The sequence below is a fragment of the Cellvibrio sp. KY-YJ-3 genome (assembly GCF_008806955.1).
In the GTDB taxonomy this organism is placed as follows: Bacteria; Pseudomonadota; Gammaproteobacteria; order Pseudomonadales; family Cellvibrionaceae; genus Cellvibrio.
The window spans coordinates 2,788,089-2,845,759 of record NZ_CP031727.1; the positions used below are offsets into that span (position 1 = coordinate 2,788,089).

Here is a 57,671-nt window from a genome sequence, read left to right on the forward strand (position 1 = left end):
GCTAACTATCGTATCAATGCTTATCTCGGCACCACCCAAACTGGTGGCGCTATTGAGGTGTTGGTGGATGGTGTGTCAGTGGCGAAAAAGACTGTGCCCAACAATAACAATTGGGATACGTTTGCACTGCTGGAAGTTGGCAATAGCGTGCGTCTGACTCAGGGCACGCATAACGTGCGGATTATTTCTGCTGGTACGACGGCATCAACATGGGAATGGAATGCTGATCGCATCGAGTTTATTCCGGTAAATTAATCCTACAAAAATCCCCTTGCTCGTTTGGCCCACACTTTAATCGGTGTGGGCCTTTTTATTGGGCTGAACTCTCACGATTTTAGTCAGTTTAATTTAAAAAACGATTCTTTTGAGTTCCGCACAATTGCTGCAGATTTCGCCAGAAATAACGCAGACGTGAAACGCTACAATTGGCAGCTAGAATTCAAAAAACACGATTTAGTTAAAAACCTTGATGGGCTTCCCAGGTTCTAGTGGACATACTTAGGCTACTCCGAAAATTCTTTCAGTTTTGACAAACTGCGATTGCTCTTGCTCGCGCCTTTAAGGGTGATCCGATAGTAATAGCTGGCTTTGATGGTATGGTATAAAAGTCGCTGAACATATTGACCATCAAAATTGGCATATCCGCCGACGCAGGGTGTTAGAAAATGCTCCTGTCTATAACGACTTTGAACAGCTCATTATTGATAACAAGTCTGATCGCGGGATATTGCTCGCTACGTTTAAACCATCAGCAATTATCAGAATGGAAATTGTAGAAGATGACCGGGAATGGAGTGCAGAGAAGCTCGAAAAAGTAAAATTGAGGTCAAAACAAAATAAATTATTCGAAGACAATGACAAAGTCTTCTCCGTGGTTTCAAAACTGCCCTATAAATTCAAGTATGTTTTTACTGACGTTACAGGGCGCGAACGAACGCTGACGATTAATGATTGGGAAATCGGTGCACTATTCTGGAAAGAAGAAAAACGCTTTGGTGGTGATGAAGCCAAGGCATTGGAAAGCGTGAAGCACATGTACCTTACACAACATATTAAAGACCGTGACGTTCATTTTTTTTGTGGGCACCACCCAATCCTGGGACAGCATGAACGCGCCAAATCCGTTCATGATCATTGGTGTGTTCACACCGCCCCATGAATTTCAACAAGCTTTGTTTTGAGCGTGTTACATGTTTGCAAACGCGCTTCGGTGACTGCTTATTCCAAGGTGCCGGCCATGAATAATACTTAAGGAATACGAGGAAAATAATCAGATGATTAAAACGGAAATTACATCCATCGCTGAATATTTAGAATGGACCGAGCAATTTCGCCACGATGCCGCGCAGGAAAATTCGATCACCTTTTATCGCGGGCACGCAGACATTGCTTATCAGCTAGCTTGTTCCATGCGTTTACCGTGAAAATAGCACTGGCGAAAGCTTATAGGACGGTAGAGCATCATTTGTATCAGGAAATGTACGACAGGATCTCACAGGATTTGTTAAAGACCCTACTGTGTTTGAAAGACTGGTTAGAATGCAACATCATGGGCTGCCCACCAGATTATTGAATATCACTACCAACCCCCTGGTTGCGTTGTATTTTGCTTGCGAAGCTGAGCCCCAATATCATGATCGTCAAGCTAAACACATCAACCTGCGAATAGCCAAGCTCTCCAATGACGAGCCAGTACAACCCGGTCGGGTATCGTTAGCGGAATCTAACTCTGGAGTTGAGCTAAACGATTCCTGCCTTTCGGTAAGTCCCGGCTTGTAAGTCTTGGCGAGATCAGGGCCAGGAGCTGCGAATAGGAGATCAGCTGCTCTACGGGATTTAAGAGAAGATATGCGACGGAATAGCGCTTCAAATTCTGGATCTATATCGGGAACCATATTTCACCTTCAGCATGTGCGATAGCTAGCATTCAACCAAGCATACCTGCTGCCTACCAATTACGGAAAGTAATTTCCGATGCAGGCCCAACGCCCCAATAGTTGTTGCCTGCGAGAGCGTTATATCATCCGGCAGATCAAGTGACGATAATTAGAATCATTGCTATAGATATAATACCGGTTTGTTTAAAGTTGGCCAAATGTGCTGAAACCCCATCAAATGGGCAATCAGCATGGTAATAAGAATCATTTGCCATAGAAAAAATCGAGCTTTTGTTTAAAGTTAACCATATCTGAAGGAACTAGCAGATGAAAGCCCACTGAATTCCGGCAAAATGCCTGCTATCAGCGAGGCATTCGGCTCACTGATTGAGCAACTCGCTGCTCACCTACACCAGGAAGCACAAGAGTTGATTGCCGAGCGGGAAGCCAGTCTGCAAGCAATGACTGATAGTTTGAAAAGCCAATTGGAATCCCAACAAAAGGCGCTAGCTAGTACGACCGATGAAAACCAACAGCTTAAAGCCCAGTTAGCCAACTATGAGAAAAACTATAATGCTTTGACTGGGGCAGAGGCTCAAAAAATTTTGCTGGTACGAGTGGATCAGCAATTAGCAGACAAAGACGTATTGATAGTGGAGAAGGATAACCACATTCGCCCTCTGGAAGAAAAACATCAACACGCCCGAGAAGCCCTGGAACACTACTGCCAGTCAGTCAAAAACCGGCGCGACCAAGATCAGCGTCGTCACGAGCAACAGTTACAACAACTATAGGCAGAGATCCGTCAGTTGAACCAGACCTTATCGATCAGACAAACTGAGGTGACCCAACTCAGTACCGCTAATGCCGAGCTAATCGCCGAAGTGCGCCAGCTTCGCAAGGCTCTGAATGATGCAGGGCAGCAGCTACAGACAGCGGAGTCAAAATTGTTCACCGTCAATGAACAATTCCAAACCGGAACCGCCCAAATCGTCGAGCTGAGAACTGCACGGGATCAGCTGCTTAGTGAAAAATCTTATCTTGGCGAACGACTGGGACAGATGGAAAAATCCTTTAAAGCTATTGAGATTGAACTTGTGTCGGTCAAAACCGAACTTGCAGTGAAAAACCAACTGCTGGAATCATTTCGCCACCCTCTCCAAACTAAAGCCCATGGGTGAGCAAATGAATACTTCACCGGCATTAATTGTTTTCGATCTCTATGGAACACTGGTTCAGTTTGGGATTAAGCACCATCCTTTTCGAAAGATTCTACTTTGGGCCAGGGAGCAGGGGCGCAACCCACAACCAGATGATGCACGAAAAATGATGACGATAGACAAGGATTGCGGTGAGTTGCTAGCAACACTTGGGATATTCCCGCCCGCCAATATACTCGCATAATTACACCAGGATATTCAGGAAGAGCTAGCCAGCCTGACGCTCTTTGATGATGTGTTACCAGCTCTGGACATATTGGCCAAGCAAGGAATTCCACTGGCCATTTGCTCCAATTTGGCCAAACCCTACGGAGTAGTGATTGATAAGCTATTACCGCAATTCAAATTCTCCAGACACCTCAGCTATGAAATTGGCGCAATAAAGCCTGACAGAGAAATTTACGAATCGATTGTAGCGGGTACCGGCTCAGCACCGGGGCAAATCCTCTTTATTGGTGATACATGTCTAGCCGACTATGAGGGGCCAACCGAGTTTGGGTTTCGAGCTAAACATCTAGTCAGAAGCCAGCCATCAGAGGGCAATACCATTGCTTCACTAAAAGACGTTTTGCGGTTGCTGACTCACCAAATGACCGAATGATGACACGGCATTCGCGCGGGATCTCAAAGCGCCCGGGGCGTAAATGTCATTAAAGAAGTTTCACGTGAAAACTATCACTTTCGGAGCTTTTTGGCTGAGCCGCTTCAGTCGCTGGCTGGTCAATTTGACCTTAAATACTGGCCGTATCTTCCTGCAGTGATCAAGGAAATAGGCGATAATGCCGACGCAGCCGAAATCTACGCAACAGACCCAATAACGCAGGCGGCAACATCTTCAAACCGCTCATCAAAAGCAGATTTTGTCAGAGCAGTGCTGTCGATGATTGATGAACTCAAGGACAAGCCTAGTTTGGATTTCCCCCAGAGTTTCTGCTTAAGTGATTCAGCAATGGCAGATATCGTCAATACATGCCTAATGCTGAGTGCAGAAGAGCTGGTTGATAGCACCTATGTTAAAAATTTACGGCATAGGGAAAAGCGCTCCCTGTAAACAAAACCTACTTTCAATTGTAGGAATTCAAGGGGGCAGGATTTGGCGGATCTCGCCAAATCCTTTAATGACAAATAGTCGCTATGGATAAAATTGGGGTTTAAGCTAAATAGCATTGGACAGTTTTATGCTGAAAGCCTTATGCCGTAAGGGTTTCAAGCTATTTATGTAATATTTGACGGGATCATCCCGGTACCCCTTTAAAAGGATGTTGTGAATATTACATCGACGCTGCGTCGGTCAGTTTCCGGCCGCGTAAGGTAAGTGTATCGGCGTCAATTTGCTAGGCATGGCAGAGCAGATCGAAATCGATAGACGCTGAATTGGGAGTCAAGTCTCACTGATATGTAATCAGCACCTTTTGTCGAAAACTCCAATTCAACCCCTTTCAGATCGGGGTATTCTTAAGCCAAGACTGAACGAAAGTTTTTCTTGGCTTCTGAAACCGCATTGGTTTTTCATAAAAGTATGCATAGATTTTCACTTGTTGTCGATTGCATAATGAAACACAAAACCACTAATGAAATGTTGAAACCTACTCAATGGATAAAATACCTAAACAATGAACGGACTCGTCTAGGCAGGATGTGCTACGGTAGAGCACCACTGGAAATATTGCTTGATGGAGGACGGATTTGGGCGGAAAAAATTTAGCTCAAGTCTAATCTGACAGATACCTGTAAAAACCGGTAACCGTCAGATAAAGTCTGAGCCAGTACTGCTGAGCAGAGACTGTAAACAAATCTGTGTAACTGTTTATCATTCACCTAAAAAGGTAAGGTAAACAGCATGAACAAAAAAGACCTCGAAGCCTTTGCGCGCGAAGCCGCAAAGCACATGAAAACAGAAAAAGATCTGAGCGATTTTAGCCAGATGCTCACCAAAATCACTGTTGAAGCTGCCCTCAACGGTGAGCTTGATGCACACCTTGGCTACGAAAAACATCAAAAATCATCTGCGCCTAATAGCCGTAATGGCTACACCACCAAAACACTGAAAACAGAAGATGGGGAATTTGAATTACAAACTCCGCGTGACCGCGAGGGGAGTTTTGAGCCGCAGCTGATTAAAAAACACCAAACCCGCTTTACCTCCATGGATGACAAAATCCTAAGCCTTTACGCCAAAGGCATGACCACGCGGGAAATTGTTGCCACATTTAAAGAAATGTACGGGGCAGATGTATCGGCCACACTCATTTCAAAAGTCACCGACGCCGTAATCGAACAGGTGATCGAGTGGCAATCGCGCCCACTGGATGCGGTTTATCCCATTGTTTATCTCGATTGCATTGTGATAAAAATCCGGCAGGACAAGCAGGTCATCAACAAATCCATCTATCTCGCGCTAGGCGTGACGATGGAGGGGCAGAAGGAGCTTTTAGGTCTGTGGATATCGGAAAATGAAGGTGCAAAATTCTGGTTAAGCGTATTAACCGAGCTACAAAATCGCGGCGTTCGCGACATCCTGATCGCCTGTGTTGATGGTCTTAAAGGATTCCCCGACGCGATTGCAGCTGCCTATCCGCACACGCAAATTCAGCTCTGTATCGTGCACATGGTTCGCAACTCAGTGAAGTACGTGCCTTGGAGGGATTACAAAGCGGTAACAGCGGATTTAAAACGAATTTATCAATCCGTCACCGAAGAAGAGGCGCTGCTGGCGCTGGAACAATTTGGTGAGAGATGGGATGAAAAGTATCCGCAAATTAGCCGATGCTGGCATACACACTGGCACAATGTGAGCACGCTCTTTCGTTATCCAGACGACATTCGCCGTGCGATTTATACCACCAATGCGATTGAGTCTCTGAACAGCGTGATTCGGCAGGCGATTAAGAAGCGAAAATTATTCCCCACTGATGATTCTGCCAAGAAGGTTATTTTTTTGGCCATCCAAGATGCATCAAAAAAATGGACAATGCCGATTCGCAACTGGAAGGCGGCATTGAATCATTTTATGATTGTGTTCGATGATCGCCTGGCCGACTATCGTTAAAAGGCAGTTACACAGAATTTTTTACAGGCTCGCTGAGCATAGCCTACGTTGCTTCTGGGCAATTCAAGGCATAATTAACTCAAATTTAAAACATCAATAAGCTCAGCTTTCGAGTTAATATTGGAGGAGCTTATGGTCGCTTCGTTAAACAGATAGTCTGCTTTGCTGCCCGATCTATCAATTTTGAGCGCTTCAAAATCGAATAATTTAGTGTCAGCCAACTGACTTCCGGTCACATTTTGAATTGCTCCAAAAATATTTTCAATTCGGCCAGGATGCTCCTTCTCCCACTCTTGCAACATGTTTTTAATCTGTTGTCGCTGCAAGTTTTCTTGGCTACCGCAAAGATTACACGGAATAATAGGAAACTGCATATATTCTGCGTACTCAGTAAGATCATCCTCTCTGCAGTAGGCTAAGGGTCGTATAACGATGTTTCGTTTGTCGTCAGATAGTAGTTTAGGCGGCATCGCTTTTAACTTAGATCCGAAAAACATATTTAAGAATAGTGTTTCAACTATGTCATCACGGTGGTGTCCAAGCGCAATCTTGGTGGCCCCAATATCTTCAGCGAATGAATAGAGGGTGCCTCTACGAAGGCGAGAGCATAGCCCGCAAGTAGTTTTTCCTTCTTCAATCTTAGATCTAACGACAGAGTAGGTATCTTTATCGATAATATAATATGGAATTTCGAGGCGACTTAGGTATTCGGGCAAAACGTGCTCGGGAAATCCTGGCTGTTTTTGATCCAAGTTAACTGCAATGACTTCAAATTTGATTGGAGCTGTTTTTTTAAGATGAATAAGTATATCAAGCATTGCAAATGAATCTTTACCGCCCGACAAACAGGCCATGACAACATCGCCTTCTTCAATCATGTTGTAATCTGAAATGGCGTTCCCAACGTTTTTTCGAATCCTTTTCCTTAGCTTGTTAAATTCGACTTTCTCTCTATTTGCATCCGACATTTGGGCTACCAGTTAAATAAATTATCTATTGAAAATTAATACATGAGGCTAAAGTTGGGGTGATCGACTAGCAAGGAAAGCATCTAATTAATTGCGGCAATCAGGCAGTGGTCAATAGATGGATAAAACAGTCGATCTAAGATATGAGCCTTATTGGCGACTGCAGGCAGTTAGCTAATTAACACAATTAAAAAGTTGCAATTCTATCTCATTCTCGACGAACCAGCAGTAAAAAGTGCAATTCGTTCGAACCAGAATGAAAACAAAAGGATGAGTAGAATTGATTCACAATAATGGCTCTCGATTTAATATGAAAACCCACTTTCTTTACAAATTTCCTTCTTTTTGTAAATATTTATGTTGTTGCAGACAGCTCCAGTCATGGGAGAGTTGATTTTTTTAACAGTATTTATTGGCTTTACGGTAAGGACTCTTACACCATGCTCGATATTTTATTGAGCCTGCAAAAGACCGCGCCCATTTCGTTTGAAATAGTGGCGGTGAATATGGACCAAAAGCAGCCTGGTTTCCCCGAGCATATCCTGCCGCAGTATTTGGCAGAGCTGGGTGTGCCTTATCACATCATCGAGCGCGACACCTACAGCATCGTAAAAGAAGTCGTGCCCGAAGGTAAAACCACCTGCGGTCTTTGCTCCCGTTTGCGCCGCGGTACGCTGTATGGTTTTGCCGATGAAATCGGTGCGACCAAAATCGCTTTGGGCCATCATCGCGACGATATTATCGAAACCCTGTTTTTGAATATGTTCTTTGGCGGCAAGTTAAAAGCCATGCCACCCAAGCTGCTTTCGGACGATAAGCGCAACATCGTCATTCGCCCCTTGGCCTATTGTTCGGAAGAGGATATTGCGCATTTTGCGGAGTTGAAGGGCTTCCCGATTATTCCCTGCAACCTCTGCGGGTCGCAGGAAAACCTGCAGCGTCAGGTGGTTAAAGACATGCTGGTGCAGTGGGAGCGTCAATTCCCCGGCCGCACCGAAACCATTTTTACCGCCATCCGCAATGTACAGCCCTCGCAGCTGGCTGATTTGAACCTGTTTGATTTCATCAATCTGGAAACCAACAAGCACGCTGCCGAGGAAGATGACGACAGCTGCGCCATTAGCGCTCCGCTTGGTCGCATAGAAGATGCAGTGCAATACGTGGATGTGTTGGATATTCGCTAGGTCAGCAGAATAAGGTCGTCTGGATTAGGCGACCTGACGGTGTAAATAAGGTGTGATCAACTTGTTATAGGACTGGATAAACCCGTCGGTATTTCTTACGGCACCGGTGCCATTATCAAAATGCGCAGCCCAAAGTTGGGCGAGGGTCGGCAGGTCGGGGAAGTTATTGCAGTCGATATGGGCGCGGCGGTAGATCATCCATGCCATGCCAGTGCTGTAACTCAGGTTGGTAACCAATTCGCGTTCGGGGTCGAGTAAAAACTGCTGCTGGCTTGCTAAACCGCGCTGGCGCGAGGCGAGGTCGGGAAACTGGATGAGATAGAGGTCCCACAACTCGCGGTGTTTATTTCTGGTTATTCGATAGAGCCCCAGCCCTTGATATTGCTCGCTGTAACAGTGCAGCCCCAGTTGTGATTCCTGAGCTGCCGTAGCCAGCAGTAACTGCTCGGCGAAGGGGGAATAATCGCCCAAGGCTTCCAGGCAGGGTTTGATAATCCATTGCTGTAAATCACTGGCACATATGCCCATAACTACCTCGTTACGCCCTATTTTGTCATCACTACGCGCGGCAAAACTGCGCTGATCACAACTTGGCGTCAAAAAACTACTACATTCTAATTGAAGCATAAGTCGAGCCACTTTGCCTGCTGCGCCCTTAGCTATACTCCCATTTATAAATACGGAGGTAGTTATGCAAATAGGTATACCCAAAGAGATTAAATCTGGCGAAAACCGTGTTGCGCTCACTCCCGCCGGAGTTGCTGAATTGGTACGCCGTGGTCATCGGCTAGTAGTCATGACAGGGGCAGGTGCCGCTGCCGGATTTAGTGATGAGCAATATCGCGCGGCAGGTGCACTGATTGTGGGCACTCTCGCCGAGGTTTATGCCACGGCCACTCTTGTCGTCAAAGTCAAAGAACCGCAGCCAGAAGAGTACGCGTTGCTGCGACCTGCCCATATCCTATTCACTTATTTACATTTGGCGGCGAGTCGGCCGCTGACCGAGGCTTTGCTCGCCTCGGGTGCTGCCTGTCTTGCCTACGAAACCCTGAGTGATCAGCAGGGGCGTTTGCCGCTGCTTGCCCCTATGTCTGAAATTGCCGGACGGGTTGCAGTGCAGGCGGGCGCGCATCATTTACAAATGGCGCAGGGCGGCAAGGGAGTTTTACTCGGCGGTATTCCCGGCGTAGCGCCCGCCAATGTATTGATTCTGGGAGGCGGGGTAGTCGGTGCAAATGCTGCCGCTATGGCGGTGGGGTTAGGCGCGCAGGTGCGTATTATGGACAAATCCATCACCCGCTTGCGTCAGCTGGATGACTTATGGCGCGGCCGGGTAGTGTGTGAGTATGCAACCCAGGAGCGCATCGATGAGTGTGCGCTCAGTGCAGATCTGGTGATTGGCAGTGTATTGAATACCGGCGCCAGTGCGCCGCGCTTGCTTACCCGCATGCAAATTGCGCGAATGGAAAAGGGCAGTGTGTTGGTGGATGTTGCTATCGATCAGGGCGGCTGTTTTGAAACCTCCCGCGCTACCACCCATCAACAGCCAACCTATGTAGAAGAGGGGGTGATTCACTACTGCGTCGCCAATATTCCCAGCGCGGTGGGGCGCACCGCAACTCTGGGTTTAACCAATGCAACGCTCAGCTACATTCTGCGTTTGGCCGATGCGGGCGTGGCGGCGTTAAAAGGCGATGTCGGTTTTACCGCAGCGCTCAACACCTATCGCGGCGAGTTGACCCAGCCAGCGGTGGCAACGAGTTTTTCCATGTTATGGCGCGACCCACAAACCATTCTCTAACGCTGGAAATATGGCGATTAGCTTATGAAAAATAAATTTATTGATTCAGGCGCCAGTGATTAGTTTGTTCTATACTCTCGCGAAGACAAGGATACATCCGGGGTGATGTCGGCGATTACGCCACGAGGTTGCGCTCCCGGATATAACGTAAAAGCCCTCCAGATAAAACAATTCAAATCCCGGAAGTCCAAGGTCAATGAGAGACAAAGCGCCTTCATTTTTTAATGGCATTTCTTTTCAGCTTGCCAAAATCGGTATTATTTTGGCGTTTGTGCTGAGTTTTTTACTGAGTTCCGTGCAGCTGTATCTGGATTTCCTGAATCAGGAAAAAGAACTTAAATCCCTTATTGACCGTGTTATTCAAGTTGCCACGCCACCGGCCGTGCGCTCAGTGTCCACTTTGGATGACGAACTTTCCTACGAAGTGGTTAACGGCTTACTGCGTTACGGTTTCATTTACGAAGTAGTTATTTACGACGATACCGGCAACGTACTCGCGCAGGGCAGCAGCACCCGCCCGGAAGTCCCCACTCGCTGGCTCACCAGTAAAATTACCGAAAATACCCGCGAATACACCGCCAACCTGTTGCTGCCCGGTTATAGCGACGGCACTTCCGGCAGTATCCGTTTTTCAGTGGACATGGATCTGGCGCTGGAAGGTTTTTACAACCGCTCCAAAACGGCACTCATGACCGGCTTGCTGCGCAACATGTTTTTGGTGCTGTTATTGTTTGTGGTTTTTTATTACACCCTCACCAAACCGCTGGTACGTTTATCCCGCGAGATTAACAACATCAACCCCGATCACCCCGGCGTAAATCGTCTCACGCAATTGCCGCCGCAGCGCAAAGACGAACTCTCGCAACTTATTGCCAGTTCTAATCAATTGCTCGACGTAGTGGAATTGTCGCTCGCCAAACGCCGTGCGGTGGAATTGGCGCTGCGCAAAAGTGAAGAGCATTTGCGCCAAATTATCGATCACCTCCCGGTAATGATTGGTGCGCGCAATATTGCTGGCTATTACTTGTTTGCCAATAAAGCCCTCGCCACTGAATTGGGTTATACCCCTGAACAAATGCGCAATTTGCACGTGCGCCAGTTACTTAAAAATTCAGTATTCGATATAGATACCATGCTGCAAAACGATTACCGCGTGATTCGCGGCAACGAAGAGTTGGATGTAATTGAAGAGCGTTTTGTCACCGCCACGGGTAAACAATTATTTTTACAAACCCACATTATGCCGCTCGCGTTTTACGATGAAAAAGTTGCGCTCATCGTGTCGGTCGATATTACCGAGCGCAAAAACGCCCAAGCCAAAATGGAATTTATGGCGCACCACGATGCGCTCACCGGTCTGCCGAATCGTTTGCAATTGGTGGAGCGTTTGGAACACGAACTGCGCCGTGCCGAACGTCACGGTTATTATGGTGCGGTATTGTTTATCGACCTGGATCAATTCAAAACTATCAACGATTCTCTCGGTCATCCGGTGGGTGACCGCGTGCTTGAAGTAGTTGCCGAGCGTTTGCAGCAATCGGTGCGCGAGGAAGATTTAGTCGCGCGGTTGAGTGGCGATGAATTTGTTGTCGTGCTCACGGTGCTGGATCAGGACATAGAAACCGCTGCACTGCGCGCCGGTGAAATCAGTGAAAAAATTCGCGCCATCATTTCCCAGCCTTACCTCCACGACAATATGGAATTGCGCGTGACCTGCTCCGTGGGGGTGGTGGTGTATCCGGATAAAAATAATTCGGTGCACGAATTGCTGCGTTACGCCGATACTGCTATGTATCAGGTAAAAGAAAAAGGTCGCGACTCCATCGAATTTTTCAACGAGGAAATGGCTGATAAAGTCAGCCGCCAACTCACCATGGAAGGCGATTTACATCGCGCACTGGATGAAGCGCAATTCAAACTCTATTACCAGCCCAAAATTGATATTCAAACCGGTCATGTGGTTGGCGCTGAAGCACTGCTGCGTTGGAATCACCCGATTAAGGGCATGGTATCGCCAGTGGATTTTATTCCCGTACTGGAAACCTCCGGCATGATTATCGATGTTGGTCAGTGGGTATTGGAAGATGCGTGCAAAACCCTCGTCGCCTGGAAAGAATCCGGCCTGTGGCAAACCGGGATGAAACTCAGCATTAACATCAGCCCGCGCCAGTTCCGGCGCGATGCGTTTGTGGATGACGTGTTGGCAGCACTCGATAAATATGCCATTCCGGAAAATTCGCTGGATATGGAAATTACCGAAGGTATTGTTATCCAGCGGGTGGACGATGCGATTGTCACCATGACCACACTCAGTAATCGCGGCATTAGTTTCTCGCTCGACGATTTTGGCACCGGCTACTCGTCCATCAGTTATCTCAAACGTTTACCGGTGAGTACATTAAAAATTGATCAGGGTTTTGTGCGCGATATTATCGAAGACCGCAACGACCGCGTCTTGGTAGAAACCATTATTACCATGGGCCGTTTGTTGGATATGGAATTGGTGGCCGAAGGTGTGGAAGAGCAAGAGCAGTTGGAAATTTTAAAATCGTTTGGCTGTAATTATTATCAAGGTTATTTGTCCAGCCAAGCGGTGCCTATTGATCAGTTTGAAGTAATTCTCGCGCGCGCCAAATCAGAACAGTCGACCTAATAAATACGGCACGGCTGTTTCCACGCGCATAATGCGTTCACCCAAATGCACCGCTTCAAATCCGCATTTTTCCAGCAGTGCGATTTCATATTCAATAAAACCACCTTCCGGGCCAACTGCGAGCGTGAGTGCGTAATCAATTTGGCTGGGGCAGGTGGTTGCGGTGTAGGGGTGTGCTACCAGCGCGCGGCTACCAACAATTAACCCGGGCAATTCATCCTCCACAAAAGGTTTAAAACGCTTGTGCAAATGCACCTCTGGCAAGCGCGTATCACACCCCTGTTCCAAACCCAGCAATAATTGCTCGTGAATACTCGCCGCTTCCAGAAACGGTGTTTGCCAATAACTTTTTTCCACGCGGTAAGAATTAATCAGGTGTAATTTTTTTACTCCCAAGGTGGAAATGGTTTGCAAAATACGCCGCAACATTTTCGGGCGCGGCAATGCCAATACCAGTGTTAAGTCCAGCGCAGGTGGCGGCGTTTGTGGCAAATCCAACTCCAGCCTAATTCCCGTATCCTCCAGCGCTATAACCTTGCCGGTACCCATATTCCCGCCCAACAACCCCACCTTGAGCGCATCACCCGCTACTGCACCATGAATATTTTTAATATGCGTCACCCGGCGCGCATCGCTAATAAATGCACTGTGGCTGGAGGTTAAATCATCGGGGGAGAGCAAAATTAAATTCATGGTTTTTGGTAGTCGGCTGAGGGAGAAGCGTTAAAACGCCGCGCGATTGTAACAAAAAAGTTCTAACGCGGCTTGTTGACTATCCAGTGGTTTGCTGGACTATACTGTATGTAAATACAGTATAGTGATCGGCATGAATGAAACTCCCCTTGAAACTCCCAGCGCTGCATCTCTTGAGCAATTATTGCTCCGGGATGATATGTGGATGGGGCACTCCCAGCGCTTCACCACGCGTGCGGCGGTGGAGACGGGGTATGAGCAGCTGAATGCGACTTTGTTGAATCGCGGCTGGCCCTTGGGCAGTTTGGTGGAGGTGTGCCAGCAGGGTATGCAGGGGGAATGGCAATTATTCACTCCGGCACTGCTTGCGCTGCCGGGCTTGGTGGTTTTAGTGAACCCGCCAGCAGCACCCTTTAGTCAGGCATTTATTCAGGCGGGGATCGATCTTGAGCGCCTGGTTGTAGTGGCTGCAGCGGGTAAAAAACATTTTATATCCTGTTTTATTGAGCTCTGCCGGGCCAGTGTCGGGGCAGTGCTTGCTTGGCAACCTCAGGAGACAATGAGCTATACGGAGCTGCGTAAATGCCAGTTAGCCGCAGCGGAAGGTACGGGCTTGTCGGTGGTGTTCCGGCCCGTGGCGATGCAACAACAAAGTTCACCAGCGACTTTACGGCTGTACGCGCGCTTGGCATCAAGCGGTTTGGAAATCACGGTATTTAAACAAAAGGGACACCTGCAAACACAGCAGGCCAAACCCATAGTGTTACCGCTGCCTGCGCAGTGGAAAGCCGCCACACCTCACGCTGCACTCATGCAAAAAACCGCAGGTGCTAAAACGGATTCCAAACCCCAGCTGCTTGCCAGTGTTATTCCTTTGCGAGGTAAAACGTGAATGAATCCAACTCACGGTTGTGGCTGGCTATCCGCTTTTCTGATCTTCCCTTAACCGCGCTTTCTTTTACAGAGCAGTTTTTTACAGAGCTGTCTTTAACTACACCTGGCCTTGATGGTGCTACCGACAAGCCGCAAGTTGTTATCCAAAAAAAGCGCGTTATTTTTGCCAACAGTCTGGCGCAGCAAGCGGGTGTGCAACCGGGTATGGATATCACCACTGCGCAGTTGCTAAGTGGTTGCGAAGTATTGCCGCGCGATGAAACAAAAGAGCAATCGGTGCTGCATGCGCTGTCGGAGCAGTGTTATCAATTTAGCCCTTACATTGAGCGCTACAGCAGTGAGGCACTGGCGCAATCCGGATTGCTGCTGGAAATTTCTACCTGCCTGAAGTTATTCGGCGGCATCCACGCGCTGTGTGAAAAAATAATTACCCAGCTGGCCCAAACACCTTACGGGTTTAATTATGGGCTGGCCCATTCTGCACCAGCAGCTTGGTATCTCTCTTTTGCGGATTACGCTATTAGCGGCGCTGAAACCAAAGCACTGTTTATCGCGCGATTAAATAAATTATCTATTGCGCTCTTGTGTGATTACCCCCGCGCGGTAGAGGCTTTGCGTAAAACCGGATTTAACACTTTGGGCGATATTGCCACCCAGATTAATGCCAAGTCGATCAGCAGTTTTAAAAAGCGATTGGGTGCGGAATTCACTGATTTGCTGTGCGACATTTACGCCATTGATCAGAATTTTCAGCAGGCTGCGCTGTTTGAAACACCGCGCAATAATTATCGCCCGGTGGAGTGGTTTGCGGCGGAAATACAATTTGAATATCCCGTCACGCTGGTTGCGCAATTAGAACCGGCCATTGAAAGCCTGCTGCAGCAACTCAGCACTTATCTGCGTAAACGCCAGCAGCAATGTCAGTCCATTGAATGGCGTATTGCCGATATTTATCACCACCAGGAATTAATTCAGGTGCATAGCGATGAGCCGCAAAGTCATTGGCAATTGTTGTATGACTTGTCACTAATCCAGTTCAATAACAAAGCGCTGCCATTTGAAGTGGATACTCTCAAACTGGTGTGTGAGCAGGCGATGCCGCTCCAGCAGCGCAGTCAGGTATTGGATTTTGAACAGCGTCGTCGCAAAAGCACCCTGCAGGATTTCACCGTTACCATTGCAAAATTAAAAGCGCGTTTGGGGGATGGTGCTGTGTACAAACTGGGCTATCGCGATAGCCGTGTACCAGAAATTACCAATGCAATTCTTGCGCTCGCGGAAAAATGCAATCAGCAACTGCCAGACGTGCATTTAAAAAGTTTGCGCCCCACATGGTTGTTAACAACGCCGGAATTAATAGAGCAGCGGCACGAGCGACTCTATTGGCATGGTTACTTGACGCCACTGGTTGGCCCTGAACGGGTGATTGGCGATTGGTGGCAAAAACCGGTGGCCAGGGATTATTTTTTGGCGCAGCGTCAGGACCATTTACCGGTATGGATTTTTTTTGATCTGTATAACAAGCAGTGGTACGTGCATGGAGTATTTGCCTGATGCGCTACGCCCAACTTCACACCACCACCAATTTCACTTTTCTCACCGGCGCCTCGCACCCCGCTGAGTTTGTGCAGCGCGCTGATGAATTAGGTTATGACGCGCTGGCGATTACCGATGAGTGTTCACTGGCTGGTGTCGTAAAAGCATTTGTTGCGGCGGAGGAGCTGGGGGTTAAATTAATCATTGGCAGCCGTTTTCGTTTATCCAACGGCATGGATCTAATTGCTATTGCGCCTTCGCGAATTGCCTACGCCGAACTTTCCGGTTTTATCACTCTGGCGCGGCGGCGTGCCGACAAAGGAACTTATGAAGCGCACTTTGACGATTTACGTTTTCGTTTGCGTCATTGCCTGATTATTTGGGTCGCAAAACTCAGCGACACCATTGTGGATGCAGTGGCAACTGAATTAACGAATGCGTTTAAAGACCGCTTATGGATTGGCATTAATCATCGGCTACAGGGGGGAGAGCAGCAGGATTTTGCGCGCTGGCAGTTGCTTGGTCGTGAAAAAAATATTCCACTGGTCGCCTGCGGTGAAGCCTTAATGCACAGTGCCGAGCGAAAACCCCTGCAGGATATTGTGACCGCTATTCGTCACAAAACACCCATTCAGGAAATGGGCACCAAGCTGGAATTAAATGGTGAGGCTTACCTTAAATCCCTGCATCAGTTAGCGCGCCTCTATCCGCCGGAATTGCTTGCTGAAACCGCGGTGATTGCCGACCTGTGCCACTTTTCCATGAGTGAATTGCGCTACCAATATCCGCGTGAGTTGGTGCCCGGTAATCTAACGCCTATTGCACACCTGCGTTGTTTGGTTGATGCCGGTAAACAGCAGCGTTGGCCACAGGGTGTGCCTGCTGAGGTTGAAAGTTTGTTGGAAAAAGAACTCGCGTTAATTGAAGAGCTGGAATATGAATATTATTTTTTGACGGTGCACGACATTGTGCGCTTTGCGCGCGAGCAGGGAATTTTGTGCCAGGGGCGCGGTTCTGCTGCCAACTCGGTGGTGTGTTATTGCCTGTTTATCACTGAAATTGCACCGGGTTTAATTGGTGTTCTGTTTGAGCGGTTTATTTCCCGTGAGCGCGACGAGCCGCCGGACATTGATGTTGATTTTGAACACCAGCGCCGCGAAGAAGTGATTCAATATATTTATCAAAAATATGGGCGTGAGCGTGCGGCTATCGCGGCGGTGGTTATTACTTATCGGGGCAAAAGTGCGGTGCGCGATGTGGGTAAAGCCCTGGGCATGGATGAATCACTGCTCGATCATCTATCAAAAAATATGGCCTGGTGGGAGCGCGGGGCAGATCTGCCAACAACGCTTAGCGGGATCGGCGTAAAAATGGACAGCGAGCTGCTCACACATTTTTTTAACCTGTTGCAATTAATACAGGGTTTTCCCCGTCACCTGAGCCAACACACCGGCGGCTTTGTTATTTCTGAAACCCGAATCAGTGACCTTGTGCCTTTGGAAAATGCGAGCATGGCCGAGCGCACTATTATTCAATGGGATAAAGAAGACCTTGAATCCATGCGTTTATTAAAAGTGGATGTACTGGCATTGGGCATGTTGTCGGCACTGCGGCGCGCGCTCGAATTAATCCACAGCTATGACTCGCGCATTCGTTCACTGCAAGACATTCCCCGGGAAGACAAAGACACCTATGCCATGTTGTGTCGCGGTGACAGTGTGGGGGTATTCCAAATTGAATCGCGCGCGCAAATGGCCATGCTGCCGCGCCTGCAACCGCGATGTTTTTACGATCTGGTGATTGAAATTGCCATTGTCCGGCCGGGGCCAATTCAAGGCGATATGGTGCACCCTTATCTTCGTCGTCGCGCCGGGTTGGAGCCAATCAGTTTTCCCAGCGACGCCATTAAAGACGTGTTGCTGCCCACGCTGGGTGTGCCTATTTTTCAAGAACAGGTGATGAAACTCAGTATGGTTGCCGCCGGGTTTACCGGTGGTGAAGCAGATCAATTGCGCCGCGCGATTACCAACTGGGGAAAACATTCAAAACTGTTGTTATTTGAAGATAAATTCAAAAATGGACTGCTCGCCAACGGCTACACCCAGGAGTTTGCCAATAATTTATTTGAACAGGTAAAAGGCTTTGGCGGCTATGGTTTTCCCGAGAGCCACTCCGCCAGTTTTGCGATTCTGTGTTATGTGTCCAGCTGGATTAAACGGCATCATCCCGCTGCGTTTTATTGCGCGTTGCTCAATAGTCAGCCCATGGGTTTCTACAGTCCATCACAATTAATTCAAGACGCGCGCCGCCACGGTGTACAGGTTCTGCCGGTGGATATCAATCACAGCGATTATGAAAACACTCTCGTGCTGAGTGAAACCGGCGTGCGCGGAATTCGCTTGGGGTTTCTATTTGTGAATAAACTCAATACTCGCGATGCACAGCAAATTCCTATCGCGCGCGGGAATTCACCGTTTACATCGCTAAAAGATCTTGCTCGGCGCACCTCGCTCAGCGATGCCGCCTTGGAAAGCCTGGCCTCCGCTGATGTATTGCGCACGCTAGCCGGTGATCGTTTTCAAGCGCGCTGGCAAGCGTCGGCGTTAATGCCGCACTCGCCACTACTGGACGAGAGTGATCCAGCGGGTGATGAGTTGCTGATGCCGGGCCCCAGCCTTGAACAAAATGTGCTGGATGACTATGCCTCGGTCGGGCTGACCTTACGCACGCACCCCATGGCGATTTTGCGACAGGAATTTCCGTTTAATAAATGCAAACGGTTTGCGGATTTGGTGAGTTTACGCCACAAGGGTTTTGTGCGGATTGCGGGAATAGTGACCGGGCGGCAGCGGCCGGGCACGGCGAGTGGGGTTCTGTTTATGTCCCTGGAGGACGAAACCGGCACCAGTAATGTAGTGATCTGGAATTCAACCCAGCAGCGATTTCGCAACGAAATACTCACCGGTAAATTGCTCATTGTAAAAGGCACGGTTGAAATTCTCACCGAGGGCGTGAATGTTCCTATAGTTCATGTGATCGCCGGGCACATTCAAAACGTAACTGATCGCCTACACAACCTCGCGTCAAGCTCGCGCGATTTTCATTAATTTGTAAAAATATATGCTGAAATATTTCCCCATACCCTGTGCGATAGTGGATATAGAAACCACCGGTGGCAATGTGACCTATGATCGCATTATTGAAATCGGCATAGTGGAGGTCACGGAGCAGGGCGTTACGCACTGGTCTACATTAATTAACCCACGCACGACCATTCCCGAGGGTATTCAGCGGCTAACCGGAATCACTAACGAAATGGCCGCCGCCGCGCCGTACTTTGAGCAAGTCGCCAAAGAAATAATACTGCGCCTGCAAGGTAAGTTATTTGTCGCTCACAACGTGCGTTTTGATTATGGTTTTATTCGCAATGAATTTGCTCGCCTTGCGTATCCCTACAAATCCAAACTCTTATGTACAGTCAGGCTGTCCCGCTTTTTGTATGCGGATTGCGAAGGTCACAGCCTGGAAAAACTTATCACTCGCCACAATATTCGTGTAAGCCACCGCCACCGCGCGCTGGATGACGCCATCGCGGCCTATAAATTTATGGAGATTGCAGAACAGGAAAAAGGTGAGGCGAATATCAAGGCCGCTATTCAACATCAGTACCGCAAAGAGACTATGCCCGCCGGGTTTGATGCAAGCATTATGGATGGCCTGCCTAACTCACCCGGCATTTATTATTTTTGGGGTGAGAATCAAGAGCTGCTCTATATCGGTAAAAGCATCAGTATTCGCAAACGTGTGCTCTCGCATTTTACTGCCGACCATAAATCCGCCAAAGAGATGAAAATTTGCCAGCAAACGCGCAACGTCACGTTTGAAAAAACCGCAGGTGAATTATCTGCGCTGATTTTGGAGTCCAAAAAAGTAAAAGCACTGCAGCCACTGTACAACCGCAAACTTCGCAGGGTGAGTAGCTTTCACACCATTCAATTGGAGGAGGGTAGCGGCGGCATACTCACGCCACAAATAGTTCCTGTGTCCCACATGCCAACCAACGGCAAGAAAATCTACGGCCTTTTCCCTTCCAAAATAAAAGCCAAACAAACCCTTCAAACCCTCTGCGACGAACATCATCTTTGCTATCAAGTCTGCGGTATAGAAAATATCAGCAATAGGGCTTGTACCAGTCATCAACTCAAAAAATGCCAAGGTTATTGCGCAGGCAAACAACACGCCTTGCAACACAACGTCAAATTACTGGAAGGCTTGGCACTTTTGGCATTAAAAACCTGGCCCTATAAAGGCACCGTCGCATTGGTAGAAAAAAACCAAAGCGACGGCATGGAGCAGCATCTACTAATAAACAATTGGTGCATTCTGGGTGTTGCAGAAACCGCCGCAGACTACGAAACGATACTTGCCGACAATCCCTCGCTGGAAATCGATAAAGATATTTACCGTTATCTGGTAACCGCCATCTTCAAGAAACGGCAATCGCTGGCATTGGTGCCCTTGCTCTCAGGAACATAAGAGCGTTTGGATTGTGGGTTGCAGCGTGGTGATTACTTCTTGTTCCACTCTGCCAAAAACGTCTTCCGTTCGCGATCTGCTTTTTTGCGGGCAATGCAGTCATCCACATGGTCATTGATCAGCCCCATGGCCTGCATAAAGGCATACACAGTAGTGGGGCCGACAAATTTCCAGCCGCGTTTTTTTAAGGTTTTGGAAAGCTCTACCGATTCCGGTGAAGTGGACTGCGATTGTGGTTTTACCTGCGCATTCGCGGGCAACGCATAACGCCACACAAAACTTGCTAGCGATCCCTCGGTGGCAACTAACTCCTGCGCGCAGCGGGCGTTATTAATGACCGCCTCAATTTTCCCCCGGTGCCGCACTATGCCTTCATCTTGCAACAGGCGCTCTACATCGGCGGGGGTAAAGCGGGCGATTTTATTGAAATCAAAATTCACAAATGCTTTACGAAAATTCTCCCGCTTCGCAAGAATCGTCCGCCAACTCAAGCCGGACTGAAAACCTTCCAAACTGATTTTCTCAAACAACCTGAAATCATCGGCAACGGGAAAGCCCCATTCGCTATCGTGGTACGCGAGGAATTCAGGCGCCGCACTGCACCAACGGCAACGCAATTTCCCATCCTCAAATAACATGGCATCGCTCATTACTTATCTCCTTTCAGTCATACCCGCGAACGCGAGTACCCATAAAATATTCTTCCCGTCATACCCGCGAACGCGGGTATCCATAATATTCGTAACTTGGATTTATTGTGAAGGGCTAGTAATTCCTGTGCTCGCGGGCGAAATAAGCAGCGCAGCACTTCGTTATAGATTTTGTATTGTCATATTCCCGACAGTCTTGTGTGGTGCTTTGGCTTTCTTGTTTGTATCGTCAATATGATGGCAGGCTCATGGTTTGCAGAGTACAAAAGCCAATAACCTGTTGATTATAAAAATAATTATTCCCCAAACAGTCGCCGTTTCAGGCTGCTTACATCTAATGCGGTTATAAATGTAATGTGATGTTATTCACAAATCACTTTGCATCGCTTATGCTCCAGAAAAACCAATGGGGCGACTTGCCAGCAAGGCTCACCCACAGGAACTATTTCATCGGATGATGTAGTTACTCTCTCCGCTGTTTTAATTTCCTCGCTTGTGTTTTTCTGCATTCAAATTTTTGCGGAATCAGTACTTTGTGATTTTTAACCGAAGTGGATCTATATCGCAAAGCAAATAGCAGAAGGTCGTGTTAGTGCCCAAAGCAGACATTCGCGCGATAAAAGTTGGCCTTATAAAGAGATTTGATTGCTAATACACTGCGGCCATCAACCTTTACGAGAAGGAAATAACTTGATTTTTGACGAAGCGCAATTGACGCTTATTAGTTAAACGACACCTAAATTTCCAATATGAAATGAGTTTAGGGTTGCGCTATCGATGGACTTAGGTGGATATCAAGTTGCAAGTAAAAACTGAGGAAAATGGAATTATGAAAATAACAATTCTTCCGGCTCGATACGGTGACAGCATACTTTTTGAACTAGAAAATAATGATAAGAAGTTTTTAGTTGATTGCGGATTCAAACAGACATACAGCAGAGAGTTAAAAAAACTGACCTCCGAAGTGGATTTTATAATTTTAACTCATGTTGACGAGGATCACATTAATGGAGTTTTTCCATTGCTTGAAGATTATCCTAAAAAATTTAGTTTGGAAAAGGTCTATATAAACACTCCTGAATCTTACGCAGCTCCTGCTACGAATAGCGGAGAAATCTCAATTCGCCAAGCAATTACAATTGAACAACTATTATTAGATAAATCTATCCCCTACCACAGTCTTCTTCAAGGTGATCGGGTAATTATCCAGGATGATATTTGGTTGGAAATAATATCTCCTACAAGCGAAGATGTGAATTATTTTAATTCAATGTACCGCACCGTTAAAGCTGATTGGATAGCGGAAACAGAAATTTCGATAAATGAAAAAATCGAAAACATGGAAACTTTGAGTCAGAAAAAAGATTCCTTCAAAACAAAGAAGGCTGATTTCGTGAATGCGGCTTCTATTGCCTTCATACTAAAATTTAAAAATAAAAAACTTCTTTTCCTAGGAGATGCTCATCCGGAAACGATAACGGAATACCTTAAAAAGGAAGGATACAGTACCCAAAATAAATATGTTTTTGATTACATAAAGCTTTCTCACCATGGAAGTATAACTAGTATTTCCAATGAATTTATATCCCTTATAACATGCAACAAATTTATCTTTAGCACTAATGGTGGGAAATCTAAAAGCCGTCACCCTAGCCGAGAGTTAATAGCAAAATTGGCATTGAATATAGAGAGGGCAGAAGCAGAAACTTTAACTTTTCTATTTAATTATCCAGTGGAGGAAATTACTAATAGAAATGGAGTACTAGCAACCCAAGAGGAAATGGCGTTGTATCGTATAGAATTTGAAAACTGCCTAGAGATTCATTTGCAATGAACCATCCAGAAATTCTACCGAAACTATGTGTTTGCATTTTTAACAAAAATGTATTCAGCGGAACGGGTGTACTGATACCTCATAACGATAAATATTACTTATTTACCGCAGCACACGTTCTATATGGACAATCTTGTTGTGATATTGAAACCACTGATTTAACGAAGTTTCAATTCATAATGGAAAGTAATGTTCACCTACACCTAATCCGGGTCGAAGGGGAACCACAATCTCAAAAGGAGATAGATGTAGCTGTTCTTGAAGTTGAGCCAAGCAGTCCTTTGAATGATCTACCAGTTGTAGCTCTTTGCGGTGAAACTAACGCTCCTGGTCTTGAGTTTATATTTAGAGGAAGAAATAGGTCTACAAGCGGAGACTGCCGATCAATATGGCCATGCCACCTAGATACGCCATCAGATACAAAATTTAAAATGAAAATCCCGAATGAGTTTTATACAAATGTAGATGGTGACTCTGGTGCTGAAGTTTTGCAAGGGTATTCGGGCAGTGGAATTTTCATAAACAATCACGACACCATCTATTTCGTGGGAATCGTAATTTCAGTTAGCTCTCACTCGTTTCCAGGAGTGAACTGCGTTCCCATTCAGATCATAAAAGAAAAGATTCTATATTCCGCAAATATTTCAGATTTTTATGGTTTTAACAAAATTCTCGGCGTAGCTGTTTCGCAGATTAGGAATGAGGTAACACAAGAACTTATTAATCAAAGAAAGACTACCGTATACGGCGATGTTGAAAATCTTCAAAAGAAAATGAACATATTCTTAGCTGATTGGCAACCAAGCCATCTTGATGGATTCATCAAAGATATAATGATCTGGGAAAAAATTGAACGAGAGAAAGTAGATAATAATAGTGACTACCGAGATAGGGTGAATGAAGCTAAAGCAGCGCTAGCTTCCGGTAATCAGACTTACATAGTGAAAGATGAGCATGAAGGCAATGTACGATTTCACAAGATCAAGGAAGAATTTAGAGCAGAAGTACAGCTGCATTTAAAAGGGACACCATTGGAACGAAACTCAACAGTAATCGCAAATGGAGAAATAGCAAGGCTTTTAGCGAACTGCAATCTGGATTTCAAGAAATGAGTATAAATATTTCAATTGCTAATGACCTTTCAAAAGGCGCTCCAAGCAGCAGTATGTATCTGCATCTTTGTATCATATGTAGTGCTTTAAAATATTGCCGCGGAGCATCAAAAGGTATGACCTACTCCAAGCTGGCGTATATTTTCGACAAAACCATAGTCCTCGACGAAAATGCGATAACTTCATTCTCAACGCTAAAACCATGGTTCATAGGCGGCGACTTCAAAAAATCACTCGTAATTGCCGAGTCGCAATCCTTTGTTCTATTTGAAGAAGATCAAAAAGCAGGTATGAAAATATCAAACACTGATAAAGGAAACGAGTATGTCTCAAGTCTTGAAAATATGGATGTATTTCAAAACTACATCAGCTATCTAAAAAGAATGCAATTTACTGAAAAGAAATTTGAAAAACCACTAATTAGGTGTTGACCACATGAAGATTGATAACGTGAGCGCTTTAATCAAAGCCCACACTCCAGAAGGGATTAAAGATTTTGGCTTTTCATTCGAATTTTCGGATGGATTAACCATTTTGACGGGCGACAACTCAAGCGGAAAATCTACAGTGCTTTCGTGTATCTATTATTGTTTAGGTTTAGAGCAATTAATAGGAGGTAAAGGAGGTAATTCCTTAAGCCCTGCGCTGCATCAATCATTCATGTGGAATGGATTTACGCATCAGATTTACGAATCGAGGTGCTCGCTAGTCTTTACTGCTACCAATGGCCATCAATATACAGCAACAAGAAATATCAAAATTGATGAATCCACTAAATTTTACGAAATAGAAATATGGGATGGGAAAAGCCATTTTCCAAAATTCATACACTCGCCCCGTGATCATGGGGATCAAGGATTTTTTCAATGGCTGGCGGAAGTTAACAAATTAGAACTGTTTTCCGTTGAAGGAATAGAAAGTGAATCTAGCAAAACGCTATACATGCAAAATATATTTACATTGTCGTTTATCGAGCAAACAAAGGGTTGGTCAGATTTCTTTTCAATGATGCCATCTTTTGGAATTAAAGATCCGAAACTAAAAGTGATTGAATATTGCCTGGGACTTAACTCCTTGAGCGTTAATGTAAAGCTGGACAGGTTAAAACAAGAAAAAAATGAAATAAAGCGAGAGTGGTCCAAAATCGTTGGTGTATTAGAAGAAAGGGCGCAAAAGTTACAGTTATATTTTTCTGACTTTGACCGCAAGAATCCCATCTCGCAGTCATATATAAATAAAATTTCCATTTTCTCAATTGATCAAAGTGAGAAAGAGATATCTCTTAAAGAGTATCAAGATAGACTGACTTTGCTATTTGAAGATTCAGAGAAAAAGGTTGAATCCATAGGGAGCTCTCACATCCGATCAGAGTATGCTTTTCAATTGAAAGATGAGATCCAAGAAGGACTTAATAGATATATCGAAGAAGAACGTGAAGTATCATATGGGTATGAAGAAGAGCTAAAAAAATTCAATGACTATAAAGAAGCCCTAGCAAATGTCGTAGCTGACATGCAGGGATTTCAAGATATTCAAAAACTAACTACAAACCGAACTTGGGAAAAAATTACAAGGGCACATTGTCCTGTTTGTGATAGTAGCATTAGTAACAAGAGAGACGAGTTGTTGACCGATGAAAAGATTGGAAAATCAATGGCGTTTTTACGATCACAGAAAAATACGTACGAAAAATATATCGAGGCCTCATCAAAGGTCATAGAGCGATATGATGCCGCAATAGCTTTTTATAAAAAAAGCATTAGACTAAAAAGAGAGCAATTGGATAGTGTTTATTCTGATATTTCGGCACCATCTTTTCAGGCAATTAGAGCAGAGTTCGATGTTCAATCAGAGTTACGTCACAAACTTTCCGAGATAGATTCATTTATAGAGGCTTTTGACAGCTCCAAGGAAAAGATGAAATTGTATAGCGTTCAATTTGATTTGGCAGCCAAAGAAGAGAAAGAGTTGAAATCAAATATTGAATCTGATGAAGAGAAGATAAAGCAATTTCGGAAGATTTTTAGAGATCTGATAAAAGATTTCGGTTACCGCAGCAATGAAGTAACAGCGATCTCAATATCAGAAGATTCGAACAAAGGCCTTTTGCCAACGGTCTTCTTGGACAAGGAGCCTCAATATATTAGATTTGTTTCATCTGCTAGTGATTTTGTTAGGTCAATTTGGGCTTATTACATGGCTTTATTAATTGAGGGCGTGCGTCATCCAGGATTTTTAATTATGGATGAACCTGGGCAGCATCAAATGAGACCAGACAGCATGAAGGAATTGATAAAGAAATCGGCAGGAATTGGTAAGCAAGTTATTTTGGCAATTTCACGCAGCCATAATATCCGTGATGAAAAAGTTAATATTTCTGAACTCCTTAAGGGGCTCCCTGCAAATTCTTATGAGTTACATGATATTGATGGCGGAGCTGAATATGTGATTAAGCCATTGAATTCCGTAGAAACCGTGAGCCAATAGTATTAGAAAAGTGAGATTACATATTTCTCCCTAAACGGATTTTTAATAATTAGGGCAGCATAAATTAATAGATTTGTCTTTTGTGTTGATGGTTGAACTCCGAGCTATATATTGATAAAGCTAAATTTGGTTAAAGTACAAACTATCCAAGATAAAAGGCGGTACATAGATGAATTACTTTAATTTGCCTTCCATCTCCAAAGAAATCATTAAAAGAGCTGCCATATCAAATATTGTATGTGTACCCATTGAACCTCAAATAGGATCTTTGCCGCTCAGTTGCCTGAAAAATGTGAAAAGTTATGTTGAGATTAATGGAGGCAACATTCAATTCGGTTGGATATTTTCCTGTCTCGGCAATGTTGTTTTGAAAAAAACAGCTCATGCAGTCGTGGCGCGAGATGATAAATCATTGCTTTGCGTGACACCAAACGAATACAAACTGGATAACTTAAATTTCTCTCCAGACAACTCCATTGAAGGTTTAATTAAAAATACTTTTCTACCCACGCATTTTGTAGCACTCGTTCAAAATAGATCTCTGGAAAATTTTCTAAGTCTAGAAAGGGAATTGGATCAGTTGAGATTAAATAACATAGGAATAGTATCAAGTGTAGATGTACGAGAAATAGAACGTAGAGCGGCTGTTCTGTATCCTGAAATATTGGATCTTGCTAAAAAGCATACAGGCGGATACGACTATTGTTACTGCGGATCAGGAAGAAAAAGAAAAAATTGTTGTCGTTAAGCTGTTTTTCAAGCCGCAAGTACAAGTGACCATAATTTTATAGAAAGGAGTTATCTTGATGAGGATTTCGTCTTCTAAGTCAATGTCCGCTTTTGGCTGTTATGCGATGTAATTGATCTGAAGGTTTTTCAATGTACCCAGACTGAATCAGCTGGGCCTAAGGCAGAAGTATAATTTCTATTTATTCGGGATAAAAATGAGCAAAAAGCCTTTTAGATCACCATTCTTAATCAATTGGCTGTAGGAACATTTAGTGGTTAATGGGTTTTTCTACAGCCTCGTTAGGTAATACTCGCTCAATCTTCACAAACGACCTTTATCCACAAGGGCATAATCAAGGACATATATATGGATCATCCAGAATATTACGATTTAGTAGAAGTATCTGATGCAAGTGCTAAGTTGGTTGCCGTTCCATGGGCGATGTTAGCGAAGGCCGGAGCCATGGAATTGGGGAAATATGCTGCAGGAAAGCTATTGTCATCAGTTCTAAAAGAATCAACGCTTACTAAAGCTGATGTTGCTAAAATCATCGCTGCTGCAGTTGATGAGATTAAGCGCCACATAACGAGAAGTCTGACTGAGCAAACCATACTTGAAGTGCGAGGGAAGGTTTCTGGTTGTCTTGACTTACTTAGTCAATTTTCTGAATCTCCTGAACACCCTCATCGACTATATGAGGCAGATACCCAAGCTCAATATGCAGTATCGATTTTGGAAGCTGTAGGAAGCCAAGGCATTACTGCATATGTATACGCAGTGAATGTGAAATTGTTATGTGTTGCTGTATTGCGCAAACATCTCAACATTGAAGGTGAGGTTAGGAACTTTGAGAGAATTTATCGCCAAGCTGTCGCATTCATAGAAATTAATATAAGGGAGATTCGCTCGAGTCTTGAGTCTCGGATAGCAAAAGTGGGGATTATCAAAGATGATTACTTTGAACTTTCTTACGGATCTGGGGATATGGGCGGAGTAATTCAGACATGGAGTTCTGAGTTTACTGATAGCGGTCGCAAGTATAGTTTTTCTAGCCGAAAATCAGCCAAAGATGCGCGATTCAAAGCTGAAAGCGAAAGAGCTAAGATTATTTCGTTCTACAAAAAATCTGTTGCTGATTTCGAGTTAACGGTTACAAAACCTACCGCTGATGTTATTAAGCAATGGAGTGTGGCCATGGATCATATACGCAAGAATGAAAAATAGTTGCCTAACAAGCGACTGTGGTAACGAATCGGTAGATTCGGCATCAAAATCATTCTTCTCTTGCCGGGCAACCTATCACCAACGTCCGCAAATGGCCGTTTTGAGTCCTTCATCTTCCACCCCCTATAAATACCCAAGTATCCCTTGGGTATTTTTTTGCGGCGACGTTTAGTTTTTGAGGAGGCGACGGCCTTTATAGTCTGAATTTTGCTAAATGAAAATGGCTAATTAAATTTTCAAATACCCTGCGTCCATCATTGCTGCTTACATTAAATTTATGAGGCGTTTCATCGGTGACTACGGATTCTGCGCCTCCATCTTTCAGTGCTTTATGCAGTGATTCCATTGGGATTTTTGGATTTTTAATATTGCTGAATACATGAAAGTTTAATATGCCTTGAACACCTAATAGCTTTGCGGCTTGAACAATTGCCTTGCAAACGACTTCATAAAGCTTTTGATTGACGTTAACTATCGCGTCGCGGCCAATTTGGTGTTCATTTTCGACATTGAGATTTTTTACATAAATATCGCTAATTAAATCGGATGCCTTAACGTTGTAGCAACGCATGCCGATTTTTACGGCTGCAAAAATATCATCAGGTTTTTGGGCGTCTACGCCAAAAACCCAATAATCCTTGTCTATTTTCGCTGCCCATTTTTGTGGCGATACACTTTTATCTTTGAAACCCGATATGGAAATGCCGTGTTTAGACTTCCATACACTTATATCGTCATAGCAAGTTCTTAATACAAAATCTTTTTTGTCTTTGCCGTTGTTGAAAATAATATCTGCATCGGTTTTGTAGGCTGGGCTTCCTTCAGCAATCGTTAGAGCTCCTTTCTCTTTAGTCATTTTGATTATCTCCCTCTGCGCCTTGCGCTAATGATTCAGACGTTCTGGCAAAAACATAACAGTCGCCTCCTTGCTCGCAAATTAGCCGGTTTGCATTGGTAATTTGTTTGCTTCTATTGGAACTGTCGTTAAATTTACTTTCTTCAAAGTGGCTAACATCAAAAATTTCAATTAATTCCATTTCCTCTTGTTGTAGAAAAGAATCGAATTTCTCTTGGGCTGTTTGGGCTGAGTCAGCAGCAACTAGATAAACCCCAAGAATCCAATCAGATCCATCAATATTCATTGGGGAATAAGCAGTTAATGAGGCTTTGTGGTCAATAACCCAGATTTTATTACCATTCATGGTGTGGTGATCCTTTGTTGTGATGTTTAAGAACGGCATGAATTCTACTATCCAACCCTTTAAAAAGAGTGAGGTGCTTCAAATTTTGTTTGTGCCTTGGAAATTTATCGCGGTTGGGTGTTTTTAAAAAAAAACAATAAAACCCCGTATTCCGCTAGGCTTCATACAGGCTACGCATAACCGAATAAATTAATTTTTAAGCTGTGTTGTTTGGGGTGAAGCAGAAGGGAAATACTACGAAGGAAAAAATGGCGTCCCCGGCGGGAATCGAACCCACATCATACGCTTAGGAGGCATACGTTCTATCCGATTAAACTACAGGGACGTGCGGGCGGGATTATATAAACAACCTCGGCAAAAACCTATAGTTAATATTCGGTACCTTTTATTCGTTCAATAATTGGCCAATTGTTCCGGTGGAATAACGGGTTGGGTCTGCATCGACTTTGCGTGTGCTCAAGGTTAGTATTTGCGCTGGTTCACACACGCAAACGGAATGTACGATAACAAATGATCATTGTCCCTACTGAAAAGTCCCTCGATTGGCGCCATGCGCCCCTTGTGCTGTGCACCTTGGTGTTTATCAATGTGATGGTGTTTTTCCTGTACCAAAGCAGTGATACCCCCAAAATTGTGGAGGCCATTAGCAGCTATCACGCGCAGGGCTTTATTCAGGACGAGTGGCCGATTTTTGAGAAGTACCTGGAGGAGCAGGGCGATGCGCAGTTGGAGGAGTATCGCCGCCAATATGCCAAGGCCGAGTACGACTACATAATTGCCGACTTGCTGATGCGCGAGGATTTTTACCACTACTTGCAAACCAACGTGCGCAGTTACCTCACGCCGGATCGTTTTGAGCAGTGGGTTACGGAGCGGGCGCGCTTGCATGGGCTGATTCAGTCGCTCAGTTATGTCGCCAATGGTTTGCAGGCCAATAAATTATCCATCCCCAGTTTTTTAACCCACCAGTTTTTGCATGGCGACATTATGCATTTGCTGGGCAATATGTTTTTCCTGATTGTGTGCGGTTTTGCGGTAGAGGCGGCGATTGGGCATTGGCGGTTTTTGCTATTTTATTTGCTGTCGGGTGTGGGCGCAGGTTTTGCGCAGGTGGCGACGGATTGGACGAGTAGCCAGCCGTTGATCGGTGCTTCGGGTGCTATCTCAGGGGTGATGGCCATGTACCTCGCGGTGTTTCGCTTTAAGAAGATCGAATTCTTTTATTGGTTCTTCTTTTTGGTGGGTTACTTTCGCGCGCCCGCGCTGCTGATTTTGCCGTTTTATATCGGCAAGGAAATTTACCAATACCAAACCGATACCGATTCCAACGTCGCCTTTATGGCGCACGCCGGTGGGTTTATCGCGGGTGCAGTATTAATTGGTGCGGCGTGGCTGCTGAATCGCTCGCTGTTTAATGACGCTTATATTAATAACGAGCAGGGTGTAGACCCAGCGCAAAAAACCATGGCCGAGATTTATGAAGCCATCGAAAAATTCCGCTTTGAACGCGCACTGCAATTAGTGGATGGGCTTATCGCCGCGCAAGGCAATCAATTTGAGTTGGTGATGATTCGCTACAACCTGTTGAAAATTGAACGCGGTGCGGCGCTAAACCCAGCAGTGATTACACTGCTGACCTTGCCCTTACTCACACCGGAGCAGATTAAAAAACTGGAGCGGGTGTGGGTGGATAACCCGGATGTACATGAATCCTTAACTGAAAGTGCCGCCCTAAAATTAGCCATGCAATTTGCGGCGCTGGAAAATCCGCGCGCGGCGGAGCAATTGTTTATCCAACTGACGCAAAAGGGCTGCACTAATCCCGCCATGAGTGTGTTGGCGACTAAATTGGCGGCAGCATTTTTGCGCTTGCGCGATATGACTAAACGCAATCACTACGAACAACTCGCAGTACAATTCTCTACAACCACCGCACAGGGAGCCGAGCGTGCATTACTGTAAATATCATCCGCTGGACGGTGCGACTTACTATTGTGAACAGTGCAAGGTGCACCAGTGCGATCACTGCGTGGACGACGAGCCAGTGCTCGCGCGTTGTTTTGTGTGCGGTCACAATCTGGAAAGCCTGGGTTCGGGCAACAAAGCCGAACCATTTTGGCGGCGGTTGCCTGAGGCGTTTAAATATCCACTCAATGCCTCATCCATGAGTTTGATTGTGATTACCTCCATCGCTTCGGTACTGGCGATGCTCATGCCGTTTTTATGGATTTTGTCGCTGCTGCTGTATTTATTCGCTGCCGGTGCGCTGCTCAAATACAGTTTGACCTGCCTTGAGCACACCGCGCTGGGCGAGATGAAAGCGCCGGATGTATTGGATGCTTATCAAGGTGGTATTAGCCTGCTGTTAAAGCTGTTGGTGATCACGGTAGTGTTGGTGTTATTGGTGGGCGCGGCGGCGAATTACCTTGGCCCAGCCGTTGGTGGTTTGCTGGGTTTTATTGTGGTGATTTGTTTCCCGGCAATTCTGATTCGTTTTGCGCAAACGGAAAGTATGTTGGAGGCCATTAACCCTATGGCGGCGCTGGCGTTAATCGGCGCGATTGGTTTGCCCTACGGTTTGTTGATGGTGTTTATCCTGATCATGATGACCTCGGTTGGTTTGCTGCAGGAATGGATCGGCCAATTATTTCCGGCGGTGTCCTACGTGTTTCAATCCATGGTCTCCAGCTATTACACGCTGGTGGTATTCCACTTGATGGGCTACATGCTGTTCCAGTATCAAGACCAACTGGGTTACAGCGCACGCAGCGATGAAGAGGAGGAGCAACCCAAACGTGAGGCGGCAGATCGTTTAGCGGCGCAAATTCAAGTGCTGTTAAAAGAGGGCGATTACGAGCGGGTGGTGACGCTTTATTATCAAGCCTTTAAACAATTCCCCAACGATGCGCGCTTTTTTGATCAATTTTTTGAGCTGTTGTACACCTGCAAAAAAAACGCGCTGATGGCGGATTTCGGCTCGACCTATTTGCACTTTCTCAATCGCAAAAAACGCATCGACAAACTCACGCCGGTGTTCAAACAAATACGTTTGATCGCGCCGGACTTTCTACCCGACGCACCCGCACTGCGCGTACAACTGGCAAGCTCGTTAAAACAGCAGGGCGATGTTGCACTGGCGGTGAAATTACTTAACGGCATGCACAAGCAATTCCCGGATTACGCCGAATTGCCCCAGGCCTATTACTTGTTATCCACCATTTTGGAACAGCTGCCCAACATGCAAGCGCAAGCCGACAAGTGCCGGCAAATGGCGCAGCAGTTGGAGAAAATCGCCGAGCGCAAAAAGCTGGCAGCCGCTATGGCGCAGGCAGAGCTTGCGACGAACAAACCGCCCTCGGTAAAAACACCGGGGCGCAGCCCATCCGTCATGGTGACTAAAAGCGGGTTGCACTTGGAATTGGTGCCAATTGAACCGGTGAACACTGTGGAGCAGGCCGATAATTAACCGATGGATGATTAACTGGTAGATAGTTGATTCCTATGTCAGACAAAGGGTGCAAAATGCACAAATCAATGGGTGAGCTTAGTCGCGAGTTGGGAGCGTGTTTACAACGTTCTGGCTGGCGAATCGCCACCGCTGAATCCTGTACTGGCGGTGGTGTAGCGGCGGCAATTACTGCCATCGCCGGTAGCTCCGCGTGGTTTGAATACGGCGTGGTGAGTTATGCGAATGTCGCCAAACAAAAACTACTGGGCGTTAGCGCGCAAACGCTGGATATAGAAGGTGCAGTAAGCGAGGCCGTTGTTGTGGAAATGGTGCGCGGTGCATTGGCGCTTTCGGGGGCGGATCTCGCAGTGGCCATCAGTGGTATTGCTGGCCCTAGCGGTGCTACACCGGGTAAGCCGGTTGGTACTGTATGGTTTGCCTGGGCGACAGCGGCGGGTGATCTGAAAACGGATATGCAACTTATTGATGGAGATAGGGCGGCCGTCCAACATGGCGCGGTAATTTACGCTCTGGAAGGCGCTCTGGCGATGAGCAAAAAAAATACTGTATAAATTACTAGTACTGTTTGCGCATACAGCTTTTTCATGTATGCTATGTTCATAGTCAGTTGCCTAGTGGCTGACCACAAAAAGATTCTATAACCAGTTTTCACTATTGTTACGTTGAGGTGTCAGATGGATGCGAATAAAGAGAAGGCCCTGCAGGCTGCATTAAGTCAAATCGAGCGTCAATTCGGTAAAGGTACCGTAATGCGTATGGGCGACAAAGAACAAGTCGCCATTCCTGCCATTTCAACTGGCTCCTTGGGGCTGGATGTCGCTCTCGGCATTGGCGGTTTACCCAAGGGCCGTATTATTGAAATTTATGGTCCTGAATCATCTGGTAAAACGACCCTGACTCTGCAGGTTATTGCTGAAGCTCAACGTATGGGTGGGACCTGCGCATTCATTGACGCCGAACATGCACTTGACCCTATCTATGCCTCCAAGCTCGGCGTCAATGTTGAAGATTTGATTATTTCCCAGCCAGACACCGGCGAACAAGCTCTGGAAGTGACCGATATGCTGGTACGTTCCGGTGCAGTGGATGTTCTGGTTGTTGACTCAGTTGCTGCATTGACACCACGCGCTGAAATTGAAGGTGAAATGGGTGACCATCACGTGGGTTTGCAAGCGCGTTTAATGTCGCAAGCGCTGCGTAAAATCACTGGTAATATTAAAAACGCTAACTGCCTGGTGATTTTCATCAACCAGATCCGGATGAAAATTGGCGTTATGTTCGGCAACCCCGAAACTACCACCGGTGGTAATGCACTCAAGTTTTATGCTTCAGTACGTTTGGATATTCGCCGTATTGGTGCAGTGAAAGAGGGTGAGGAAGTTGTGGGTTCTGAGACTCGCGTGAAGGTGGTGAAAAACAAAGTTGCACCGCCATTCAAACAAGCTGAATTCCAAATTCTCTATGGTTCTGGCATTAACCGTATGGGTGAAGTGGTCGATTACGGCGTTAAGTTGGGCATGATTGATAAAGCGGGTGCCTGGTATAGCTATCAAGGCAACAAGATTGGTCAGGGTAAAAACAACGTGATGAAATTTTTACAGGAAAATCCGATTATTGCGCAAGAGCTTGAGCAGCGCGTGCGCACCGAACTTCTTGCTACGCCCGCACTATCTCTAAGTGCCGGTGGTGCAGAAGTGACCGATGATGTAGAAATGTAATTTGTAATGATCTGTACAAAACCCCCATCAGCAGGAATGTTATGGGGGTTTTTGTTGTCTATAAGCTCGGTTATTGTGATTTCCCTAAGGCGCTGGCAGATAGCAATTCGTAGAATGTATCGCCAAGGTGTTTGGTTTCCATTAAGCTGCGTATTAGTAAATTGTTACTGTGAATCTCACAATCGCGCTTGATAAGAGCAAGAGGTAATTTATGAAAATATCACATTGGGTTTTATTGGTAGGTGCCGTGTTTCTTGCCGGTTGCAGTTCCCAGCCTTATGTTGAAACTGATCATCAGGCCGGGTTTGATTTTGCATCATTGAAAACATTCAGTGTTGCAGAAACCAAGCAGGACTCTAAAGAAGATATCCTGATTTCACCTTTTACATTAAGTCATATACATGCGGCGCTTGAATCTGAACTGGGTAAGCGCTACCAGCAGGGTGCTTCTGGTTCAAAGCCAGACTTTATTGTCAGTTATCATGTAGTGGTTGAGGAAAAAATAGATCCTCGCAGTTACAACGATATCTATGGTTTCGGTTATTACGGCGTAGGTTATCGCTATCCACGCCCTTACTTTTTGGGCACCAATACCGGCTTGCGTGTATATAATCAGGGCAGTTTGATTATTGATATCGTGGATGCCAAAACCGATAAGCCTATTTGGCGCGGTGTATCAGAGAAACGTCTGAGTCGCAGTATGGCGCCACAACAGCAGCGTGAAGTATTGAGCAACGCTGTAGTGGAGGTCTTGGCGCAGTTTCCTCCTGTGAATTAATTGTTGTCAGTTAGTCTAATGGCCGCTTTTTGCGGCCATTTTTATTAAGGCTTTTGTTGTTATGGAAGCAGAATCACCGAAACCATCTGATATACGTTTTGCCGCCATGAATTTTTTGGCAATGCGTGAACATTCCGCTAAAGAGTTAAAGGAGAAGCTCGGGCGCAAGTATTCGGCTTGGCCATGCTTACTTGACTCGGTTATTCAAGCATTGATTGAACAAAATCTTCAATCCGATGAGCGTTTTGCTACCGCGTTTATTGCCATGCGTCAGCGGCAGGGTAAAGGCAGCCAGTTGATTCGTCTTGAGTTGCGTGAGCGTGGTATCAGTGCAGAGCTTATTGCAGCTTGTCTGGATGAGTCGGATGCCGAATGGCAATCATTAGCTTGTGATGCCCGTCGCAAGCGTTTTGGCAATCAAATCCCTCATGATCAGCGCGAGCGCGCACGGCAGATGCGTTTTTTGCAGACCAGAGGTTTTGCCAGTCGCCATATCCAACAGGCGTTTAATGCAGTCGATACGGATTATTGTTAGCGCCAATTTCTTGAATAAACACTAATCAGTTAGTGGCGAGTGCACGCTTGTTACCTGCAATTTATGTCATCCCATCCTTTTTTACTAACGTCGCTTCATACCCCAATCCCAGCTTTTCGTTGAGCCGAAAGGGGCTTTCTGTTACTCTGGCGCCCCGTCCTGAACGATAAATCCCCAAGCCTCGCAAAGAGTGCTGTTGTAGGCATTTATCTCCATATCCGCTCCGCATTTTCACAGTTAATCAGGTTTTACATGACGCGCTATATATTCGTAACAGGTGGTGTTGTTTCTTCATTGGGCAAAGGCATCGCCTCAGCTTCTCTGGCAGCTATTCTTGAGGCGCGTGGCCTTAAAGTAACTATCATGAAGCTGGACCCCTACATTAACGTAGATCCGGGGACCATGAGCCCTTTTCAGCATGGAGAGGTATTTGTCACTGAAGATGGTGCCGAAACCGATCTTGATCTGGGGCACTATGAGCGTTTTATTCGCACCAAGATGACACGCCGCAATAATTTCACCACCGGTCGCGTGTATGAGACTGTATTGCGCAAAGAGCGCCGTGGTGATTATTTGGGCGGAACCGTGCAGGTTATTCCGCATATCACCGATGAAATCAAGCGTCGCATTCTTGAAGGTGGTCGCGATGTCGATGTGGCTTTGGTTGAGATTGGTGGCACGGTAGGCGATATCGAATCGCAACCCTTCCTGGAGGCTGTGCGTCAACTCAAAGTTGAAATGGGCACGCGCGCATTGCTAATGCACCTCACTTTGGTGCCTTATATCGCCACTGCTGGTGAAACCAAAACCAAGCCGACTCAGCACTCAGTAAAAGAATTACGTTCCATTGGTTTGCAGCCTGATATTCTGTTGTGTCGTTCCGAGCGTTTGGTGGATGAAGATTCGCGCCGCAAAATTTCGCTGTTCACTAATGTTGCCGAACGCGCCGTTGTACCGCTTCCCGATGCAGACACCATTTATTCTATCCCGCGCTTGCTACAAAGCTATGGTTTGGATCAGATCGTTGTTGAATTGCTTGGTTTGCAATGCCGCGAGGCCGATCTGAGCGAGTGGGACAAGGTTGTTGAAGGCAAACTTAATCCCGTCAATTCCATCACCATTTCCATGGTTGGTAAATATATGGAATTGCTGGATGCCTACAAGTCACTCATTGAAGCACTGACTCACGCCGGCATTCATACCCATACTAAAGTTAATATTAATTACATTGACGCCGAGCGTGTTGAAAATGAAGGCGTTGGCATTTTAAAAGATGCAGATGCTATTTTGGTTCCCGGTGGTTTTGGTGAGCGCGGCGTAGAAGGCAAACTCATGGCGGTGCAATACGCACGTGAAAACAAGGTTCCGTATCTTGGCATTTGCTTGGGGATGCAATCTGTTGTTATTGAATTTGCGCGCAATGTGTTGGGTCTGAAAGGGGCTAACTCCACTGAGTTCGATCGCAATTCTCCGCATCCGGTTATCGGTTTGATTACTGAATGGATCACCTCGGAAGGTGAAGTAGAAAAGCGCGATGAGTCATCTGACCTTGGCGGCACTATGCGGTTAGGTGCTCAGGAGTGTCGCTTGGTTAGCGGCTCTAAGGCACGCGATATTTATGGTGCAGATGTGATTGTTGAACGCCATCGTCATCGCTATGAAGTAAACAACAATTATGTTGATCAGTTGCAAAAAGCCGGTCTAAAAATTGGTGGTTGGTCAGCGGATGATACCTTGGTGGAAATGGTTGAAATTCCCGATCACCCCTGGTTTGTCGCATGTCAATTCCACCCGGAATTTACGTCTACACCACGCGACGGGCATCCACTCTTTACTGCGTTTGTAAAGGCGGCACTGGCTAATAAGAAATAAGCGGTAAGGGCGCAATTTATTGCGCCCTTACTTTTATCTGCAAGAAATATCCTGCGTTAAAAAGGAATAGATGTGTCACAACAAGTCGTAAAAATTGGCAATTTACAAGTTGGGAATTCACTCCCTTTTGTTTTGTTTGGCGGAATGAATGTACTTGAATCCCGCGATATGGCTATGCAGGTTGCCGAGGCATATGTAGAGGCAACTGGCAAGTTGGGTATTCCCTATGTATTTAAAGCGTCCTTTGACAAAGCGAATCGATCCTCTATTCACTCGTACCGTGGTCCGGGTCTGGAAGAGGGCCTCAAAATATTTCAGGAAATCAAACAAACCTTTAATGTTCCGGTGATCACTGACGTTCATGAAATTGATCAGTGTCAGCCAGTGGCGGATGTCTGTGATGTAATTCAGCTGCCGGCCTTTCTCGCGCGTCAGACGGATTTAGTTGTCGCTATGGCGAAAACCGGCGCAGTTATTAATATTAAAAAGCCGCAGTTTTTAAGCCCGGGTCAAATGAAAAATATCGTCGAAAAATTTGGCGAATGTGGCAATGAGCAAATTATTTTGTGTGATCGCGGCACTAACTTCGGTTACGACAATTTGGTGGTTGATATGCTCGGTTTCCGCACCATGCGCGAGGTGAGCGGTAACGCACCGGTTATTTTTGATGTAACCCATTCCCTGCAGTGTCGCGATCCCATGGGCGCAGCCTCCAGTGGTCGTCGTCATCAAGTAGCCGAATTAGCGCGTGCCGGTATGGCGGTGGGGCTGGCAGGTTTGTTCCTTGAGGCGCACCCTGATCCTAATAACGCAAAATGTGACGGACCTAGTGCGCTACCACTGGATAAACTCATTCCATTTTTGCAGCAAATGAAAGCAATTGACGATTTGGTGAAAAACTTTCCACCACTCGACATTAACTAATTTTTTGGAAATCTACTCTGGAGAAGATGAATGACTAAAATTGTTGATATTAAAGCCTTTGAAATTTTGGATAGCCGTGGCAACCCCACTGTAATGGCAGAAGTAATTTTGGATGATGGCTCAATTGGTTCTGCAACTGCACCGTCTGGCGCGTCTACCGGTTCACGCGAAGCATTGGAATTGCGCGATGGTGACAAATCACGCTACTTGGGTAAGGGTGTTTTGAAGGCTGTTAACAACATCAATACCACTATTAAAAATCTGGTAGTGGGTATGGATTCATTGGATCAGCGCGCGCTAGATAATGCCATGATCAAAGCTGATGGCACCGACTTTAAAACTGTGTTGGGTGCAAACGCAATCTTGGCAGTGTCCTTGGCAAACGCCAAAGCAGCTGCAATCTCCAAAAAAGTTCCACTCTATGCACATATCGCTGACCTGAACGGTACTCCAGGTAAGTACTCTATGCCTGTGCCTATGATGAATATCATTAACGGCGGTGAGCATGCTGATAATAACGTGGACATTCAGGAATTCATGATTCAGCCCGTTGGTGCAAAAACCTTTGCTGAAGCATTGCGTATGGGCGCGGAAATTTTTCACACCCTGAAAAAAATCCTGCACGATCAAGGCTTGAGCACTTCTGTTGGTGACGAAGGTGGTTTTGCACCAAACCTGCCATCCAATGAAGATGCACTGAAAGTGATTTCTACCGCTGTTGAAAAAGCCGGTTACAAGTTGGGGGACAACGTTACTCTGGCATTGGATTGCGCATCAACTGAATTCTACAAAGACGGTAAGTATGATCTGGCTGGTGAAGGCCGTGTGTTCACTACCAACGAATTCTCTGATTACCTCGCTGATTTGGCCGCTAAATACCCAATCATCTCTATTGAAGATGGTAAAGACGAAAGCGATTGGGCTGGTTGGGCTGACTTGACACAAAAAATTGGTCACAAAATCCAATTGGTGGGTGATGATTTGTTTGTTACTAACACCAAAATTTTGAAAGAAGGTATTGATAAGAAAATCGCTAACTCCATCCTGATTAAGTTCAATCAAATTGGTTCGCTTTCAGAAACACTGGATGCGATCAAAATGGCACAGGACGCAGGATACACTGCGGTAATTTCTCACCGCTCTGGTGAAACTGAAGATACCACTATCGCTGATTTGGCGGTGGCAACTGCTGCTGGGCAGATCAAAACTGGTTCTCTCTGCCGTTCAGACCGCGTATCCAAGTACAACCGTTTGCTTCGTATTGAAGCCGAATTGGGTGCTGCTGCTCCTTACAAAGGCCGCGCAGAATTCAAGTCGTAATCTGCGTGAAAAAACAAAGGCCGAATCATCGGCCTTTGTTTTTAGTGTGTTGATGAATTATTTAATGTCTCAGGCAATATTTGATTGAACTTATGAAGTGGCTGCTGCTGGTGCTGATAATTTTGCTGAGCTATCTGCAATACAGATTGTGGATTGGTGACGGCAGTCTTGCGCATGCACATCGGCTGGAAAATGAGATTAAACTACAGCAAGCTGAAATTGATCGCATGCGTGAGCGCAATCGCATTCTTGATGTTGAAGTGGAAGAGCTAAAAACAGGCTTGGACACTATTGAAGAGCGCGCACGTAATGACATTGGTCTGATTAAAAAAGACGAAACTTTTTTTATTATCCTCGATGACGAAAAATAATTTTTTATCAACCTGGATAAAACCCTCTACACAGATTGCATTCAATGACAGTATCTAATCAGCAAGCCCCTGCTTATTGGGTGGTAGTGCCTGCCGCGGGCATTGGTGCGCGTATGGGTGCTGATTGTCCCAAGCAATATCTTCGGCTGTTAAATAAAACGGTTATAGAGCATACCTTGTCCCGGTTATTGGCCGTTCATGGCGTTGCTGGTGTCTATGTGGCATTGAGTCCAGATGATACCTATTGGCGGCAGTTGCCTATTGCCAATCATCCCGCCATTTATGATGTTGCGGGTGCAGCAGAGCGTGCTGGTTCAGTCCTGAATGCATTGGTTGCGTTAACCTCTGTGGCGAAGCCATACGACTGGGTTTTGGTGCATGACGCCGCGCGTCCTTGCATTACACCGGTGGATATTGAATTGCTCATTCGCGGTGTGGCGGATCATCCCGTTGGCGGTATTCTTGGGGTGCCCGTCAGCGATACCTTAAAAATGGTCAGCGATGGGAATATCCTGTCTACAACTGATCGTCGTGCTTTATGGCAAGCGCAAACTCCGCAAATATTCCGTTTGGGCTTATTGCATGATTGTTTGCAGCGTGCATTAGTTGAAGGTAAAACTATTACGGATGAGGCATCCGCGCTCGAGGCCTTTGGCTATAAGCCGTTGATGGTGAAAGGTCGCAGCAGCAATATAAAAATTACCTATCCTGATGATTTGGCAATTGCCAGTTTTTTATTGCAACAAAATACCTAGTGTTATGTAGTTGTTTTTAGCAGGAATTAAAATATGTCTATGCGTATTGGTCATGGTTACGATGTTCACGCGTTTGGCGATGGCGATAAAATTGTTATAGGTGGTGTTGTTATTCCTCATCAGCGGGGTCTGATCGCCCACTCTGATGGTGACGTGTTGTTGCACGCCTTGTGTGATGCCTTGTTGGGGGCGGCGGCCCTAGGCGATATTGGTAAGCATTTTCCTGACACTGATATGCAATACCGCAATATTGATAGCCGTGCACTGTTGCGTATGGTTTATGCAAAGCTCAATCAACTGGGCTGGAAGTTGGCCAATGCAGACATGACCATTGTTGCTCAAGCTCCACGCATGGCAACCTACATTCCCCACATGGTTGAAACCATTGCAGCTGATTTGCACGTGGATTTGTCGCAAATCAATGTCAAAGCCACCACCACCGAGCGTTTGGGCTTTACCGGGCGCGAAGAAGGTATTGCTTGTTATGCGGTTGTTCTGATCGAAAAGAACAATCACTAATCGAGCTATTGTTATAGCCTCACCTATTATTTACGGATTATGTTTTGACAGAATTTTCGTTGGATTTCCCGCGTGCATACGGCGAACTGAATGCATCGGCTATTTTTCGTGATCAACCGGAAGACTTTAAAGTGGATGAAGACTTGGGCTTCGAACCACTGGGGACGGGTGAACATGTTTTTCTGCAAATATTAAAGCGCGGTGAAAACACGGCGTGGGTTGCCGGAAAAATTGCCGAGCTGGCAAAGGTTAATATTAATGATGTTGGATATGCTGGCCGCAAGGATCGCCATGCAGTGACCACCCAATGGTTTAGTGTTTATATGCCAAAAGGTATTGAGCCGGATTGGATCTTGCTTAACAGCGATACGATTTATGTGATTCGCGTTGCGCGCCATCAGCAGAAGCTGCGTCGAGGTGATCATCGCCAAAATTATTTTGTAATTCGTTTGCGCGATCTTCAAACAGATAGTCGTCCTGTATTGGAACAAAAAATTCATCAGGTGCTAACCTTGGGCGTGCCCAATTATTTTGGCGAGCAGCGTTTTGGTTTTAATGGTAATAATTTGATAGAAGCCGATGCAATTTTGGTGGGCGGTAAACGTTACAAAGACAAACAAAAACGCGGGTTAATGTTATCTGCCGGGCGCTCCTATTTGTTTAATCAGGTTCTCGCTGTGCGAGTTGTTGCAGGTAATTGGTGTGATCTTGTATCGGGCGATCCCGAACCTCAATCATCCGGCCCCTTGTGGGGGCGCGGTCGCTCATTGGCAAGCGATGAGTTATTGGCGTTTGAACAAACAGTGTTAGCTGATTGGCAACAATGGTGTGATGGGCTGGAGCATGCCGGATTGTCGCAAGAGCGACGACCTTTGCGTTTGCTTCCTGCAAATGCCCAGTGGCGCTGGATAGAAAACGATTTGGAGCTTTCCTTTTCGTTGGCTGCCGGTGAGTTTGCCACTGCTGTTTTGCGTGAGTTAGCGCAGTTAACTAATCGCTCACAGGACTCACTTATCGAGTTGGAGTAGATGAGCGATCATTGAAACGCCGCTATGGTATAGTTGCCCGCTTTGTTTAAACGATTTTACATTGTGCCCAATGGGTTAGTTGTAGGTGATGGAGGGGATCTGGCGATGACAGACTTATTGATGCAAGGTGTAGGTATGACCTCGCTGCGCACCCGTGAGCGTCTCATTCAGCGTTTACGCGACCAAGGCGTAACGAATATGCGCGTCCTGGATGTAATGTTAAATACCCCGCGCCATATCTTTCTGGATGAGGCTTTGGCTCATCGTGCCTATGAGGATACAGCCTTGCCAATCGGGCACGGGCAAACCATATCCCAGCCTTACATTGTGGCGCGTATGACAGAAGTGTTACTGGGCGCTGCGGGCGGCAATTTACAGAAGGTACTTGAGGTGGGTACGGGGTCCGGTTATCAAACCAGCGTCTTGGCGCAACTTGTTCCACAGGTTTACAGCGTTGAGCGGATAAAACCACTGCAAGACAAAGCCCGCGACCGATTGCGTCAATTAGGTTTGCGCAATGTGCAAATGCGTCATGCCGATGGCGGGTTTGGCTGGCCGGAAGCTGGTCCTTACGATGGTATTATCAGTACTGCTGCGCCTCAGGCAATTCCGGATGAACTGTTAAAGCAATTGGCTCCGGGCGGTGTTCTCGTAATTCCGGTTGGGGGCAGGGAGCAGCAGCTTCATCTTGTTATCCATGATGCGGAATCCGGTAAATTTGTGACCCGGATTCTTGAGCCGGTAAAGTTTGTCCCGTTTCTATCGGGGACTGCGCGGTAGTGGATTGCTGAATTGATTCATAAGGTATTCAGAGTGCGGTGGGTATCTTGGATCTTTTTTCGCAGGAAAAGCTTTGGATTTACGTGAACCTTCGCTCTTTTCTCCTGTGTATTTATAAAAATATTAGATAATTTTAAAATAAATTTAATTTATTAACTCCAAAATGGCATAAAAGAGATTGAAAAATAACCATGATTATTGAGTAATTCGATGCCAAAGCTTGCATTTTTTTCCTCAAGATTACTTATAAATTTGTTCGTTATATCGATCAAAATTTGCTTGCTAACTGGTTGCTTAAGCAATCATTCTGCACCTGTTGAAGATAAGTCACGTACCAATATCAAGCGCCCATTGGCACATGTTGTGATTCCCGGTGACACACTGTTTTCTATCGCATGGCGTTATGGCCTAAAATATGAAGCTCTCGCAAAGCACAATGGAATCAATGCTCCCTATCTAATTCGCCCATCTCAAGTCATTCGGTTAGACATTGCTGCCAAGGCGCAGAGCAACCAAGGCTCGCGCACCCAGGCTACTAACTCCAGGAAAATGTCACCTACTAAAAACACCCGGTTCGTTAGTGTCCCCAAGTCAACTAGTAAAATAAAACAAACAGTTGTGACTGCGTCCGATAAGCCAAATAGTCAGCTTTTAGGTGCACCACAGTGGCGTTGGCCCACTCAAGGTGCAATTTTGTCATCCTTTCAAAGTAACAGTGGTTTAAATAAGGGTATTGATATTGGTGGCAAATTGGGAGAGCCTGTGCTTGCAGCAGCTTCAGGAAAGGTTGTTTATTCAGGAAGCGGGCTGCGCGGTTACGGCAAATTGCTCATTATCAAACACAATGAAACCTTCCTGAGCGCGTACGCACACAACAATGTTTTGCGAGTAAAAGAAGGTGATTTTGTTAAAGCTGGGCAAACAATTGCCGAAATGGGTTCTAGTGGTACCGATAGGGTAAAACTTCACTTTGAGATTCGCCGCGATGGAACGCCTGTTGATCCAATGAAGTTTTTACCGCGTCGTTAGAAAAATGTCATGTTCATGAGTTAAAACGGGAATTCATGAATGACTCTTTATCGTGGAGAAATCCTTAAGAGTTACAGCTAGGGCGAGCTGGGTGATTCATAAATACAAGCCAGCCGGTTAAATAAAAATTGATTAAGGGGCTGAAAATGACTTTACATAATAGTGATTCAACGACTTTAGATCGTGATGATACTTTCATAGCACAAGACATTGATATTGAAGATGCAGAGCTTTTGTTGGCGGAAGAAGATGATGTGCCCAAGCCTTCAATGTCCAGTGCTAGCGAACGAATTATTGATGACAAGTACAATAAAACCCTCGATGCCACCCAGATCTATTTAAATGAAATTGGATTCTCCCCTTTACTCAGTGCAGAAGAAGAGGTTTATTTTGCCCGCAAAGCGCTTAAAGGCGATGTCGCTGCGCGTAAACGGATGATAGAAAGTAACCTTCGGTTAGTTGTTAAAATTTCCCGTCGTTATGTTAATCGTGGACTTGCCTTGCTGGATTTAATTGAGGAAGGCAATCTTGGGCTTATCCGTGCCGTAGAGAAGTTTGATCCAGAGCGTGGTTTCCGCTTTTCGACTTATGCTACCTGGTGGATTCGCCAAACTATTGAGCGTGCAATCATGAATCAGACGCGCACAATTCGTTTACCCATACATGTTGTAAAAGAGTTAAATATTTATCTGCGCGCAGCGCGTGAGCTTTCTCAAAAGTTGGATCATGAGCCAACACCCGAGGAAATTGCCAATCTTCTGGAAAAGCCAGTGGCAGATGTCGAGCATATGCTAAGCCTTAATGAGCGGGTGACATCTATCGATGCCCCAATAGGGAATTCTTCTGATCGTGCAATTGTTGATACTATTGCAGATACCCACGTCTCTGATCCTGCCGCATTGCTACAAGATAGTGATTTGACTACCAGCTTGGATCATTGGTTAGATGAGCTTACAGAGAAGCAGCGCGAGGTGTTAGCACGCCGTTTCGGATTAAGAGGGTACGAGGTAAGCACCCTTGAGGAAGTGGGTCACGAAATTGGCTTGACTCGCGAGCGCGTACGTCAAATTCAGGTTGAGGCGCTTAAACGTTTGCGCGACATAATGGAGAAGCAAGGACTAGATAGTACTGCGCTTTTTAGTGTGTAAATTACTTCGATGAAGTGCTGTTTTATTTAAAAAAACAAAAAGCGGAACTGATAAGGTTCCGCTTTTTGTTTATGTGGTTCGTAATCTATTTATTTCAGTGCGTCAGTATTATTGATTAACCACGCTGCAGAACCAACCAAGGCGGCTTTATCATTAATAATTAGCTTTATGGATATGTCGCTAACGTAACCTGTCATTGGGCCTTTGTTTTTATAGCGCTCCAGAAAGTGCGATTCGGGCAGTAAGTCAACCAACTTTGGAGTAATGCCCCCGCCAATTACTACGCCGCCTTTGGCTCCCAGCGACAGCGCTTTATCACCTGCGACTTCTCCTAGTACATCACAAAAAGTCAACACCGCTTCGCGGCAGAGTGGATCTTGATTGGCGATGCCTTTCGAGCTCACTTCAGCGGGGGTGTAGGGCATTGCATCGACCCCTTCGTTATGCGCAAGTGCTCTATATAGGGTAACAAGTCCGCCACCAGAAAGAATATTTTCAACTGATACGTGATTTTGCTCTTTCAGGAGGAAGGCTTTGATATCAAGCTCTTTCTCGTTTGTGGGGGCAAAACTGGCGTGACCACCTTCTGTTGGGATAATTCGCCAGTTATTTTGGTCTGGAACAAGCGCTGCCATGCCAAAACCTGTGCCCGGCCCCATAACAACAATTGGAGCATCAGTATTGGATTTATGGGAATCGTATAGCGTGACCAGCTCGTTTTCTTCAAGGAACGGCACTGCATAGGCGAGAGAGGCAAAGTCGTTGATGACGTGCAATGTTTTCATTCCCAATTGATCCCGCAAGCCATCAATAGAGAACTTCCAATTAAGGTTGGTCATGGATGCCTGGCCATTTTCGATAGGACCTGCAATTGCAAGGCACCCATAAGCGGGAATCTCAACGCCAAACTCACTGCAGCAAGCCTTGATCATTGTGGCCATATCTGGATAGTTGGCGCATTTGAGAGTGATTTGGCGTTCTGCCGTATAATTGGTCTTGCCATTGATGCGATTTTTTTCAGCATCAAACTCGACCAGACCGAAACGACCGTTAGTGCCTCCGATATCAGCAACCAGTAACAGGCTCATGCGACTCCTCAGCTTCTTTAATATTAAGAAGACTAGATTGTTATAGATGGTGTGTTAGAACTGTAATATTTCTTGAGCGCGGGAGAATAACATTAAACTTAATTTGCGGAAATTCACTTTTAAATTGTGAGTCGAAAATGGATGTTATCGCGTTTTATTGAGTGGTTTTTTAAGCATATACAGCCCTACTTACATTGCTCTTTACACTATAAATATTACTTAGGCTGTTGTTTTTGGCGTTATAACTGTTGTTTTGTTGACAGCGCTGTCATTAATGGGTAGCGTTCTCATCGGTTTTTTATTACATATATGTTTTTCCGGAGGTTGTAGAAGTGCAGTGGCCAAGTATCACTAGCAAGGTAAAAAAAGATCCTGTTCTCGAAGCAAAAATTGATCACATTCTTGGTGATTTGAGTTTGGAAGAGAAAATAGGGCAAATGATCCAGCCGGAAATCAGGCATTTAACTCCTCAAGATGTGAGGGATTTTCATATCGGCTCAGTGTTGAATGGCGGCGGTTCGGTTCCCAATGGTAATCGCTATTCAAAAGCTGCAGATTGGCTGGCTATTGCTGACGCCTATTATCAGGCATCTATGGATGATAGTGATGGCTATATGGCTATTCCTATCATGTGGGGAACGGATGCGGTACATGGTGTTGGAAACATTGTTGGAGCAACACTATTTCCTCACAATATTGCATTAGGTGCGACCAGAAATACGGAATTAATTAAAGAGATTGGCAATATTACCGCGACAGAAATCGCAGTAACCGGATTGGATTGGGATTTTTCCCCAACAGTGGCTGTCGCCCGTGATGATCGCTGGGGGCGTACTTATGAATCTTATTCGGAGCATCCGGAGCTGGTTCGTGATTATGCCGGAGTGATGGTTGAGGGGCTTCAAGGTGAAGCGAGCAGTCAGGGTTTTTTGTCTGCCTATAAAGTCATATCTACAGCCAAGCATTTTATCGCTGATGGAGGGACTCATAATGGAATAGATCGGGGCGATTGCCTGGCTGATGAGGAAACCCTGTTTCGGGTTCATGCTGCAGGTTACTACAGCGCTATAGAGGCTGGTGTTCAATCAGTGATGGCTTCCTTTAATAGTTGGCACGGCGTGCATATGCACGGTCATCAATATTTGTTGACGCGGGTGTTGAAAGAGCAGATGGGGTTTGATGGGCTTGTGGTTGGTGATTGGAACGGCCACGGATTTGTCGCCGGTGCGACAGTTTTAAATTGCCCGCAGGCAGTAAACGCTGGATTGGATATCTTTATGGTGCCAGATCCTGAGTGGAAGCAGCTTTATAAAAATACACTCGAGCAAGTCAAAACGGGCGTTATTCCATTGTCCCGTATTGATGATGCTGTGCGACGCATTCTGCGAGTGAAATTGCGTGCAGATCTTTGGCAGAAAGGGCTTCCATCCAAGCGCCCTTTGGCTGGTAAGGATGAATTACTCGGCGCCCCCGAACATCGTGCTGTAGCACGTCAGGCTGTCCGTGAGTCCCTGGTATTACTAAAGAATAAAAATAATATTTTACCGCTTTCCCCCCGCTTAAATGTGCTGGTTGCAGGTGATGGTGCGGATAACATCAGCAAACAAACGGGCGGTTGGTCCGTGAACTGGCAGGGCACCGGCAATACTATGGCTGATTTCCCCGGGGCTACTACGATCTGGATGGGCATCGACGCCGCAGTTTCTGCCGCAGGCGGTAAAGCAATATTGAGTGTGGATGGTGCTTATGATCAGAAGCCTGATGTTGCAATTATTGTTTTTGGTGAAGACCCCTATGCAGAAATGCAGGGCGATATTCAACACCAATTATTAAAGGCTGGTGATACGCGCGATCTTGAATTACTTAAAAGGTTGCAGTCGCAAGGTATTCCCGTCGTATCCTTATTTGTTACCGGTCGTCCTATGTGGATTAACCGGGAGTTAAACCTCTCTGATGCATTTATGGTTGTTTGGCAGCCGGGAACTGAGGGAGCTGGTGTAGCCGATGTTATTTTCACTGGTATTAACGGTGAGCTGAATCATCCAGTGAAAGGGAGATTATCATTTTCGTGGCCCAAGCGTCCTGACCAGGGGCCACTCAACTGGGGTGATGAAAATTATGAACCATTGTTTGTTTATGGTTTCGGCTTGGCTTACGGCGAGCTGGATTTGTTAAAGGATAATTTGCCCGAGGAGGGCATTGCTCTTGAGGAAAGTTCCAATGTATTGGAGCTGTTTAACCGGCGCCCTCTGGGTGCTTACCAAGTAATGCTTGAAGGGAAAAATAATGACCGTGTGCTTTTAAACGGGAATATTGCTAGTGTTTCAACGCTCAGTGTTAGTTGTGTTGATCGCGATGTACAAGAAGACGCGCGCAGGGTTATTTGGAATGGGGAAGGTGAGGGCTTGGTTGCAATTTCTAACCAAAATCGCCAGGTGTTGAGTAGTTATTACGAGTCTAACTCATCGTTGCTGTTTGATGTGAAAGTCGATTCGGCTCCTGAAGATCAAGCATGGGTTCGGATTGGTTGTGGCCCATCCTGTTATTCTCAGGTTGAAATAACGAGGGAGTTGCGTGAAATTGCTGGTGGAGGTTGGAAAACGCTATCGGTTGATTTGATTTGTTACCCTGATGCAGGTACAGATTTTGGGTTAAAAAGAACGCCTGAAGAGTTGTTCGCACTTATTCTTGAACCTTTTGCATTGGTCGCCAATGGTGCTCTCGACTTGACTTTTTCCCATGTGAGAATAGAAAAGTCACGTGCACAAGGTGGTTGTGTTCGTTTAGTATAGGTTTGTAGTATCGCCTCTAAAAGCCGCGCATTTTTGCGCGGCTTTTTTTTGTAAAAATAAAGTGCTTGGTGAAAAAAATCATTCGTGCTTTGACTGTGTGCGTGCCTTAAAAACGTGGTGCATTATTTTGTTCCATATGGGGGCGTCAATTTTTGGTTTTTTGCTTGGAAATGGCGCCACTTAAAATTACTCGTCACCATTAAAGTGCGCGATAAAAAAGTAATTTCACGGGTAGTAATTTTTTTAAAGTTTCATATCTCTTTGATTAATAGCAATTTATTGATGCCATTCCATCTTTTTTCGGCTGTTGGCACAAGACTTGCGCTAGTGGATATCAGTCAACATTCCTGTTGGTGCATCAGGGTTTCACTGGAAACTTTTTAGTGCACAGCAATGTGTAAGTTGCATTGCTAATTTGCTAGGAATGCTACTCATGGCTAACACACATCTACTATGTCTTTGGAGAAGGCTCTATGAAAAAAAATACACTTCATCTTTTGGTTACTGCGGTAAGTTCGTTGGTTTGCGGTGTTCCAAGTGTTTCGGCAAAAACATTTACAGAGTCAATGCAACAAGGCAGTGTAGTAAAAGTAAATTTTCGCACCCGCTTTGAGGATGTTAGTGAAGATGGGCTGAAAGATTCCGATGCGTTAACTACTCGCTCTCGTCTCTCTTATCAGTCTGGTGCATGGAATGGTTTCGGATTTTCTGCCGAATTTGATGATGTTACCGAGCTTACTAATGATGTTGATTATCGTACTGCTCCATCGGGTGATGCGAATAATCCGGGCACTGCAATTATTGCTGATCCAGAAGGGACAGAAGTGAATCAAGGATTTATCTCATACACCAATTTTAACAATCAAGTTAAGTATGGTCGTCAGCGCTTGATTTTAGATAATGCCCGTTTTGTCGGTAACGTGGGATGGCGCCAGAACGAGCAAACTTATGACGGTGTATCTTGGACAAATAAAACTATTCGTTATACGAATTTCACCTACGCCTATATCAAAAATGTGAATCGTGTATTCGGTGAGGATAATCTCCTTCAGGGCGATCACAATCACAACAGTCATGTGCTTAATCTGAGCTACACCGGCTTTGATGCGGGTAAATTAATTGCTTACGCATATTTGTTGGATGTGGAAAACCCAATTGCTGCAAAAGGTGCAAGTAGTGATACCTTTGGTTTGCGTTGGCAAAGTGCTACTCATGGTATGTTTCAATATAATCTAGAGTATGCAAAGCAATCTGATGCTGGTGCTCTTGGGCTATTCGATGCTGAATATTTACTTGCAGAGGGGACCTTGAGTGTATCTCGTTTTGCATTTACGGGAGGCTATGAATTATTGGGTTCCGATGATGGCTCGTACGGTTTCGCAACTCCCTTGGCAACCCTGCATGCATTTCAGGGGTGGGCAGATAAATTTCTTGCAACTCCTGCTGCAGGCTTGGAAGATAAATATTTGAAAGTTGGATTTACCGCAGTTGGGACACAATTTTTACTGGGGTATCACAAATTTGATTCAGATACCGGCAGTCTGGATTATGGTGATGAAATTGATTTCAGTGTTAGTAAAAAAATTGGTTCAGTAGTTTGGACTGCAAAATATGCAGACTTTGCCATGGGTGATGTCGCTGCCTACAAGGACACTACAAAGTTTTGGCTAATGGCTGATTGGAATTTTTAATTTCACAGTGCAAATATCACCCAATAAAAAAGCCTGCTTTGTGCAGGTTTTTTTATTGGATTTGTAGAATACAAAGAGCCGCATAGAGCGGCCCTTTGCATTTACAGCATAGCAATTACTTGGTTGGGTAATCGCGCTTTGGACTGCCGGTATATTGTTGGCGTGGACGACCAATTTTATATGGCCCGCTTACCATTTCATTCCAGTGGGAGTACCAGCCTACTGCACGTCCCAGTGCAAAAATCACGGTGAACATTTCGGTTGGTATACCGATTGCCTTCATGATGATGCCTGAGTAGAAATCAACGTTGGGATAGAGTTTCTTGGAGATAAAGTAGGGGTCTTCCAATGCAATCTGCTCAAGGCGCTTGGCGATCGCTAGCAATGGGTCATTTTCCAATCCCAGCTCGGCCAGCACTTCATCGCAAGTTTGTTTCATTACTTTGGCGCGTGGGTCAAAGTTTTTGTAAACGCGATGGCCGAAACCCATCAGCCGGAAGCCGGAGGTTTTATCTTTGGCGCGTGCAACGCAGGCTTCAATATTGTCTACAGTGCCGATCTCTTCCAGCATCTCCAAAACGGCTTCGTTGGCGCCGCCATGAGCGGGTCCCCACAGCGTTGAAATACCTGCAGCTATGGCTGCGAACGGGTTTGTGCCAGAGGAGCCTGAGAGGCGCACAGTAGAGGTCGATGCATTTTGCTCATGGTCAGCATGTAATATAAAAATACGATCCATAGCTTTTGCAATAGTCTTACTTACATTCGGAGTTTTGCCTGCAGTGCCGAATGTCATGTTCAAGTAATTTTCGGCGTAGCTCAAGCTGTCATCCGGAGCAATAAACTCTTCACCCTTGCGGTGCTTGTAAACCATTGCGGAAAGGGTTGGCATTTGGCCAATCAGTCGGTAAGCGGTCAGCTTGCGGCTTTCAGCATCGGTAATGTTGATTTCATCGTTGTAGACCGCAGCCAGCGCAGCAACAGCACTGCACAAAATCGCCATGGGATGTGATTCGCGCTTAAAGCTTTTGATGATATTTGCTACAGACTCATCTACTGCTGAGTGTTTTTTGATTTGGGCGGTAAATTCTTCTTTTTGATTCGGGGTTGGCAGTTCGCCGTTCAGTAAGAGGTAGCAGGTTTCAAGATAATCAGAGGATACAGCGAGTTGTTCGATTGGGTAGCCGCGGTGAAGGAGCACGCCTTCATCACCATCAATAAATGTAATACTGGATTCGCATGAGGCGGTGGACATAAAGCCCGGGTCGAATGTGAAGAAGCCATTTTTGGTGATGCTGGTAACGTCAATAACGTCTGGTCCGATAGTACTGGCGTAGATGGGTAACTCAATCGTTTTATCAATGCCATCAATCGTGAGTTGTGCTTTCTTGTCAGTCATTACTGACTCCTGTGCTTACTGATTTGGACTAAAGGCTTGAGTGAAGCATGTTTCGCTTTACTCAACGAATAAAAACCGTAGGTGGCTTTGCTTTCTATATAGCTCTGCTTTTAACAGCTTTTTAGGCCGGCTACTTTTTATGGACTGGTCAGCTGCATCTATTGTGAGCTGATGGTGCCGATTGCGAGCGGCATTATAGATGACTTAATTGTTAAGGCGAAAGTTTTTGGTGCGGCTCGGCGGTAAATTTAGCTTCTTTTTTGGGGTTAGCTGATGTTGTACATCTTTGTCTGGTGATTCTTCGTATGGCACTTGCGGGTGGGTTGCATTGTTATGATGCATTAATCATTTTAATGCTTTAAATGCGTGCGTTTTTTGAAAAATTATCTAGATAAATCATGGTGTTGTGTAAAAATTCCGTTAAAAGATTATCCGCTTTGTGAATGCTGTATTTGAGGGGCTTAATCGGTGGCTTTTTGTTTGTGTTTCCAGAGGTCAATCTCTATAATGCTGCGCGACTTGCAGGGCGCACTGCACTTTTTTATCTCTTAATAGATACAAGGTGCGATGCTTACTCTTAAACCTGCCCGCGATGGGCAATAAGGTGATCTAGACCGTGAAAAAGAAAAGACCTGTCAACCTACATATTACATTTGCTGCACTTCCTATCACTGCTTACGTTTCTATTCTTCATCGCGTCTCTGGCGTTTTCCTTTTTGCGGGTATTGCACTCCTGTTATGGATGCTCGACTCAAGTACTGGCTCACAAGAAGGTTTTAACGCAGTAGCGGCACTCACTTCCAATCCTGTATTTAAAGCGATTTTATGGCTTGTTTTGGCTGGATTGGCTTATCACATGGTGCTTGGAATTCGCCATTTGATTATGGACTTTGGTGTGGGCGAGTCGCTCAAAGGCGGCAAGCTAGGGGCTAAAATTGCGCTGGCTATTGCCATCGTGTTGATCGTATTGGTGGGGGTATGGGTATGGTAACTTCAGTAACCAGTTTTGGGCGCAGCGGTCTTTACGATTGGTTGATCCAGCGTATTGGTGGTGCTGTTATGGCGGCCTACACCATTTTCATCGTTGCTTACTTGGCATTAAACCCTGATTTGACCTTTGAGCAGTGGCAATCCCTTTACAATCAGTTGTGGATGCGTGTTTTTACTCTTGTCACTCTTCTTTCTTTTATATCCCATGCCTGGATTGGTTTGTGGGCCGTACTGACTGATTATTTAACCACTCGCATGTTAGGCTCCAAAGCAACTTTCTTGCGTATATTTGCCCAGATGGTCCTGGGTGCTGTTGCAGTGACTTATCTCGTTTGGGGTATTCAAGTAATTTGGGGTATTAACTGATGGCTACTATGCGCACGATTTCGTTTGACGGTATTGTAATTGGCGGTGGCGGCGCTGGTATGCGTGCCGCACTGCAATTGGCTCAATCTGGCTATAAAACAGCTGTAATTACTAAAGTTTTTCCTACTCGCTCACACACTGTATCTGCCCAAGGCGGGATTACCTGTGCGATCGCAAGTGCTGACCCGAATGATGATTGGCGCTGGCACATGTACGACACTATCAAAGGTTCTGACTATATTGGCGATCAGGACGCAATTGAGTATATGTGTTCTGTGGGGCCAGAAGCGGTATTCGAATTAGAGCATATGGGATTGCCGTTCTCTCGTACCGAAGAGGGTCGAATCTATCAGCGTCCTTTCGGTGGTCAATCAAAGAATTTTGGTGAAGGAGGGCAGGCAGCGCGCACTTGTGCCGCAGCAGACCGCACCGGTCATGCTCTTCTGCACACCCTTTATCAAAACAATATCAAAAATCAGACTGTATTTTTAAATGAATGGTTTGCTGTTGATTTGGTAAAAAATCAGGATGGTGCAATCGTCGGTGTTATAGCAATTAATATCGAAGATGGCGAAACCGTTTATGTAAAAGCGAAGGCAACTGTATTGGCAACAGGTGGTGCAGGGCGTATTTATGCATCAACGACCAATGCACATATCAATACTGGTGATGGCGTAGGCATGGCATTGCGTGCTGGTGTCCCGGTACAAGATATTGAAATGTGGCAGTTCCACCCCACTGGTATCGCGGGTGCTGGCACATTGGTAACTGAAGGTTGTCGCGGTGAAGGTGGTTACTTAATTAATAAGCACGGTGAGCGTTTTATGGAGCGCTATGCGCCTAACGCCAAAGACTTGGCTGGCCGCGATGTGGTTGCACGATCAATGATCCTGGAAATCATTGCTGGTAATGGTTGTGGTCCCAATGGCGATCACGTGTTGCTGAAGCTTGATCATCTGGGTGAAGAGGTTCTGGAAAGCAAGTTGCCAGGCATCTGCGAACTCTCGCGCACTTTCGCCCACGTCGATCCTGTTTATGCCCCCATTCCTGTGGTGCCAACTTGCCACTATATGATGGGCGGTATCCCCACGAATGTTAATGGACAAGCGTTAACAGTTGATGCCAACGGTAATGATGTGGTTATTGATGGTTTGTTCGCTTGCGGTGAAGTGGCTTGTGTATCAGTGCACGGTGCTAACCGTTTGGGTGGTAACTCATTACTTGATTTGGTTGTATTTGGTCGTGCGGCTGGACTGTATATCGAGAAAGCATTACGCGAAGGTATCGAGCATCGCGATGCAAGCGAGGCCGATATTGAAAAAGCCATGGCGCGCCTTAACAAAATTAATACATCTACATCAGGCGAGAGTGCATCTGTATTACGTAAAGAATTGCAGACAATCATGCAAAACTACTTTGGCGTTTTCCGCAAAGGTGAGTTTATGCAGAAAGGTATTCAGCAATTGGCTGAGCTGCGTAAGCGTATTGAGAATGTTTCGATTACCGATAAAAGTAATGCATTTAACACGGCGCGTATTGAAGCCTTGGAATTGCAAAACTTGCTGGAAGTGGCTGAAGCGACTGCTATTGCCGCCGAAGAGCGCAAAGAATCCCGTGGTGCTCATGCCCGTGAAGACTTCGAAGATCGTGACGATGCCAATTGGTTGTGTCACTCAATGTATTTCCCCGGCGAAAAGCGGGTTGGCAAGCGTGCGGTGAATTTTAAACCGCGCACTATGGAAGCGTTCCAACCCAAAAAACGTACCTATTAATAACCGCATAGGGTAATCGGGAGAAGAGTTATGTTGAAAGTACAAGTATATCGTTACAACCCAGAGACTGATAACGCCCCTTACATGAAAACCTATGAGGTAGATACTCAGGGTAAAGACTTGATGGTGTTGGATGTTCTTGAGTTGCTTAAGGCGCAGGATCAGTCATTAGCATATCGCCGCTCATGCCGTGAAGGTGTCTGTGGATCCGATGGTATGAATATCAATGGTAAAAATGGTCTGGCCTGCATCAAACCAATTTCAGAGTGTGTCAAAAACAACACTTTGATCTTGCGTCCATTGCCTGGTTTGCCAGTGATTCGCGATCTGGTTGTGGACATGACCCAGTTCTACGATCAATACAAGAAAATAGAACCTTTCTTGCAAAATGATACACCTGCGCCCGCTATTGAGCGTTTGCAGTCACCTGAAGATCGCGCCAAGCTCGATGGTCTTTATGAGTGTATACTTTGCGCTTGTTGCTCTACCAGTTGTCCTTCATTCTGGTGGAACCCGGATAAGTTTATTGGTCCGGCGGGCTTGCTTCAGGCGTATCGTTTTCTGGCCGACAGTCGCGACTTGGCTACACAAAAACGCCTGTCAAACCTCGATGATCCGTTCAGTGTATTCCGTTGTCATGGCATTCAAAATTGTGTCGCAGTCTGCCCGAAAGGCCTGAACCCGACACGAGCTATCGGCCATATTCGCAATATGCTTTTACAGAGCGCTACCTAGGGTAGCGCTTTTCTGTATTTGAGCTGACCAAAATAGTCAGCGTAAAGCCAAAGTAAAACTGTTTGTTGTAATGGAGAGTTACAGCGACTTAAAAGCGGCGCTTTTAATCAAAAGTTGAGAGCGTTTGGTAGCTAACTGCTAGTTGTTATAGCAGGAGGTTTAAACCTCCGATAATTAAGGTGAGTGGAATGCAAGACAGCATTATGGAGCAATTTTGGAGCACGTCTCACATCTCTGGTGGGAATGCTGCCTACGTCGAAGAGCTCTACGACACGTATTTACATAACCCTAATGCCGTTCCAGAAGAATGGCGCAATTACTTCGATCAGTTACCCCGTGTAAATGGGGTGCTAACCCAAGATACTCCTCACTCGGTTATTCGTGCTCAGTTTGAACAGTTGGGTAAATCCCGTATCCGCACTGTAACTGCTGCAGGTAGTTCGGTCAGTGCAGAGCACGAACAAAAACAAATTAAAGTTTTACAACTCATTAGTTCCTACCGCTTCCGTGGCCATCAAAAAGCACAACTTGATCCGCTAAATTTGATGCAGCGCGAGCCAGTTGCAGATCTCGATTTAAATTTCCATGGTTTGACTAATGCCGATTTGGATACTGTTTTTAACAGTGGCACTTTGTTTATCGGCAAAGAACAGTCTACTTTGCGCGAAATTATTGCAGCACTCGAAAAAACCTACTGCGGCCATATAGGCGCAGAAATCATGCATATTACTCCGCTAGCTGAAAAACAATGGCTGCAACAGCGCCTTGAAAGTGTTCGCTCCAACCCTGAATTTAGTAAAGAGCAACGCCTTGCTTTGCTGGAGCGTCTGACGGCGGCTGAGGGACTTGAACGTCACTTGGATAGCAAGTATCCCGGCACAAAACGTTTTGGTTTGGAAGGCGGCGAGAGTTTTATTCCGCTGGTTGATGCCTTGGTAAAACGTG

At 45.7% G+C, this 57,671-nt stretch carries 53 protein-coding genes, 1 tRNA gene and 1 pseudogene (2 of these 55 cut by a window edge); 46 read left to right on the forward strand and 9 right to left on the reverse strand.

The window, feature by feature from the left end; all coding sequences use genetic code 11:
- The 10 genes from D0B88_RS11675 to D0B88_RS11710 form a co-directional block, all read left to right on the forward strand.
- A protein-coding gene (locus tag D0B88_RS11675) for an Ig-like domain-containing protein (protein ID WP_151057337.1) crosses the window boundary here: on the forward strand, positions 1-255 show its end. Its footprint begins 4,248 nt before the window's first position; the window shows 255 of its 4,503 coding nt (coding positions 4,249-4,503); its start codon lies off the left edge, out of view; the stop codon is at positions 253-255.
- 400 nt (positions 256-655) lie between these two features.
- Positions 656-1,159, forward strand: a complete 504-nt coding sequence (locus tag D0B88_RS11680; protein WP_225318345.1) for a hypothetical protein — start codon at positions 656-658, stop codon at positions 1,157-1,159.
- Between the two features lie 115 nt (positions 1,160-1,274).
- On the forward strand, positions 1,275-1,424 hold the full coding sequence (locus D0B88_RS19005) for a hypothetical protein (protein WP_191966424.1): 150 nt from the start codon (positions 1,275-1,277) through the stop codon (positions 1,422-1,424).
- A 94-nt stretch (positions 1,425-1,518) separates the two neighbouring features.
- On the forward strand, positions 1,519-1,779 hold the full coding sequence (locus tag D0B88_RS19275) for an FRG domain-containing protein (RefSeq protein WP_225318346.1): 261 nt from the start codon (positions 1,519-1,521) through the stop codon (positions 1,777-1,779).
- A gap of 451 nt (positions 1,780-2,230) precedes the next feature.
- A complete protein-coding gene (locus tag D0B88_RS11690; protein ID WP_151057343.1) occupies positions 2,231-2,671 on the forward strand; it encodes a hypothetical protein in 441 nt (146 codons plus the stop codon).
- A gap of 15 nt (positions 2,672-2,686) precedes the next feature.
- Complete coding sequence (locus D0B88_RS11695; RefSeq protein ID WP_151057345.1) at positions 2,687-3,058, forward strand: hypothetical protein; 372 nt, start codon at positions 2,687-2,689, stop codon at positions 3,056-3,058.
- Positions 3,059-3,062: 4 nt separating this feature from the next.
- Entirely contained in the window at positions 3,063-3,281 is a 219-nt protein-coding gene (locus tag D0B88_RS19130; protein WP_225318347.1) for a hypothetical protein, read from the forward strand.
- A 12-nt stretch (positions 3,282-3,293) separates the two neighbouring features.
- On the forward strand, positions 3,294-3,698 hold the full coding sequence (locus D0B88_RS11700; RefSeq protein ID WP_255477840.1) for an HAD family hydrolase: 405 nt from the start codon (positions 3,294-3,296) through the stop codon (positions 3,696-3,698).
- Between the two features lie 90 nt (positions 3,699-3,788).
- Positions 3,789-4,148: a hypothetical protein gene (locus tag D0B88_RS11705; RefSeq protein ID WP_151057347.1), complete on the forward strand. Its 360-nt coding sequence runs from the start codon at positions 3,789-3,791 to the stop codon at positions 4,146-4,148.
- A gap of 789 nt (positions 4,149-4,937) precedes the next feature.
- Complete coding sequence (locus tag D0B88_RS11710; RefSeq protein WP_151057348.1) at positions 4,938-6,146, forward strand: IS256 family transposase; 1,209 nt, start codon at positions 4,938-4,940, stop codon at positions 6,144-6,146.
- A 74-nt stretch (positions 6,147-6,220) separates the two neighbouring features.
- Here the strand turns inward: D0B88_RS11710 and ttcA (D0B88_RS11715) are convergent, their stop codons facing one another.
- Entirely contained in the window at positions 6,221-7,114 is an 894-nt protein-coding gene (gene ttcA, locus D0B88_RS11715) for a tRNA 2-thiocytidine(32) synthetase TtcA (RefSeq protein WP_151057350.1), read from the reverse strand.
- A gap of 422 nt (positions 7,115-7,536) precedes the next feature.
- Between ttcA (D0B88_RS11715) and ttcA (D0B88_RS11720) the strand changes: the two are divergent.
- A pseudogene (ttcA, locus tag D0B88_RS11720) lies at positions 7,537-8,298 on the forward strand (tRNA 2-thiocytidine(32) synthetase TtcA); the annotation flags it as partial.
- A gap of 24 nt (positions 8,299-8,322) precedes the next feature.
- Here ttcA (D0B88_RS11720) and D0B88_RS11725 read toward each other — a convergent pair.
- Positions 8,323-8,925, reverse strand: coding sequence for a hypothetical protein (locus tag D0B88_RS11725; RefSeq protein ID WP_151057352.1), 603 nt, complete (start codon positions 8,923-8,925; stop codon positions 8,323-8,325).
- 64 nt (positions 8,926-8,989) lie between these two features.
- Between D0B88_RS11725 and ald the strand changes: the two genes are divergently transcribed.
- Positions 8,990-10,099, forward strand: coding sequence for an alanine dehydrogenase (gene ald, locus D0B88_RS11730; protein WP_151057354.1), 1,110 nt, complete (start codon positions 8,990-8,992; stop codon positions 10,097-10,099).
- 196 nt (positions 10,100-10,295) lie between these two features.
- Entirely contained in the window at positions 10,296-12,752 is a 2,457-nt protein-coding gene (locus tag D0B88_RS11735) for a bifunctional diguanylate cyclase/phosphodiesterase (RefSeq protein ID WP_007640432.1), read from the forward strand.
- On the opposite strand, the gene D0B88_RS11740 is transcribed toward D0B88_RS11735, so the two are convergent.
- The gene (locus D0B88_RS11740) at positions 12,735-13,445 is read right to left on the reverse strand and encodes a 16S rRNA (uracil(1498)-N(3))-methyltransferase (RefSeq protein ID WP_151057356.1); all 711 of its coding nucleotides are present in this window, start codon (positions 13,443-13,445) and stop codon (positions 12,735-12,737) included. The genes D0B88_RS11735 and D0B88_RS11740 overlap by 18 nt on opposite strands.
- A gap of 133 nt (positions 13,446-13,578) precedes the next feature.
- Here D0B88_RS11740 and D0B88_RS11745 point away from each other — a divergent pair, with 133 nt between their 5' ends.
- From D0B88_RS11745 to D0B88_RS11760, 4 genes are read left to right on the forward strand one after another with little or no spacing between them, the layout of a single operon-like run.
- Positions 13,579-14,337 (forward strand): diguanylate cyclase, encoded by a 759-nt coding sequence (locus tag D0B88_RS11745; protein ID WP_151057358.1) that lies wholly within the window; start codon positions 13,579-13,581, stop codon positions 14,335-14,337.
- Positions 14,334-15,893 (forward strand): DNA polymerase Y family protein, encoded by a 1,560-nt coding sequence (locus tag D0B88_RS11750; RefSeq protein WP_151057360.1) that lies wholly within the window; start codon positions 14,334-14,336, stop codon positions 15,891-15,893. The genes D0B88_RS11745 and D0B88_RS11750 overlap by 4 nt, the downstream gene beginning before the upstream one ends.
- The gene (locus D0B88_RS11755) at positions 15,893-18,982 is read left to right on the forward strand and encodes an error-prone DNA polymerase (protein ID WP_151057362.1); all 3,090 of its coding nucleotides are present in this window, start codon (positions 15,893-15,895) and stop codon (positions 18,980-18,982) included. The genes D0B88_RS11750 and D0B88_RS11755 overlap by 1 nt, the downstream gene beginning before the upstream one ends.
- 13 nt (positions 18,983-18,995) lie before the next feature.
- The gene (locus tag D0B88_RS11760) at positions 18,996-20,411 is read left to right on the forward strand and encodes an exonuclease domain-containing protein (RefSeq protein WP_151057364.1); all 1,416 of its coding nucleotides are present in this window, start codon (positions 18,996-18,998) and stop codon (positions 20,409-20,411) included.
- A 32-nt stretch (positions 20,412-20,443) separates the two neighbouring features.
- Here D0B88_RS11760 and D0B88_RS11765 read toward each other — a convergent pair whose 3' ends face one another.
- Positions 20,444-21,061: a DNA-3-methyladenine glycosylase I gene (locus tag D0B88_RS11765; protein WP_151057366.1), complete on the reverse strand. Its 618-nt coding sequence runs from the start codon at positions 21,059-21,061 to the stop codon at positions 20,444-20,446.
- Between the two features lie 829 nt (positions 21,062-21,890).
- Between D0B88_RS11765 and D0B88_RS11770 the strand changes: the two genes are divergently transcribed.
- The 6 genes from D0B88_RS11770 (at position 21,891) to D0B88_RS11795 (ending at position 28,448) form a co-directional block, all read left to right on the forward strand.
- Entirely contained in the window at positions 21,891-22,895 is a 1,005-nt protein-coding gene (locus D0B88_RS11770) for a ComEC/Rec2 family competence protein (protein ID WP_151057368.1), read from the forward strand.
- On the forward strand, positions 22,892-24,007 hold the full coding sequence (locus D0B88_RS11775; protein WP_151057370.1) for a trypsin-like peptidase domain-containing protein: 1,116 nt from the start codon (positions 22,892-22,894) through the stop codon (positions 24,005-24,007). The genes D0B88_RS11770 and D0B88_RS11775 overlap by 4 nt, the downstream gene beginning before the upstream one ends.
- A complete protein-coding gene (locus D0B88_RS11780; protein WP_151057372.1) occupies positions 24,004-24,438 on the forward strand; it encodes a hypothetical protein in 435 nt (144 codons plus the stop codon). The genes D0B88_RS11775 and D0B88_RS11780 overlap by 4 nt, the downstream gene beginning before the upstream one ends.
- 4 nt (positions 24,439-24,442) lie before the next feature.
- Positions 24,443-26,494 (forward strand): hypothetical protein, encoded by a 2,052-nt coding sequence (locus D0B88_RS11785; protein ID WP_151057374.1) that lies wholly within the window; start codon positions 24,443-24,445, stop codon positions 26,492-26,494.
- 169 nt (positions 26,495-26,663) lie between these two features.
- Entirely contained in the window at positions 26,664-27,242 is a 579-nt protein-coding gene (locus D0B88_RS11790) for a hypothetical protein (protein WP_151057376.1), read from the forward strand.
- 348 nt (positions 27,243-27,590) lie between these two features.
- On the forward strand, positions 27,591-28,448 hold the full coding sequence (locus tag D0B88_RS11795) for a hypothetical protein (protein WP_151057378.1): 858 nt from the start codon (positions 27,591-27,593) through the stop codon (positions 28,446-28,448).
- Between the two features lie 193 nt (positions 28,449-28,641).
- Here the strand turns inward: D0B88_RS11795 and D0B88_RS11800 are convergent, their stop codons facing one another.
- From D0B88_RS11800 to D0B88_RS11810, 3 genes are all read right to left on the reverse strand, one after another.
- On the reverse strand, positions 28,642-29,304 hold the full coding sequence (locus D0B88_RS11800) for a hypothetical protein (RefSeq protein ID WP_151057380.1): 663 nt from the start codon (positions 29,302-29,304) through the stop codon (positions 28,642-28,644).
- Positions 29,297-29,650, reverse strand: coding sequence for a hypothetical protein (locus D0B88_RS11805; RefSeq protein ID WP_007640450.1), 354 nt, complete (start codon positions 29,648-29,650; stop codon positions 29,297-29,299). The genes D0B88_RS11800 and D0B88_RS11805 overlap by 8 nt, the downstream gene beginning before the upstream one ends.
- Before the next feature lie 249 nt (positions 29,651-29,899).
- A tRNA-Arg gene (locus D0B88_RS11810) sits at positions 29,900-29,975 on the reverse strand.
- 185 nt (positions 29,976-30,160) lie between these two features.
- Between D0B88_RS11810 and D0B88_RS11815 the strand changes: the two genes are divergently transcribed.
- The 16 genes from D0B88_RS11815 (at position 30,161) to rpoS (ending at position 45,896) form a co-directional block, all read left to right on the forward strand.
- Positions 30,161-31,612, forward strand: a complete 1,452-nt coding sequence (locus D0B88_RS11815) for a rhomboid family intramembrane serine protease (RefSeq protein ID WP_151057382.1) — start codon at positions 30,161-30,163, stop codon at positions 31,610-31,612.
- Complete coding sequence (locus D0B88_RS11820; protein ID WP_151057384.1) at positions 31,599-33,116, forward strand: hypothetical protein; 1,518 nt, start codon at positions 31,599-31,601, stop codon at positions 33,114-33,116. Before D0B88_RS11815 ends, D0B88_RS11820 begins: the two co-directional genes overlap by 14 nt.
- A gap of 56 nt (positions 33,117-33,172) precedes the next feature.
- A complete protein-coding gene (locus D0B88_RS11825; RefSeq protein ID WP_151057386.1) occupies positions 33,173-33,670 on the forward strand; it encodes a CinA family protein in 498 nt (165 codons plus the stop codon).
- A gap of 123 nt (positions 33,671-33,793) precedes the next feature.
- Positions 33,794-34,837, forward strand: coding sequence for a recombinase RecA (gene recA, locus D0B88_RS11830; RefSeq protein WP_007640549.1), 1,044 nt, complete (start codon positions 33,794-33,796; stop codon positions 34,835-34,837).
- A gap of 211 nt (positions 34,838-35,048) precedes the next feature.
- Positions 35,049-35,615 (forward strand): DUF4136 domain-containing protein, encoded by a 567-nt coding sequence (locus D0B88_RS11835; protein ID WP_151057388.1) that lies wholly within the window; start codon positions 35,049-35,051, stop codon positions 35,613-35,615.
- Between the two features lie 61 nt (positions 35,616-35,676).
- Positions 35,677-36,150, forward strand: coding sequence for a regulatory protein RecX (locus D0B88_RS11840; RefSeq protein ID WP_225318348.1), 474 nt, complete (start codon positions 35,677-35,679; stop codon positions 36,148-36,150).
- Between the two features lie 252 nt (positions 36,151-36,402).
- Complete coding sequence (locus D0B88_RS11845; RefSeq protein ID WP_040391605.1) at positions 36,403-38,022, forward strand: CTP synthase; 1,620 nt, start codon at positions 36,403-36,405, stop codon at positions 38,020-38,022.
- Between the two features lie 72 nt (positions 38,023-38,094).
- The gene (gene kdsA / locus D0B88_RS11850) at positions 38,095-38,946 is read left to right on the forward strand and encodes a 3-deoxy-8-phosphooctulonate synthase (protein WP_151057390.1); all 852 of its coding nucleotides are present in this window, start codon (positions 38,095-38,097) and stop codon (positions 38,944-38,946) included.
- Between the two features lie 30 nt (positions 38,947-38,976).
- Entirely contained in the window at positions 38,977-40,266 is a 1,290-nt protein-coding gene (gene eno, locus D0B88_RS11855) for a phosphopyruvate hydratase (RefSeq protein ID WP_007640562.1), read from the forward strand.
- A gap of 92 nt (positions 40,267-40,358) precedes the next feature.
- Positions 40,359-40,637, forward strand: coding sequence for a septum formation initiator family protein (locus D0B88_RS11860; protein ID WP_007640566.1), 279 nt, complete (start codon positions 40,359-40,361; stop codon positions 40,635-40,637).
- A gap of 44 nt (positions 40,638-40,681) precedes the next feature.
- On the forward strand, positions 40,682-41,392 hold the full coding sequence (gene ispD / locus D0B88_RS11865) for a 2-C-methyl-D-erythritol 4-phosphate cytidylyltransferase (protein ID WP_151057392.1): 711 nt from the start codon (positions 40,682-40,684) through the stop codon (positions 41,390-41,392).
- 39 nt (positions 41,393-41,431) lie between these two features.
- Positions 41,432-41,911 (forward strand): 2-C-methyl-D-erythritol 2,4-cyclodiphosphate synthase, encoded by a 480-nt coding sequence (gene ispF, locus D0B88_RS11870; RefSeq protein ID WP_007640570.1) that lies wholly within the window; start codon positions 41,432-41,434, stop codon positions 41,909-41,911.
- Between the two features lie 44 nt (positions 41,912-41,955).
- Positions 41,956-42,939, forward strand: a complete 984-nt coding sequence (truD, locus tag D0B88_RS11875) for a tRNA pseudouridine(13) synthase TruD (RefSeq protein ID WP_151057394.1) — start codon at positions 41,956-41,958, stop codon at positions 42,937-42,939.
- A 105-nt stretch (positions 42,940-43,044) separates the two neighbouring features.
- The gene (locus tag D0B88_RS11880) at positions 43,045-43,719 is read left to right on the forward strand and encodes a protein-L-isoaspartate(D-aspartate) O-methyltransferase (RefSeq protein WP_191966425.1); all 675 of its coding nucleotides are present in this window, start codon (positions 43,045-43,047) and stop codon (positions 43,717-43,719) included.
- Positions 43,720-43,929: 210 nt separating this feature from the next.
- A complete protein-coding gene (locus tag D0B88_RS11885; RefSeq protein WP_151057396.1) occupies positions 43,930-44,748 on the forward strand; it encodes a peptidoglycan DD-metalloendopeptidase family protein in 819 nt (272 codons plus the stop codon).
- A gap of 146 nt (positions 44,749-44,894) precedes the next feature.
- On the forward strand, positions 44,895-45,896 hold the full coding sequence (gene rpoS / locus D0B88_RS11890) for an RNA polymerase sigma factor RpoS (protein WP_007640574.1): 1,002 nt from the start codon (positions 44,895-44,897) through the stop codon (positions 45,894-45,896).
- Positions 45,897-45,985: 89 nt separating this feature from the next.
- On the opposite strand, the gene glk is transcribed toward rpoS, so the two are convergent.
- Positions 45,986-46,984 (reverse strand): glucokinase, encoded by a 999-nt coding sequence (gene glk, locus D0B88_RS11895; protein WP_151057398.1) that lies wholly within the window; start codon positions 46,982-46,984, stop codon positions 45,986-45,988.
- Between the two features lie 332 nt (positions 46,985-47,316).
- On the opposite strand from glk, the gene D0B88_RS11900 reads away from it, so the two are divergent.
- Together D0B88_RS11900 and D0B88_RS11905 are read left to right on the forward strand one after the other, a co-directional pair.
- Positions 47,317-49,776 (forward strand): exo 1,3/1,4-beta-D-glucan glucohydrolase, encoded by a 2,460-nt coding sequence (locus tag D0B88_RS11900; protein ID WP_151057400.1) that lies wholly within the window; start codon positions 47,317-47,319, stop codon positions 49,774-49,776.
- Between the two features lie 473 nt (positions 49,777-50,249).
- Positions 50,250-51,467, forward strand: a complete 1,218-nt coding sequence (locus tag D0B88_RS11905) for an alginate export family protein (RefSeq protein ID WP_151057402.1) — start codon at positions 50,250-50,252, stop codon at positions 51,465-51,467.
- 115 nt (positions 51,468-51,582) lie between these two features.
- On the opposite strand, the gene D0B88_RS11910 is transcribed toward D0B88_RS11905, so the two are convergent.
- The gene (locus D0B88_RS11910) at positions 51,583-52,863 is read right to left on the reverse strand and encodes a citrate synthase (RefSeq protein WP_007640579.1); all 1,281 of its coding nucleotides are present in this window, start codon (positions 52,861-52,863) and stop codon (positions 51,583-51,585) included.
- Between the two features lie 616 nt (positions 52,864-53,479).
- Between D0B88_RS11910 and sdhC the strand changes: the two genes are divergently transcribed.
- From sdhC to D0B88_RS11935, 5 genes are all read left to right on the forward strand, one after another.
- The gene (sdhC, locus tag D0B88_RS11915; RefSeq protein WP_040391608.1) at positions 53,480-53,854 is read left to right on the forward strand and encodes a succinate dehydrogenase, cytochrome b556 subunit; all 375 of its coding nucleotides are present in this window, start codon (positions 53,480-53,482) and stop codon (positions 53,852-53,854) included.
- Positions 53,848-54,219, forward strand: a complete 372-nt coding sequence (gene sdhD / locus D0B88_RS11920; protein WP_007640585.1) for a succinate dehydrogenase, hydrophobic membrane anchor protein — start codon at positions 53,848-53,850, stop codon at positions 54,217-54,219. Before sdhC ends, sdhD begins: the two co-directional genes overlap by 7 nt.
- The gene (sdhA, locus tag D0B88_RS11925) at positions 54,219-55,991 is read left to right on the forward strand and encodes a succinate dehydrogenase flavoprotein subunit (protein WP_040391610.1); all 1,773 of its coding nucleotides are present in this window, start codon (positions 54,219-54,221) and stop codon (positions 55,989-55,991) included. Before sdhD ends, sdhA begins: the two co-directional genes overlap by 1 nt.
- Before the next feature lie 30 nt (positions 55,992-56,021).
- Positions 56,022-56,726: a succinate dehydrogenase iron-sulfur subunit gene (locus tag D0B88_RS11930; RefSeq protein ID WP_007640587.1), complete on the forward strand. Its 705-nt coding sequence runs from the start codon at positions 56,022-56,024 to the stop codon at positions 56,724-56,726.
- Positions 56,727-56,914: 188 nt separating this feature from the next.
- On the forward strand, positions 56,915-57,671 hold the 5' end (the start) of the coding sequence (locus D0B88_RS11935; protein WP_151057404.1) for a 2-oxoglutarate dehydrogenase E1 component. It continues 2,075 nt past the right edge of the window; 757 of the gene's 2,832 nt are visible here — the first part of the coding sequence; its start codon is at positions 56,915-56,917; the stop codon falls past the right edge of the window.

Coding starts and splice junctions, on each gene's coding strand:
- D0B88_RS11755 (WP_151057362.1), top strand. CDS start 15,893: ATGCGCTACGCCCAACTTCACACCACCACCAATTTCACTTTTCTCACC.
- D0B88_RS11740 (WP_151057356.1), bottom strand. CDS start 13,445: ATGAATTTAATTTTGCTCTCCCCCGATGATTTAACCTCCAGCCACAGT.
- D0B88_RS11825 (WP_151057386.1), top strand. CDS start 33,173: ATGCACAAATCAATGGGTGAGCTTAGTCGCGAGTTGGGAGCGTGTTTA.
- D0B88_RS11845 (WP_040391605.1), top strand. CDS start 36,403: ATGACGCGCTATATATTCGTAACAGGTGGTGTTGTTTCTTCATTGGGC.
- ispD (WP_151057392.1), top strand. CDS start 40,682: ATGACAGTATCTAATCAGCAAGCCCCTGCTTATTGGGTGGTAGTGCCT.
- D0B88_RS11910 (WP_007640579.1), bottom strand. CDS start 52,863: ATGACTGACAAGAAAGCACAACTCACGATTGATGGCATTGATAAAACG.
- D0B88_RS11690 (WP_151057343.1), top strand. CDS start 2,231: ATGCCTGCTATCAGCGAGGCATTCGGCTCACTGATTGAGCAACTCGCT.
- D0B88_RS11735 (WP_007640432.1), top strand. CDS start 10,296: ATGAGAGACAAAGCGCCTTCATTTTTTAATGGCATTTCTTTTCAGCTT.
- D0B88_RS11815 (WP_151057382.1), top strand. CDS start 30,161: ATGATCATTGTCCCTACTGAAAAGTCCCTCGATTGGCGCCATGCGCCC.
- D0B88_RS11780 (WP_151057372.1), top strand. CDS start 24,004: ATGAGTATAAATATTTCAATTGCTAATGACCTTTCAAAAGGCGCTCCA.
- rpoS (WP_007640574.1), top strand. CDS start 44,895: ATGACTTTACATAATAGTGATTCAACGACTTTAGATCGTGATGATACT.
- ttcA (WP_151057350.1), bottom strand. CDS start 7,114: ATGTCGGATGCAAATAGAGAGAAAGTCGAATTTAACAAGCTAAGGAAA.
- D0B88_RS11885 (WP_151057396.1), top strand. CDS start 43,930: ATGCCAAAGCTTGCATTTTTTTCCTCAAGATTACTTATAAATTTGTTC.
- recA (WP_007640549.1), top strand. CDS start 33,794: ATGGATGCGAATAAAGAGAAGGCCCTGCAGGCTGCATTAAGTCAAATC.
- D0B88_RS11795 (WP_151057378.1), top strand. CDS start 27,591: ATGGATCATCCAGAATATTACGATTTAGTAGAAGTATCTGATGCAAGT.
- D0B88_RS11835 (WP_151057388.1), top strand. CDS start 35,049: ATGAAAATATCACATTGGGTTTTATTGGTAGGTGCCGTGTTTCTTGCC.
- ald (WP_151057354.1), top strand. CDS start 8,990: ATGCAAATAGGTATACCCAAAGAGATTAAATCTGGCGAAAACCGTGTT.
- D0B88_RS11710 (WP_151057348.1), top strand. CDS start 4,938: ATGAACAAAAAAGACCTCGAAGCCTTTGCGCGCGAAGCCGCAAAGCAC.
- D0B88_RS11725 (WP_151057352.1), bottom strand. CDS start 8,925: ATGCTTCAATTAGAATGTAGTAGTTTTTTGACGCCAAGTTGTGATCAG.
- sdhA (WP_040391610.1), top strand. CDS start 54,219: ATGGCTACTATGCGCACGATTTCGTTTGACGGTATTGTAATTGGCGGT.
- D0B88_RS11790 (WP_151057376.1), top strand. CDS start 26,664: ATGAATTACTTTAATTTGCCTTCCATCTCCAAAGAAATCATTAAAAGA.
- D0B88_RS11745 (WP_151057358.1), top strand. CDS start 13,579: ATGAATGAAACTCCCCTTGAAACTCCCAGCGCTGCATCTCTTGAGCAA.
- D0B88_RS11840 (WP_225318348.1), top strand. CDS start 35,677: ATGGAAGCAGAATCACCGAAACCATCTGATATACGTTTTGCCGCCATG.
- sdhD (WP_007640585.1), top strand. CDS start 53,848: ATGGTAACTTCAGTAACCAGTTTTGGGCGCAGCGGTCTTTACGATTGG.
- D0B88_RS11905 (WP_151057402.1), top strand. CDS start 50,250: ATGAAAAAAAATACACTTCATCTTTTGGTTACTGCGGTAAGTTCGTTG.
- D0B88_RS11860 (WP_007640566.1), top strand. CDS start 40,359: ATGAAGTGGCTGCTGCTGGTGCTGATAATTTTGCTGAGCTATCTGCAA.
- D0B88_RS19005 (WP_191966424.1), top strand. CDS start 1,275: ATGATTAAAACGGAAATTACATCCATCGCTGAATATTTAGAATGGACC.
- D0B88_RS11880 (WP_191966425.1), top strand. CDS start 43,045: ATGACAGACTTATTGATGCAAGGTGTAGGTATGACCTCGCTGCGCACC.
- D0B88_RS11930 (WP_007640587.1), top strand. CDS start 56,022: ATGTTGAAAGTACAAGTATATCGTTACAACCCAGAGACTGATAACGCC.
- D0B88_RS11800 (WP_151057380.1), bottom strand. CDS start 29,304: ATGACTAAAGAGAAAGGAGCTCTAACGATTGCTGAAGGAAGCCCAGCC.
- glk (WP_151057398.1), bottom strand. CDS start 46,984: ATGAGCCTGTTACTGGTTGCTGATATCGGAGGCACTAACGGTCGTTTC.
- D0B88_RS11805 (WP_007640450.1), bottom strand. CDS start 29,650: ATGAATGGTAATAAAATCTGGGTTATTGACCACAAAGCCTCATTAACT.
- D0B88_RS11785 (WP_151057374.1), top strand. CDS start 24,443: ATGAAGATTGATAACGTGAGCGCTTTAATCAAAGCCCACACTCCAGAA.
- D0B88_RS11760 (WP_151057364.1), top strand. CDS start 18,996: ATGCTGAAATATTTCCCCATACCCTGTGCGATAGTGGATATAGAAACC.
- ispF (WP_007640570.1), top strand. CDS start 41,432: ATGCGTATTGGTCATGGTTACGATGTTCACGCGTTTGGCGATGGCGAT.
- D0B88_RS11765 (WP_151057366.1), bottom strand. CDS start 21,061: ATGAGCGATGCCATGTTATTTGAGGATGGGAAATTGCGTTGCCGTTGG.
- eno (WP_007640562.1), top strand. CDS start 38,977: ATGACTAAAATTGTTGATATTAAAGCCTTTGAAATTTTGGATAGCCGT.
- D0B88_RS11775 (WP_151057370.1), top strand. CDS start 22,892: ATGAACCATCCAGAAATTCTACCGAAACTATGTGTTTGCATTTTTAAC.
- D0B88_RS19130 (WP_225318347.1), top strand. CDS start 3,063: ATGAATACTTCACCGGCATTAATTGTTTTCGATCTCTATGGAACACTG.
- D0B88_RS11770 (WP_151057368.1), top strand. CDS start 21,891: ATGAAAATAACAATTCTTCCGGCTCGATACGGTGACAGCATACTTTTT.